Source organism: Pseudomonas sp. RIT357, from assembly GCF_000632245.1.
GTDB lineage: Bacteria > Pseudomonadota > Gammaproteobacteria > Pseudomonadales > Pseudomonadaceae > Aquipseudomonas > Aquipseudomonas sivasensis.
The window spans coordinates 114,972-171,618 of the sequence record NZ_JFYX01000049.1; the positions used below are offsets into that span (position 1 = coordinate 114,972).

Annotated in this window: 53 protein-coding genes (1 of these 53 running past the window's edge); 24 read left to right on the forward strand and 29 right to left on the reverse strand. The window is 60.8% G+C overall.

The features are described 5' to 3' along the window. The 4 genes from BW43_RS0127875 to BW43_RS00730 all read left to right on the forward strand — a co-directional run. Positions 1 to 17, forward strand: partial view of an ArsC family reductase gene (locus BW43_RS0127875; RefSeq protein WP_032891665.1) — the end only. 346 nt of this gene lie to the left of the window's left edge; only the last 17 of its 363 coding nucleotides appear in the window; its start codon lies beyond the left edge, outside the window; the stop codon is at positions 15 to 17. Positions 18 to 49: 32 nt separating this feature from the next. Next, the gene (gene dapD, locus BW43_RS00740) at positions 50 to 1,084 is read left to right on the forward strand and encodes a 2,3,4,5-tetrahydropyridine-2,6-dicarboxylate N-succinyltransferase (protein WP_032891666.1); all 1,035 of its coding nucleotides are present in this window, start codon (positions 50 to 52) and stop codon (positions 1,082 to 1,084) included. Between the two features lie 64 nt (positions 1,085 to 1,148). After that, the gene (locus tag BW43_RS00735) at positions 1,149 to 2,354 is read left to right on the forward strand and encodes an aminotransferase class V-fold PLP-dependent enzyme (RefSeq protein WP_032891668.1); all 1,206 of its coding nucleotides are present in this window, start codon (positions 1,149 to 1,151) and stop codon (positions 2,352 to 2,354) included. Then, a complete protein-coding gene (locus BW43_RS00730) occupies positions 2,351 to 2,764 on the forward strand; it encodes a SufE family protein (RefSeq protein WP_032891670.1) in 414 nt (137 codons plus the stop codon). Before BW43_RS00735 ends, BW43_RS00730 begins: the two co-directional genes overlap by 4 nt. Positions 2,765 to 2,880: 116 nt before the next feature. Here BW43_RS00730 and tcdA read toward each other — a convergent pair whose 3' ends face one another. Continuing rightward, positions 2,881 to 3,690 (reverse strand): tRNA cyclic N6-threonylcarbamoyladenosine(37) synthase TcdA, encoded by an 810-nt coding sequence (gene tcdA / locus BW43_RS00725; RefSeq protein WP_065877359.1) that lies wholly within the window; start codon positions 3,688 to 3,690, stop codon positions 2,881 to 2,883. Between the two features lie 217 nt (positions 3,691 to 3,907). On the opposite strand from tcdA, the gene BW43_RS00720 reads away from it, so the two are divergent. From BW43_RS00720 to BW43_RS00705, 4 genes are all read left to right on the forward strand, one after another. Continuing rightward, positions 3,908 to 6,499 (forward strand): glycosyltransferase, encoded by a 2,592-nt coding sequence (locus BW43_RS00720; protein ID WP_032891673.1) that lies wholly within the window; start codon positions 3,908 to 3,910, stop codon positions 6,497 to 6,499. Between the two features lie 111 nt (positions 6,500 to 6,610). Beyond that, positions 6,611 to 7,762, forward strand: coding sequence for a succinyl-diaminopimelate desuccinylase (gene dapE / locus BW43_RS00715; RefSeq protein ID WP_032891675.1), 1,152 nt, complete (start codon positions 6,611 to 6,613; stop codon positions 7,760 to 7,762). Next, a complete protein-coding gene (locus BW43_RS00710; RefSeq protein ID WP_032891677.1) occupies positions 7,762 to 8,571 on the forward strand; it encodes a putative RNA methyltransferase in 810 nt (269 codons plus the stop codon). The genes dapE and BW43_RS00710 overlap by 1 nt, the downstream gene beginning before the upstream one ends. Positions 8,572 to 8,624: 53 nt before the next feature. Beyond that, positions 8,625 to 9,002, forward strand: coding sequence for a hypothetical protein (locus BW43_RS00705; protein WP_032891679.1), 378 nt, complete (start codon positions 8,625 to 8,627; stop codon positions 9,000 to 9,002). Between the two features lie 145 nt (positions 9,003 to 9,147). Here BW43_RS00705 and BW43_RS00700 read toward each other — a convergent pair whose 3' ends face one another. After that, complete coding sequence (locus BW43_RS00700) at positions 9,148 to 9,357, reverse strand: cold-shock protein (protein WP_032891681.1); 210 nt, start codon at positions 9,355 to 9,357, stop codon at positions 9,148 to 9,150. A 184-nt stretch (positions 9,358 to 9,541) separates the two neighbouring features. Between BW43_RS00700 and plsB the strand changes: the two genes are divergently transcribed. From plsB to BW43_RS00685, 3 genes are read left to right on the forward strand one after another with little or no spacing between them, the layout of a single operon-like run. Continuing rightward, positions 9,542 to 12,046 (forward strand): glycerol-3-phosphate 1-O-acyltransferase PlsB, encoded by a 2,505-nt coding sequence (plsB, locus tag BW43_RS00695; protein ID WP_032891682.1) that lies wholly within the window; start codon positions 9,542 to 9,544, stop codon positions 12,044 to 12,046. 51 nt (positions 12,047 to 12,097) lie between these two features. Further along, positions 12,098 to 12,499, forward strand: a complete 402-nt coding sequence (locus BW43_RS00690; RefSeq protein WP_032891684.1) for a YbaY family lipoprotein — start codon at positions 12,098 to 12,100, stop codon at positions 12,497 to 12,499. A 27-nt stretch (positions 12,500 to 12,526) separates the two neighbouring features. Further along, entirely contained in the window at positions 12,527 to 13,216 is a 690-nt protein-coding gene (locus tag BW43_RS00685) for a DUF4197 domain-containing protein (protein ID WP_032891686.1), read from the forward strand. 37 nt (positions 13,217 to 13,253) lie between these two features. Here BW43_RS00685 and BW43_RS00680 read toward each other — a convergent pair whose 3' ends face one another. Genes BW43_RS00680 through BW43_RS00670 form a run of 3 tightly spaced genes read right to left on the reverse strand, consistent with a single transcriptional unit; the run spans position 13,254 to position 18,022 of the window. Then, positions 13,254 to 13,847, reverse strand: coding sequence for a LysE family translocator (locus BW43_RS00680; RefSeq protein WP_032891688.1), 594 nt, complete (start codon positions 13,845 to 13,847; stop codon positions 13,254 to 13,256). Positions 13,848 to 13,849: 2 nt separating this feature from the next. Continuing rightward, entirely contained in the window at positions 13,850 to 16,915 is a 3,066-nt protein-coding gene (locus tag BW43_RS00675) for an efflux RND transporter permease subunit (protein ID WP_032891691.1), read from the reverse strand. 6 nt (positions 16,916 to 16,921) lie between these two features. Next, positions 16,922 to 18,022 (reverse strand): efflux RND transporter periplasmic adaptor subunit, encoded by a 1,101-nt coding sequence (locus BW43_RS00670; protein WP_032891693.1) that lies wholly within the window; start codon positions 18,020 to 18,022, stop codon positions 16,922 to 16,924. A gap of 93 nt (positions 18,023 to 18,115) precedes the next feature. Here BW43_RS00670 and BW43_RS00665 point away from each other — a divergent pair, with 93 nt between their 5' ends. Beyond that, on the forward strand, positions 18,116 to 18,751 hold the full coding sequence (locus BW43_RS00665; RefSeq protein WP_032891696.1) for a TetR/AcrR family transcriptional regulator: 636 nt from the start codon (positions 18,116 to 18,118) through the stop codon (positions 18,749 to 18,751). Positions 18,752 to 18,754: 3 nt separating this feature from the next. Here BW43_RS00665 and BW43_RS00660 read toward each other — a convergent pair whose 3' ends face one another. Then, complete coding sequence (locus BW43_RS00660; protein ID WP_032891699.1) at positions 18,755 to 19,537, reverse strand: class I SAM-dependent methyltransferase; 783 nt, start codon at positions 19,535 to 19,537, stop codon at positions 18,755 to 18,757. Positions 19,538 to 19,633: 96 nt separating this feature from the next. On the opposite strand from BW43_RS00660, the gene BW43_RS00655 reads away from it, so the two are divergent. Further along, complete coding sequence (locus tag BW43_RS00655) at positions 19,634 to 20,254, forward strand: hypothetical protein (protein WP_032891702.1); 621 nt, start codon at positions 19,634 to 19,636, stop codon at positions 20,252 to 20,254. A 3-nt stretch (positions 20,255 to 20,257) separates the two neighbouring features. On the opposite strand, the gene BW43_RS00650 is transcribed toward BW43_RS00655, so the two are convergent. From BW43_RS00650 to ppc, 7 genes are all read right to left on the reverse strand, one after another. Then, positions 20,258 to 20,956: an extensin family protein gene (locus tag BW43_RS00650; protein ID WP_032891703.1), complete on the reverse strand. Its 699-nt coding sequence runs from the start codon at positions 20,954 to 20,956 to the stop codon at positions 20,258 to 20,260. Positions 20,957 to 20,959: 3 nt separating this feature from the next. After that, positions 20,960 to 21,787: an oxaloacetate decarboxylase gene (locus BW43_RS00645; protein WP_032891704.1), complete on the reverse strand. Its 828-nt coding sequence runs from the start codon at positions 21,785 to 21,787 to the stop codon at positions 20,960 to 20,962. Between the two features lie 27 nt (positions 21,788 to 21,814). Beyond that, entirely contained in the window at positions 21,815 to 22,675 is an 861-nt protein-coding gene (locus BW43_RS00640) for a DUF72 domain-containing protein (protein WP_032891705.1), read from the reverse strand. Continuing rightward, the gene (locus BW43_RS00635; RefSeq protein WP_032891706.1) at positions 22,675 to 22,965 is read right to left on the reverse strand and encodes a hypothetical protein; all 291 of its coding nucleotides are present in this window, start codon (positions 22,963 to 22,965) and stop codon (positions 22,675 to 22,677) included. The genes BW43_RS00640 and BW43_RS00635 overlap by 1 nt, the downstream gene beginning before the upstream one ends. 160 nt (positions 22,966 to 23,125) lie before the next feature. Continuing rightward, the gene (tsaB, locus tag BW43_RS00630) at positions 23,126 to 23,812 is read right to left on the reverse strand and encodes a tRNA (adenosine(37)-N6)-threonylcarbamoyltransferase complex dimerization subunit type 1 TsaB (RefSeq protein WP_032891708.1); all 687 of its coding nucleotides are present in this window, start codon (positions 23,810 to 23,812) and stop codon (positions 23,126 to 23,128) included. A gap of 90 nt (positions 23,813 to 23,902) precedes the next feature. Next, on the reverse strand, positions 23,903 to 24,550 hold the full coding sequence (gene adk / locus BW43_RS00625) for an adenylate kinase (protein ID WP_003172225.1): 648 nt from the start codon (positions 24,548 to 24,550) through the stop codon (positions 23,903 to 23,905). 296 nt (positions 24,551 to 24,846) lie between these two features. After that, positions 24,847 to 27,474 carry a phosphoenolpyruvate carboxylase gene (gene ppc, locus BW43_RS00620; RefSeq protein WP_032891709.1) on the reverse strand — a complete coding sequence of 876 codons (2,628 nt, stop codon included), beginning with the start codon at positions 27,472 to 27,474 and terminating at the stop codon, positions 24,847 to 24,849. A 183-nt stretch (positions 27,475 to 27,657) separates the two neighbouring features. Between ppc and BW43_RS00615 the strand changes: the two genes are divergently transcribed. The 3 genes from BW43_RS00615 (at position 27,658) to BW43_RS00605 (ending at position 29,542) form a co-directional block, all read left to right on the forward strand. After that, positions 27,658 to 28,002: a hypothetical protein gene (locus BW43_RS00615; protein ID WP_032891710.1), complete on the forward strand. Its 345-nt coding sequence runs from the start codon at positions 27,658 to 27,660 to the stop codon at positions 28,000 to 28,002. Positions 28,003 to 28,275: 273 nt separating this feature from the next. After that, the gene (locus tag BW43_RS00610; protein ID WP_032891711.1) at positions 28,276 to 28,701 is read left to right on the forward strand and encodes a DUF4398 domain-containing protein; all 426 of its coding nucleotides are present in this window, start codon (positions 28,276 to 28,278) and stop codon (positions 28,699 to 28,701) included. Between the two features lie 55 nt (positions 28,702 to 28,756). Then, positions 28,757 to 29,542 (forward strand): OmpA family protein, encoded by a 786-nt coding sequence (locus BW43_RS00605; RefSeq protein WP_032891712.1) that lies wholly within the window; start codon positions 28,757 to 28,759, stop codon positions 29,540 to 29,542. 29 nt (positions 29,543 to 29,571) lie between these two features. Here the strand turns inward: BW43_RS00605 and BW43_RS0127880 are convergent, their stop codons facing one another. The 16 genes from BW43_RS0127880 to BW43_RS00530 all read right to left on the reverse strand — a co-directional run bounded on the left by BW43_RS0127880 (position 29,572) and on the right by BW43_RS00530 (position 46,101). Then, positions 29,572 to 29,778, reverse strand: coding sequence for a hypothetical protein (locus BW43_RS0127880; RefSeq protein ID WP_032891713.1), 207 nt, complete (start codon positions 29,776 to 29,778; stop codon positions 29,572 to 29,574). Positions 29,779 to 29,920: 142 nt separating this feature from the next. Then, positions 29,921 to 30,247 (reverse strand): hypothetical protein, encoded by a 327-nt coding sequence (locus BW43_RS00600; protein ID WP_003172217.1) that lies wholly within the window; start codon positions 30,245 to 30,247, stop codon positions 29,921 to 29,923. A 14-nt stretch (positions 30,248 to 30,261) separates the two neighbouring features. Then, the gene (locus BW43_RS00595) at positions 30,262 to 31,149 is read right to left on the reverse strand and encodes an alpha/beta hydrolase (protein ID WP_032891714.1); all 888 of its coding nucleotides are present in this window, start codon (positions 31,147 to 31,149) and stop codon (positions 30,262 to 30,264) included. Between the two features lie 95 nt (positions 31,150 to 31,244). After that, positions 31,245 to 32,522, reverse strand: a complete 1,278-nt coding sequence (locus BW43_RS00590) for a flavohemoglobin expression-modulating QEGLA motif protein (protein ID WP_032891715.1) — start codon at positions 32,520 to 32,522, stop codon at positions 31,245 to 31,247. A 22-nt stretch (positions 32,523 to 32,544) separates the two neighbouring features. Then, complete coding sequence (locus BW43_RS00585; protein WP_032891716.1) at positions 32,545 to 33,093, reverse strand: hypothetical protein; 549 nt, start codon at positions 33,091 to 33,093, stop codon at positions 32,545 to 32,547. Between the two features lie 16 nt (positions 33,094 to 33,109). Continuing rightward, positions 33,110 to 33,826: a TetR/AcrR family transcriptional regulator gene (locus tag BW43_RS00580; protein WP_032891717.1), complete on the reverse strand. Its 717-nt coding sequence runs from the start codon at positions 33,824 to 33,826 to the stop codon at positions 33,110 to 33,112. 106 nt (positions 33,827 to 33,932) lie between these two features. Next, positions 33,933 to 35,435, reverse strand: coding sequence for a lysine--tRNA ligase (gene lysS / locus BW43_RS00575; protein ID WP_032891718.1), 1,503 nt, complete (start codon positions 35,433 to 35,435; stop codon positions 33,933 to 33,935). Between the two features lie 79 nt (positions 35,436 to 35,514). Further along, a protein-coding gene (gene prfB / locus BW43_RS28870) for a peptide chain release factor 2 (protein ID WP_099601257.1) occupies positions 35,515 to 36,610 on the reverse strand; the annotation gives its coding sequence in 2 pieces (ribosomal slippage) (positions 35,515 to 36,537 and positions 36,539 to 36,610; 1,095 coding nt in all). A 206-nt stretch (positions 36,611 to 36,816) separates the two neighbouring features. Beyond that, a complete protein-coding gene (locus BW43_RS00565; RefSeq protein WP_032891719.1) occupies positions 36,817 to 37,818 on the reverse strand; it encodes a diguanylate cyclase in 1,002 nt (333 codons plus the stop codon). A 51-nt stretch (positions 37,819 to 37,869) separates the two neighbouring features. After that, a complete protein-coding gene (locus BW43_RS00560) occupies positions 37,870 to 38,880 on the reverse strand; it encodes a chemotaxis response regulator protein-glutamate methylesterase (protein ID WP_032891720.1) in 1,011 nt (336 codons plus the stop codon). Continuing rightward, positions 38,877 to 41,159, reverse strand: coding sequence for a hybrid sensor histidine kinase/response regulator (locus BW43_RS00555; protein ID WP_032891721.1), 2,283 nt, complete (start codon positions 41,157 to 41,159; stop codon positions 38,877 to 38,879). Before BW43_RS00555 ends, BW43_RS00560 begins: the two co-directional genes overlap by 4 nt. Next, complete coding sequence (locus BW43_RS00550; protein ID WP_032891722.1) at positions 41,156 to 41,857, reverse strand: chemotaxis protein CheW; 702 nt, start codon at positions 41,855 to 41,857, stop codon at positions 41,156 to 41,158. The genes BW43_RS00555 and BW43_RS00550 overlap by 4 nt, the downstream gene beginning before the upstream one ends. Beyond that, a complete protein-coding gene (locus BW43_RS00545; RefSeq protein ID WP_032891723.1) occupies positions 41,854 to 43,110 on the reverse strand; it encodes a protein-glutamate O-methyltransferase CheR in 1,257 nt (418 codons plus the stop codon). The genes BW43_RS00550 and BW43_RS00545 overlap by 4 nt, the downstream gene beginning before the upstream one ends. Then, a complete protein-coding gene (locus tag BW43_RS00540) occupies positions 43,107 to 43,619 on the reverse strand; it encodes a chemotaxis protein CheW (protein ID WP_032891724.1) in 513 nt (170 codons plus the stop codon). The genes BW43_RS00545 and BW43_RS00540 overlap by 4 nt, the downstream gene beginning before the upstream one ends. Then, on the reverse strand, positions 43,619 to 45,241 hold the full coding sequence (locus BW43_RS00535) for a methyl-accepting chemotaxis protein (protein ID WP_032891725.1): 1,623 nt from the start codon (positions 45,239 to 45,241) through the stop codon (positions 43,619 to 43,621). The genes BW43_RS00540 and BW43_RS00535 overlap by 1 nt, the downstream gene beginning before the upstream one ends. A gap of 149 nt (positions 45,242 to 45,390) precedes the next feature. Beyond that, positions 45,391 to 46,101: a tellurite resistance TerB family protein gene (locus BW43_RS00530; RefSeq protein ID WP_032891726.1), complete on the reverse strand. Its 711-nt coding sequence runs from the start codon at positions 46,099 to 46,101 to the stop codon at positions 45,391 to 45,393. Positions 46,102 to 46,269: 168 nt separating this feature from the next. Here BW43_RS00530 and BW43_RS00525 point away from each other — a divergent pair, with 168 nt between their 5' ends. From BW43_RS00525 to BW43_RS00490, 8 genes are all read left to right on the forward strand, one after another. Continuing rightward, positions 46,270 to 47,181, forward strand: a complete 912-nt coding sequence (locus tag BW43_RS00525) for a LysR family transcriptional regulator (protein WP_032891728.1) — start codon at positions 46,270 to 46,272, stop codon at positions 47,179 to 47,181. 133 nt (positions 47,182 to 47,314) lie between these two features. Then, positions 47,315 to 48,772 carry a gamma-aminobutyraldehyde dehydrogenase gene (locus BW43_RS00520; RefSeq protein ID WP_032891730.1) on the forward strand — a complete coding sequence of 486 codons (1,458 nt, stop codon included), beginning with the start codon at positions 47,315 to 47,317 and terminating at the stop codon, positions 48,770 to 48,772. 73 nt (positions 48,773 to 48,845) lie between these two features. Beyond that, positions 48,846 to 49,997 carry a putative ABC transporter substrate-binding protein YdcS gene (gene ydcS, locus BW43_RS00515; RefSeq protein ID WP_032891731.1) on the forward strand — a complete coding sequence of 384 codons (1,152 nt, stop codon included), beginning with the start codon at positions 48,846 to 48,848 and terminating at the stop codon, positions 49,995 to 49,997. Positions 49,998 to 50,196: 199 nt separating this feature from the next. Beyond that, positions 50,197 to 51,231, forward strand: a complete 1,035-nt coding sequence (locus tag BW43_RS00510; RefSeq protein ID WP_032891732.1) for an ABC transporter ATP-binding protein — start codon at positions 50,197 to 50,199, stop codon at positions 51,229 to 51,231. Between the two features lies 1 nt (position 51,232). Further along, positions 51,233 to 52,162, forward strand: a complete 930-nt coding sequence (locus BW43_RS00505) for an ABC transporter permease (RefSeq protein WP_032891733.1) — start codon at positions 51,233 to 51,235, stop codon at positions 52,160 to 52,162. After that, positions 52,152 to 52,961: an ABC transporter permease gene (locus tag BW43_RS00500; protein WP_032891735.1), complete on the forward strand. Its 810-nt coding sequence runs from the start codon at positions 52,152 to 52,154 to the stop codon at positions 52,959 to 52,961. The genes BW43_RS00505 and BW43_RS00500 overlap by 11 nt, the downstream gene beginning before the upstream one ends. Positions 52,962 to 53,130: 169 nt before the next feature. Beyond that, entirely contained in the window at positions 53,131 to 54,555 is a 1,425-nt protein-coding gene (locus tag BW43_RS00495) for a gamma-aminobutyraldehyde dehydrogenase (protein WP_032891737.1), read from the forward strand. Positions 54,556 to 54,623: 68 nt separating this feature from the next. After that, a complete protein-coding gene (locus BW43_RS00490) occupies positions 54,624 to 56,486 on the forward strand; it encodes an FAD/NAD(P)-binding protein (protein WP_032891739.1) in 1,863 nt (620 codons plus the stop codon). Positions 56,487 to 56,647: the final 161 nt, after the last annotated feature.

Here is a 56,647-nt window from a genome sequence, read left to right on the forward strand (position 1 = left end):
CGGCGGCCCTCAAGTAGGCCAGCCCTTCCATTTTTGTAGAGGTAATAGCATGTCCCATTCCCTGTTCAGCCTGGGCTTCGGCGTCGGCACTCAGAACCGCCAAGGTGCTTGGCTGGAAGTTTTTTACGCACAACCGCTGCTCAACCCATCGGCTGAAATCGTCGCGGCCATCGCGCCGATCCTCGGTTACTCCGAGGGTAACCAGGCGATCACCTTCACCGTGACCCAGGCCCTGCAACTGGCCGACGCGCTCAAAGGCGTCGACGCCACACAAGCCGCCCTGCTGAGCCGCCTGGCAGAAAGCCACACGCCTCTGGTCGCCACCCTGCTGGCCGAAGACGCCGCGCTGACCTCCACGCCTGAGGCCTACCTCAAGCTGCACCTGCTGTCCCACCGCCTGGTCAAGCCTCACGGCCTGAGCCTGGCTGGCGTGTTCCCGCAACTGCCGAACGTGGCCTGGACCAGCCAGGGCGCGATCGACATCAGCGAACTGGCCGAACGCCAGCTGGAAGCACGCCTGCGTGGCGAGTTGCTGGAAGTGTTCTCGGTAGACAAGTTCCCGAAAATGACCGACTACGTCGTCCCAGCCGGCGTGCGTATTGCTGACGCGGCACGTATCCGCCTGGGCGCCTACGTAGGCGAAGGCACAACGGTGATGCACGAAGGTTTCGTCAACTTCAACGCTGGCACTGAAGGCCCGGGCATGATCGAAGGTCGTGTATCGGCGGGCGTATTCGTTGGCAAGGGCTCGGACCTGGGCGGCGGCTGCTCCACCATGGGCACCCTGTCGGGCGGCGGCAACATCGTGATCAAGGTCGGCGAAGGCTGCCTGATCGGCGCCAATGCCGGTATCGGTATCCCGCTGGGCGACCGCAACACCGTGGAATCGGGTCTGTACGTCACCGCCGGGACCAAGGTTGCGCTGCTGGATGAGCAGAACCAACTGGTCAAAGTGGTCAAGGCGCGCGAGCTGGCCGGCCAACCGGACCTGCTGTTCCGCCGTAACTCCGAGACCGGTGCAGTGGAGTGCAAAACCCACAAATCGGCCATCGAACTGAACGAAGCGCTGCACGCTCACAACTAAGCAGCCACTCGATGCCACTAGCGGGCCCCGACCCTGGGGCTCGCTTATACGAGTTTTGAACACCATGCTAGTGCCCTCCCCCTGGCGCGCCGACTTTCCGGCCATCGCCGCCCTGCAACGGCAAGGCCAGACCTATCTGGACAACGCCGCCACTACACAAAAACCCCAAGCTCTGTTGGATGCCATCAGCCATTACTACGCCAATGGCGCAGCCAATGTGCACCGGGCCCAGCATTTGCCGGGGGCCCATGCGACACAGGCCTTCGAGGACAGTCGCAGCAAGGTGGCGCAGTGGTTGAATGCAGGTGACACCGGGCACATCGTGTTTACCCACGGCGCGACCTCTGCGCTGAACCTCCTGGCCTACGGCCTCGAGCACTTATTCAATGCGGGCGATGAGCTTGTCATCAGCGCCCTGGAACACCACGCCAACCTGCTGCCCTGGCAGCAACTGGCCAAACGTCGCGCGCTCACACTGGTGGTATTGCCACTCGGTGATGACGGCGTGATCGACCTGCAAGCCGCCGCCGAGTTGATCGGTCCGCGCACCCGCATGCTGGCGGTGAGCCAGCTGTCCAACGTGCTTGGTGCCTGGCAACCGCTGCAAGCCTTGCTGGATTTGGCCAAGCCACACGGTGCCCTGACCGTGGTCGACGGCGCCCAGGGCATCGTCCACGGCCGTCACGACGTGCAAGCGCTGGGATGCGACTTCTACGTATTCTCCAGCCACAAGCTCTACGGCCCGGACGGTGTCGGCGTGCTCTTTGGCCGTAACGAGGCTCTGCATCACCTGCGCCACTGGCAGTTTGGCGGTGAAATGGTGCAGCAGGCGGATTACCACAGCGCCAGCTTCCGTCCAGCACCACTGGGGTTCGAGGCAGGTACTCCGCCGATAGCCAGCGTGATTGGCTTGGGGGCAAGCCTGGATTATCTGAGCTCGCTGGATCAGCAAGCAGTAACCGCCCACGAGGCGGCCCTGCATGACTACCTGTTGCGCGGCCTGAAGGCGCGCAATGGCGTGCGTGTGCTGGGTTCGCCGCAGGTGGCGCTGGTCAGCTTTGTGGTCGAGGGCGTGCATAACGCCGACCTTGCGCACCTGCTGACCGAGCAGGGCATTGCTGTACGCGCAGGCCATCATTGCGCGATGCCGCTGCTCAAGGCGATGCAGCTGTCGGGGGCGATCCGCGTTTCCCTGGCGCTGTATAACGACTCCGACGACCTCGAGCGCTTTTTTGAAGCGCTGGACCAGGCGCTGGATATGTTGCGATGAGCTTGCCGATGGATGCGTTGGCTGCGCTGGAAGCCTTCCAAGCCGTAGGAAGTTGGGAGCAACGTGCTCGCTTACTGATGCAGTGGGGTGAGCGTCTGCCGCCTTTAGCGGATGATGAAAAGGTCGACGCCAACCTGGTACAGGGCTGCGAAAGCCTGGTGTGGTTGGTGGGGCACTTAGACCAAGGTCATTGGCAATTTGCCGCGAGCAGCGATGCGCGGATGATCCGTGGTTTGGTGGCATTGCTGCTGGCGCGGGTCAATGGGTTGTCGGCGGACGAGTTGCAGGCAGTCGACTTGCCTGACTGGTTCAATCAACTCGGGCTTTCCCGCCAACTGTCGCCGTCGCGCAGCAATGGCTTGAATGCAGTCCTGCAGCGTATGCGAACGCTAAGCCATACACAGGACTAAATGTGGGAGGGGGCTTGCCCCCGATAGCGGTGGATCAGTCAGCTTATCCAGTGGCTGACACTCTGCAACCGGGGGCAAGCCCCCTCCCACCTTTGAACTGTGTAAAGTTCTGAGATTCAGGCGGGTTTGACCCGCTCGGAAGGCCTACGCACGCCAGCCACAATCTTGTCCACCGCCTTGGTCGCCGCCACCATGCCAAAGGTCGCCGTCACCATCATCACCGCGCCAAACCCGCCCGCGCAGTCCAGCTTCACTCCATCCCCCACAAAACTTTTTTGCAGACAAATGCTGCCGTCCGGCTTGGGATAACGCAGTTGCTCGGTGGAAAACACGCACGGCACGCTGTAATGACGGGTCACGGTGCGAGAGAAGCCGTAGTCACGACGCAAGGTGGAGCGCACCTTTGAGGCCAAGGGATCGTTGAAGGTGCGGTTCAGGTCGCACACCTGGATCAGCGTCGGATCAATCTGCCCACCGGCGCCGCCGGTGGTAATGATTTGGATCTTGCGGCGTTTGCACCACGCAATCAGCGCGGCCTTGGCGTTGACGGCGTCGATACAGTCGATCACGCAATCGATGTTCGGCGTTATGTATTCGGCCATGGTGTCGCGGGTCACGAAATCCGCCACCGCGTGCACAGTGCAATCCGGGTTGATACCGCGCAGGCGCTCGGCCATCACCTCGACCTTGGGCTTGCCCACGGTGCTGTCCAGGGCGTGCAACTGCCGGTTGCTGTTGCTGACGCAGACATCGTCCAGGTCAAACAGCGAAATCTCGCCGACCCCACAACGGGCCATGGCTTCCGCCGCCCAAGAGCCCACACCGCCGACGCCGACGATCGCCACATGGGCCGCCTTCAAGCGTTCCAGGCCTTCAATGCCATACAAGCGGGCGACGCCTGCAAACCGCGGATCTTCTGTACTCATGACCATTACCCCAAAAACCGGCGCGCATTATGGACTACCGAGCGACAAGTACGAAGCAACAAGCTACAAGTAAAGAACTTAGATGGCCTTTCGCTGACTAACGTCCGGCTTTTCTCTGTCTGCTGTACGCTCGGGGAAAGGCCGGTGTAGGATGCGCGCCGTTCGGTGCAGGCCGACACCTCTTTTCGTTCCACACCCTTTGGAACCCGACATAACCATGGCATCGCGTAAATTTGGACTCAACCTGGTGATCGTGCTGGCAATTGCAGCGCTATTCACCGGCTTCTGGGCGCTGGTCAACCGCCCGGTCACTGCTCCCAACTGGCCTGAGCAAATCTCCGGTTTTTCCTACTCGCCGTTCCAGCAAGGCCAGTTCCCGCAGAAAGACCAGTACCCCACTGACGAACAGATGCGTCAGGACCTTGCGATCATGAGCAAGCTGACGGACAACATCCGCACCTACTCGGTCGACGGCACACTGGGGGATATCCCCAAGCTGGCGGAAGAATTCGGCTTGCGCGTTACCCTGGGGATCTGGATCAGCCCAGACCTGGAGCGCAACGAACGCGAGATCCAGCGCGCCATTGAGATCGCCAACAGCTCGCGCAGTGTCGTGCGCGTGGTGGTCGGCAACGAAGCCTTGTTCCGCGAAGAAATCACCCCCGAGGCACTGATCGTGCTGCTGGACCGGGTGCGCGCCGCGGTGAAGGTACCGGTGACCACCTCCGAGCAATGGCACATCTGGGAAAAGAACCCGCAACTGGCCAAGCATGTCGACCTGATCGCCGCGCACATTTTGCCGTTCTGGGAATACATTCCGATGGACAAGGCCGGCCAATATGTACTCGATCGCGCCAGGGACCTGAAGAAATTGTTCCCGAAAAAGCCACTGCTGCTATCGGAAGTTGGCTGGCCGAGCAACGGCCGCATGCGCGGTGGCAACGAAACGTCCCCGGCAGACCAGGCGGTGTACTTGCGCACCCTGGTGAACAAGCTCAATCGCCAGGGCTACAACTACTTTGTGATCGAGGCCTTCGACCAGCCGTGGAAAGTCAGCGATGAAGGCTCGGCCGGCGCCTACTGGGGCGTTTACAACGCCGCGCGCCAGCAAAAATTCAACTTTGAAGGTCCTATTGTCGCCATCCCGCAATGGCGCGTACTGGCCATCGGCTCGGTGGTGCTTGCCCTGCTGTCCCTGACCCTGCTGATGATCGACGGCTCGGCCCTGCGCCAGCGTGGCCGGACGTTCCTGACCTTTATCGCATTCCTTTGCGGCTCGGTACTGGTGTGGATCGGCTACGACTACAGCCAGCAATACAGCACTTGGTTCAGTGTCACCGTGGGTATCCTCCTGGCGCTCGGCGCCCTCGGCGTGTTTATTGTGTTGCTGACCGAGGCCCACGAACTGGCGGAAGCAGTCTGGACTCACAAGCGTCGCCGTGAATTCCTGCCGGTTGAAGGGGATTCGGACTACCGCCCGAAAGTGTCGATCCACGTGCCGTGCTACAACGAGCCGCCGGAGATGGTCAAACAGACCCTCGACGCCCTGGCCGCGCTCGATTACCCGGACTACGAAGTCCTGATTATCGACAACAACACCAAAGACCCGGCTGTTTGGGAACCGGTGCGCGACTACTGCGAAACCCTCGGCCCGCGCTTCAAGTTCTTCCACGTCGCGCCCCTGGCCGGTTTCAAGGGTGGCGCGCTGAACTACTTAATCCCGCACACCGCCAAGGATGCTGAAGTGATCGCGGTGATCGACTCGGACTACTGCGTGTCGCCGAACTGGCTCAAGCACATGGTGCCGCACTTCGCCGACCCGAAAATCGCCGTGGTGCAGTCGCCGCAGGACTACCGCGACCAGAACGAAAGTACCTTCAAGAAGCTCTGCTACGCAGAATACAAAGGCTTCTTCCACATCGGCATGGTTACCCGTAACGACCGCGACGCGATCATCCAGCACGGCACCATGACCATGACCCGTCGCTCGGTGCTCGAAGAACTCGGCTGGGCCGACTGGTGCATCTGCGAAGACGCTGAACTGGGCTTGCGGGTGTTCGAGAAAGGCCTGTCGGCGGCGTATTACCACGACAGCTACGGCAAGGGCCTGATGCCCGATACCTTTATCGACTTCAAGAAACAGCGTTTCCGCTGGGCCTATGGCGCGATCCAGATCATCAAGCGTCATACCGCCAGCCTGCTGCGCGGCAAGGACACGGAGCTGACCCGTGGCCAGCGCTACCACTTCCTCGCGGGCTGGTTGCCGTGGGTGGCGGACGGTATGAACATCTTCTTCACCGTCGGCGCGTTGTTGTGGTCGGCGGCGATGATCATCGTGCCGACGCGGGTCGATCCGCCGCTGCTGATTTTCGCGATCCCGCCGTTGGCGTTGTTCGTGTTCAAGGTGGGCAAGATCATCTTCCTGTACCGCCGTGCCGTGGGCGTGAACCTCAAGGATGCGTTCTGCGCCGCGCTGGCTGGCCTGGCGCTGTCCCACACCATCGCCAAGGCGGTGCTGTATGGCTTCTTCACCACCAGTATTCCGTTCTTTCGTACGCCGAAAAACGCGGATAACCACGGCTTCTGGGTCGCGATTTCCGAAGCCCGCGAAGAAATGTTCATCATGCTGCTGCTGTGGGGTGCTGCGCTGGGGATCTACTTGGTGCAAGGCCTGCCAAGCAATGACATACGTTTCTGGGTGGTGATGCTGCTGGTGCAATCGCTGCCGTATGTGGCGGCGTTGATTATGGCGTTCCTGTCGTCGCTGCCCAAACCGGCAGCCGCGTCTGAGCCAGCGCCGGCCGCGTAAAAACTTGCGCAATGCACTAAACGGCGGCCTCTGGTCGCCGTTTTGCTATAAGATAACGGCCGTTTTGTCCGCCCGCCCTGCTCTTCCAAACATGCTTTCCGGAGTTTTCCCATGACGGCCCATGCCGACCTTTCGCCGACCCTTCAACTTGCCATCGACCTGATCCGTCGCCCCTCGGTCACACCGATCGACGCCGATTGCCAGAAGCTGATGATGCAGCGCCTGGGCGACGCTGGTTTTGCGCTGGAGCCGATGCGCATCGAAGACGTGGACAACTTTTGGGCTACCCACGGTAAGCACGAAGGTCCGGTGCTGTGCTTCGCCGGTCACACTGACGTAGTGCCGACCGGCCCGGTACAGGCCTGGCAGAACGACCCGTTTGACGCGCTGATCGACGAAAACGGCATGCTCTGCGGGCGTGGCGCAGCCGACATGAAAGGCAGCCTCGCCGCGATGCTGGTGGCTTCGGAACGTTTTGTAGCCGACTACCCGGACCATAAGGGCTCGGTTGCCTTCCTGATCACCAGCGATGAAGAAGGCCCGGCGCACCACGGCACCAAAGCCGTGATCGAACGCCTGGCCGCGCGCAAAGAGCGCCTGGACTGGTGCATCGTCGGCGAACCGTCGAGCACCACCCTGGTAGGTGATGTGGTCAAGAACGGCCGTCGCGGCTCCCTCGGCGCTACGCTGACCGTACGCGGCGTGCAGGGCCATGTGGCCTACCCGCACCTGGCGAAGAACCCGATCCACCTGGCCGCACCGGCCCTGGCGGAATTGGCCGCCGAGCATTGGGACAACGGCAACACCTTTTTCCCGCCGACCAGCTTCCAGATCTCCAACCTCAATTCCGGCACTGGCGCCACCAACGTGATCCCCGGTGACCTGACGGCGGTGTTCAACTTCCGTTTCTCCACCGAATCCACCGTCGAAGGCCTGCAGCAACGCGTTGCAGCCATCCTCGACAAACATGGCCTGGATTGGCATGTGGAATGGGCGCTGTCGGGCCTGCCGTTCCTCACCGAACCAGGCGCTTTGCTCGACGCCGTGTCTGCCAGCATCAAGGCGATTACCGGTCGCGAGACCCTGGCGTCCACCAGCGGCGGTACGTCGGATGGCCGCTTCATCGCCACCCTCGGCACCCAAGTGGTCGAGCTGGGCCCGGTCAACGCGACGATCCATCAGGTCAACGAGCGCATCCTCGCCAGCGACCTCGATGTACTGACCGAAATTTATTACCAGACCCTGATCAAGTTGCTCGCCTGATGCTTGCTTGTCCCATTTGCAGCGCCCCGCTCAACGCGGTCGAAAACGGCGTAGCCTGCCCGGCGGGGCACCGGTTCGACCGGGCTCGCCAGGGTTACCTGAACCTGTTGCCGGTGCAGCACAAGAACAGCCGCGATCCGGGCGACAACCTGGCCATGGTCGAAGCACGCCGTGACTTCCTCAACGCCGGGCATTACGCCCCGGTGGCCAAGCGCCTCGCCGAACTGGCGGCTGAACGCGCACCGCAGCGCTGGGTCGACATCGGCTGTGGTGAGGGTTACTACACCGCGCAGATCGCCGATGCCTTGCCCCACGCCGACGGCTATGCCCTGGATATTTCCAAGGAAGCGGTCAAGCGTGCGTGCAAGCGCAACCCGAAGCTGACCTGGTTGATCGCCAGCATGGCACGCGTGCCGTTGGCCGATGCCAGCTGCCAGTTCCTCGCCAGCGTGTTCAGCCCGTTGGACTGGCAGGAAGCCAAACGCCTGCTCAGCCCCGGCGGCGGCCTGATGAAAGTCGGTCCTACGAGTGGCCACCTGATGGAGCTGCGCGAGCGTCTGTACGATGAAGTGCGCGAGTACACCGACGACAAACACCTGGCTCTGGTGCCAGACGGCATGAGCCTGGCGCACAGTGAAACCCTGGAGTTCACCCTGAGCCTGGCCGACCCCAAAGACCGCGCTAACCTGCTGGCCATGACACCCCACGGCTGGCGCGCCAGCGCCGAGCGCCGTGCCGAAGTGATCGAGGCTGCCGAGCCGTTGCTGGTCACCGTGTCGATGCGTTACGACTATTTCGTGCTTCAATAACCGACTTTAAGTATCCGCGAATGGATTTTCGAATCCCGCAACGAGGAATATCCATGCGCCAACCCGATATCGAGATTTACCTGAAGGACGCCGACGTCGACTACAAGGCCATCGCCGCCTGGCTGGGCGCCGCCCTGGGCCCGTGCACCGACTGGGTCCAGCGTGGCCAGACCTACAAGTGCAAGGCCGGTGACGTGCCGGTCACCTGGCTGCCCAAGGCTGTAGGCAAATGGAACAGCCTGTACCTGGAAAGTGACCAAACCCCGTGGGACGACGACATCGCCTGCGCCCGCGCCGCGTTTGCTGCACTGAACGTTGAAGTGCGCTGCGCGCCGGGGACGTGGGTCGAGGAAGAAGGTGAGGAAAGTGCCGACACCTGGATTCGCATCAGCGCAGACGGTGAAGAGCAGATCACCTGGAAAACTGCCTGAGCCTGAGCGGTAAACCACAATCAACATGTGGGAGGGGGCTTGCCCCCGATAGCGGTGTGTCAGCCAATGTGTTCAGTGACTGACACTCTGCAATCGGGGGCAAGCCCCCTCCCACATGGGTTCTGCGGTGTAACAAAAACCCGTATTACAAACCGACCACATCCTCCGCTTGCAAGCCCTTCTCGCCGGTCACCACGGCGTATTCCACCTGCTGGCCCTCGGCCAGGGAACGGTGGCCATCACCGCGAATAGCGCGGTAGTGCACGAACACATCCTTGCCATCTTCACGCTGAATAAAGCCATAGCCCTTTGCATCGTTGAACCACTTCACATTGCCGGTTTCGCGCGTTGCCATCTGTCTTACTCCCACGTACGTTTTTTTATTGTTGAGTCAGTCGCGTTGAACTGCCGAGTATAAGACAGGCTCAAAAACGATCAACTCAAGTTTACATCGCTGCTTTTTTGCCGATTTTCGGCGAATACGGCACACTACGCGCCCGAGCGCCTGCTCGGTTTTTTCCACTTGAAGCAGCTCGCCTATGACCCGCTCCCCGTTCCGCCGTCTGGTGTTTGGCACCTTGCGCCGACTGTTGTACCTCTGGGTTCGCTCGGAAACGATCAACCAGTCGTCCCTTACCCTCAACCTGGACCGCAGCCGGCCGGTGTTCTACGTCCTGCAATCGCCCTCCCTCACCGAATTGGCGGTGGTCGATGCCGAGTGCACCAAGGCCGGCCTGCCGCGCCCGGTGCTGCCAGTATCGGTTGGCCCGTTGATGGAGCCGGCGGCGTTCTTCTACCTCACGCCTGAACCGGACTGGCTCGGCCGTCAGGACAAGCGCGGCGCGCCGCCCACCCTGACTCGCCTGGTCAACACCCTGAGCGAACACGCCGAAGAGAATGCACAAATCATTCCGGTCAGTGTGTTCTGGGGCCAAACCCCGGCGAGCGAGTCCAGCCCGTGGAAACTGCTGTTTGCCGACAGTTGGGCCGTCACCGGCCGTCTACGCCGTCTGTTGAGCATCCTGATTCTTGGTCGCAAGACCCGTGTGCAATTCTCCGCGCCCATCAACCTGCGTGAATTGATCGAGCACAATAAAGGGCACGAACGCACTGTGCGCATGGCCCAGCGCATCCTGCGTGTGCACTTTCGTAACCTGAAGACAGCCGTAATCGGCCCCGACCTGTCTCACCGCCGCAACCTGGTCAAAGGCCTGGTGAATATGCCGCTGGTGCGTCAGGCGATCCTGGATGAAGCCGAACGGGAAAAAATCAGCCCCGAAAAAGCCAAGGCCCAGGCCCTGCGCTATGGCAACGAAATCGCCTCGGACTACACCTACACCGCGATCCGCTTCCTCGAAGTGGTGCTGAGTTGGTTCTGGAACAAAATCTACGACGGCATCAAGGTCAATAACATCGAGGGCGTGCAAAAGGTTGCCCAAGGCTACGAGGTGATTTACGTGCCTTGCCACCGCAGCCATATCGACTACCTGCTGCTGTCCTACCTGCTGTTCAAGAATGGCCTGACCCCGCCGCATATCGCCGCGGGCATCAACCTGAACATGCCGGTGATCGGCAGTTTGCTGCGCCGTGGCGGGGCGTTTTTCATGCGCCGCACCTTCAAAGGCAACCCGCTGTACACCTCGGTGTTCAACGAATACCTGCACACCCTGTTCACCAAGGGTTTCCCGGTTGAGTACTTCGTCGAAGGCGGACGCTCGCGTACCGGGCGCATGCTGCAACCGAAGACCGGGATGCTGGCGATCACGCTACGCAGTTTCCTGCGCTCCTCGCGTATGCCAATTGTGTTTGTGCCGGTGTATATCGGCTATGAACGCGTGCTGGAAGGCCGGACCTACCTCGGAGAACTACGCGGCGCGAGCAAGAAGAAGGAGTCGATTTTCGACATTTTCAAAGTGGTCGGCGCGCTCAAGCAGCGTTTTGGCCAGGTCGCGGTCAACTTCGGCGAGCCGATCAAGCTGGCGGAATTCCTCGACAGCGAACAACCCGACTGGCGCACACAGGAACTGTCCCCGAACTACAAGCCGGCGTGGCTCAACGAAACCACCAACCGCCTCAGCGAGCGGGTGGCCCGCCACTTGAACGAAGCGGCGGCGGTGAACCCGGTGAACCTAGTGGCCCTGGCGCTGCTGTCCACCACACGCCTGGCGTTGGACGAACAGGCCATGGCCCGCCAATTGGACCTGTACCTCGCGCTGCTGCGCCGCGTGCCTTACTCACCCCACACCACTCTGCCCGAGGGGGATGGCCTGGCGCTGATCAAGCACGTCAAGGACATGGACCTGCTGTCAGAACAGAGCGACGCCCTCGGCAAGATTGTCTACCTGGACGAGCAGCACGCCGTCCTGATGACCTACTACCGCAACAACGTGCTGCACATCTTTGCCCTGCCGGCGCTGCTGGCGAGTTTTTTCCAGAGCAGTTCGCGGATGAGCCGCGAACAAATTCTGCGCTACACCCACGCGCTGTACCCATACCTGCAATCGGAGCTGTTTATCCGCTGGTCGCTGGAGGAGTTGGACACTGTCGTCGACCAGTGGCTGGAAGCCTTTGTCGAACAAGGTCTGCTGCGCTTCGAAAACAACGTGTACTTGCGCCCGGCGCCAAGCTCGCGGCAATTCGTACTGCTGACGCTGCTGTCCAAGAGCATCGCCCAGACCCTGCAACGCTTCTACATGGCAATCTCGCTGCTGCTCAACAGCGGCCAGAACACCATCAGCGCCGAAGAGCTGGAGGACCTGTGCACGATCATGGCCCAGCGTCTGTCGATCCTGCATGGCCTCAATGCCCCGGAGTTCTTCGACAAGAGCCTTTTCCGACATTTCATCCAGACGCTGCTGGAACAAGATGTGCTGCGTCGCGATGAGGCCGGCAAACTGAGTTATCACGATCTGCTCGGCGAACTGGCAGAAGGCGCGGCCAAACGGGTGTTGCCGGCTGAGATTCGCCTGTCGATTCGCCAGGTGGCCCTGCATCGTGTTGATGGCGCAGCCGAACAACCGGATGAGCCTGAAGAAACCCGCTAGATTGAATAAGGCGCCAGCGGGATGCTGGCGTCGCTGACAAGGAGCCGCACCATGAAAAAGATCATCCTCCTGAGCCTGACCGCCCTGCTGGGAGCTTGCCAATCCATGACCCCTGCCCCCAAGGCCAGCCTCGATGGCGAAGTGTTTTACCTGCAACGCATCGCCCTGCCGCCAACAGCAACCTTGAGTGTCAGCCTGCAGGACGTGTCCCTTATGGACGCCCCGGCCGTGATCCTTGCGGAACAGAAAGGCCCGATCAAAGGCCAGGTACCGCTGCCGTTTCACCTGAATTACGACCCGGCACAGATTAAACCGGGCCACAGTTATTCGGTGAGTGCTCGCATCGAACAGGATGGCAAGCTACTGTTTATCACTACCGAACGTCACGCCGTGCAGCTCAACGGCCAGGATCCGCAGCCGCTGCGCCTGCGGGTTGATGCGGTCGCACACTGATATTTTCCAGATCATAAGGAAGCGCAAATGCTCCGTAATTCCCTTCGCCTCACTGCTCTGTGTGCCGGCCTGCTGCTCGGCGCCAACGCCATGGCCCTGGACCTGAGTAGCCTGTCCCAAGGCGACGCCAGCGGCGGCCTTAAGGATGCCCTGACCCAAGGCGCACAGATCGCAGTGAAACAACTGGGCAAACCCGGCGGTTTCAGCGACAACCCTGAAGTGAAGATCGGCCTGCCGGGCAAACTGGGCAAAGTTGCCGAGAAGTTGAAAATGTTCGGCATGGGCGACCAGGTTACGCAACTGGAAACCAGCATGAACAAAGCGGCTGAAACCGCTGTGACCCAGGCACAGCCGATCCTGGTCAACGCCGTGAAAAACATGAGCGTGACCGACGCTAAAGGCATTCTCAGCGGCGGCCAGGATTCGGCCACCCAATACCTGAACAAAAGCTCGCGCGATGCAATCCGCGCCAAGTTCCTGCCGATCGTCAAGGCCGCTACGGATAAGGTCGGCGTGGCCCAGCAGTACAACGCCCTGGCGGGCAAAGCGGCAGCCTTTGGTGCGGTGGATGCCAAGAGCGCCAACGTCGAAAACTACGTGACCGAACAGGCGCTGGATGGTTTGTTCAAGATGATTGCGCAGCAGGAAGAGACGATTCGCAAGAACCCGGCCGCTGCAGCGACGAGTTTGGCGAAGAAGGTGTTTGGAGCACTATAAGCAGCGCGAGGATCGCTCCCTGCAACGGGGAGCGATTCTAGTGAAAAACTGAATCGGCCAGTCGGCCCATCATCAAGGTTGCGAAGCAGCCAATGGCAATCGACGTGATTCGATTGATCTTCAAGGGCGTGAGCCAACTCTTCTGCATCCCTTCGAAGCGACTCCCCAACAACACCCAAGCGGCGCCTACCGGCACAACCACCAACGCCAATAACCCCATGAACTCGGCATAACCTTGCGCGGCGGTGAACGTATTGGACGGAGCGATAAAGGAAACGATCAGCAAGCCCTTGGGATTCATGACCGTCAACAAAAAGAAGTACAACCCGGTGAAGCGATCTTCGGCAGGGCTGATCTCGCTGTTCTTGCGCTGCCACAATTTGCACGACACATACAGCAGGTAGCACGCCGCCGCCAGTTGCGTCGCCTTCAACGCCCACGGTGAAAACGCCGCGAGATAGAGAAGCGCCACACCCCATGCCGACACTTGCAGCAAGTACGCCAGGCACTCGATTAGCACGAGCTTGCAGGATGCCCGAAACCCGAACAACACACCTGCGCGAAACAGCAGGGTGTTGGTAGGGCCAGGGGCAAGCAGTAGCAATATCAGGGCTGAAACAGTGGCCAACATGGTTACGCGACGTCCTTCCTCACTTTGAACCACGCAGCATACAGTGCCGGCAGGAACAATAGCGTCAACGCCGTCGCCACAATCAGCCCGCCCATGATCGCCACCGCCATCGGTCCGAAGAACACACTGCGAGACAGCGGGATCATCGCCAATACCGCCGCGAGTGCCGTCAGCACAATCGGGCGGAAGCGTCGGACGGTGGCTTCGATAATCGCCTGCCACGGCGCCAAGCCAGCCTTGATGTCTTGCTCGATCTGGTCCACCAAGATCACCGAGTTGCGCATGATCATGCCCGACAAGGCGATGGTCCCTAACATGGCTACGAAGCCAAAGGGCTGACGAAACACCAGCAGGAACAGCGTGACGCCGATCAAGCCCAGCGGCGCCGTGAGAAACACCATTGCCGTGCGTGAGAAGCTGCGCAGTTGCAGCATCAGCAAGGTCAGCACCACCACAATAAACAGCGGCACGCCGGCCTTCACCGAGTTCTGCCCGCGGGCGGAGTCCTCGACGGTACCGCCGACGTCCAGCAGGTAGCCATCCGGCAGTTCGGCCCGCACGCCTTCGAGGGTCGGCAGGATCTGCTGCACCAGCGTCGCCGGTTGTTCCTTGCCATAGATGTCGGCGCGCACGGTGACCGTCGGCAGGCGATTACGGTGCCAGATGATGCCTTCCTCGAATCCGTATTCGAGGGTGGCGATCTGCGACAGGGCCACGCTTTTACCGTTGTCGGTCGGCACCGCCAGGCTAGGCAGCAGCGACAGTTCGGTGCGTTCGTGGACCGTGCCGCGCAGGAGGATCTCGATCAATTCGTTGTCCTCCCGGTATTGGCTGACGCTTGAGCCGGTGAGTGAACTCTGCAGGAATTTCGACAGGTTGGCAGTGCTCACACCAAGGGCGCGGGCGCGGTCCTGGTCGATGTTCAGGTAGACAATTTTGCTCGGCTCTTCCCAGTCCAAGTGAACGTTGACCACGTGGGTATTTTCGCGAACCTTGGCGGCAACTTTCCGTGCAAGGGCGCGAACTTCCTCGATGTGTTCGCCGGTCACGCGAAACTGCACCGGATAACCCACGGGCGGGCCGTTTTCCAGGCGGGTGACGCGCGAACGCAGGTCGGGAAATTGTTCGTTGAGGGTTGCGATCAGCCAGGTGCGCAGGCTTTCGCGCTCTTCGATGGTTTTGGCCAGCACCACAAATTGCGCAAAGCTCGCGGCGGGCAGTTGCTGGTCCAACGGCAAGTAGAAACGCGGCGAACCGGTGCCGACGTAAGCCACGTAGTTCTCGATGCCGGCATGATCCTTGAGCAAGGCTTCCAGGCGTTTGACCTGATCGGCAGTGTTGCTCAGGGACGCGCCTTCGGCCAGTTTCAGGTCGACCATCAGCTCCTGGCGCCCCGAGGCCGGAAAGAACTGCTGCGGCACAAAGCGAAATAGCGCCACTGAGCCGATAAACAGCAGCAGTGTCAGTACGATCACGGTTTTACGTCGAGTGACGCACCACTCCACCAAACGCCTTACGCGCTGGTAGAACGGCGTTCCGTAGGGATCCGGGCCCTCAGCGCCATGTTTGGCTGCGTGAATCTTCGCCAGGTCCGGCAGGAGCTTTTCCCCCAGGTATGGCACGAACACCACCGCGGCGACCCACGAGGCCAGCAACGCGATGGTCACCACCTGGAAAATCGAACGGGTGTATTCGCCGGTGCTCGATTGCGCAGTGGCAATCGGCAGAAAACCTGCCGCCGTAATCAGCGTGCCGGTGAGCATCGGGAAGGCGGTGCTGGTCCAGGCGAAACTGGCGGCCTTGAGCCGGTCGTAGCCCTGCTCCATTTTGATTGCCATCATTTCCACGGCGATGATCGCGTCATCCACCAGCAAACCGAGGGCGAGTACCAGTGCGCCGAGGGAAATCTTGTGCAGGCCAATGCCGAGGTAATACATGGTGGCGAAGGTCATCGCCAGCACCAACGGAATCGCCAGGGCCACCACCATGCCGGTGCGTACGCCGAGGGAGAAGAAGCTCACCAGCAATACGATCGCCAATGCCTCGGCCAATACCTGCACGAATTCTCCAACACTGGTTTTCACCGCTGCCGGTTGGTCCGACACCTTGCGCAACTCCATGCCTGCCGGAAGGTTCTTCTGCAAACGTGCGAATTCGCCTTCTAGCGCCTTGCCCAATATCAGGATATCGCCGCCGTCGCGCATGGCCACGGCCAGACCGATTGCATCGGCGCCCATGTAACGCATGCGCGGTGCCGGCGGATCGTTGAAGCCACGGTGAATGTCAGCTACATCGCCGATACGAAAGGTCCGGTCGCCCACTCGAATCGGAAAGTCGCGGATCTCCTCCACTGTCTTGAAGTTGCCCGACACACGCAGTTGCACGCGCTCGCTCGGGGTTTCAAAGAAGCCGGCCGTGGACACCGCGTTCTGTTCCTGCAACGCCTGCTGCACCGCTGCCAATGGCAGGCCGAGGGTGGCGAGCTTGAGGTTGGACAGCTCGATCCAGATTTTCTCATCCTGTAGGCCGAGTAATTCCACCTTGCCCACATCCGCTACCCGTTGCAGCTGAATCTGGATGCGGTCGGCGTAATCCTTGAGCACGGCATAGTCGAAACCGCTGCCGGTCAGCGCGTAGATATTGCCGAAGGTGGTGCCGAATTCATCATTGAAAAACGGACCCTGGATATCCGGCGGCAAGGTCTGGCGGATGTCGCTAATCTTCTTGCGCACCTGGTACCACAGCTCAGGAATCTGCGCCGAGTGCATGGAGTCGCGGGCAATGAAGGTAACCGTGGACTCGCCAGGGCGCGAGAACGAGACAATGCGCTCGTACTCGCCGGTTTCCATCAGTTTTTTCTCGATGCGCTCGGTGACTTGACGCGAGACTTCCTGGGCCGTAGCACCGGGCCAGTTGGTCTTGATCACCATGGCTTTGAAGGTGAATGGCGGGTCTTCACTTTGTCCCAGCTTGGTGTAGGACAAGGTGCCAACCACGGCCAGCAGGATCATGAGGAACAGTACAATCTGGCGATTACGCAACGCCCATTCGGAAAGATTGAAACCCATCGGGGACTACTCCTTGGCCGCCAGATTCACGACACGGTTGGAGCGATCCACCGGGCGCACTTGCTGGCCCTCGTGGAGCACATGCACGCCCGCGGCGACCACCCAATCGGTGGGCTTCAAGCCTTCCAGCACCGGAACGGTTTTTTCGCCGAAGGCGCCAATGCGCACCGGTACGCGCTTGAGGGTATTGTCCGTTTCCACACGCCAGACGTAAGACGCGCCATTCTCCGCGCTGAGGGCAGACAGCGGCACCGACAGCGGAACGACACCCTCGGTCTGTATGAATACGCGAGCGCTTTGGCCCAATTCCGCCGGGACTTTACCGCCGGTAAACGCCACTCGGGCGGCAAAGGTGCGCGATTTTGGATCGGCTGCGGGAGACAGTTCACGGATGCGTCCCGTAAAACGCTGGTCCGGCTGGCTCCACAACTCCACGGCTACCGGCTGACCGATCTTGAAGCGACCAAAGCCTTGTTCGGGCAGGCTAATGAGCACTTCGCGCTCGCCATCGGTGGCCAGGGTGAACACGGTTTGGCCAGCCGACACCACTTGGCCGACCTCCACGGCGCGCTTAGCGACGACTCCATCCTGCGGGGCACGGAGCACGGCGTAACCGGCTTGGTTGCTGGCCACGTCGAATTCGGCCTTGATCTGCTTGAGGCGCGCTTCGCCGGATCGGTAGAGGTTTTCGGAATTGTCGTACTGAGAACGGCTGACCATCTGACGGTCCATCAGGGTCTTATAGCGATCGCGCTCGGCGCGGACCAGGCTCAGGTTAGCTTGGGCAGCGGCGACTTGGGCGCGGGTAGCCTCCAGTTGCAGGCGCACGTCCTGGGGGTCGAGTTCCGCCAACGGTTGGTTGGCCTTGACGCGTTCACCCTCTTCAACCAGGCGTTTGCTGACTTTGCCACCGATGCGAAAGGCCAGGTCCGGCTCATAGCGAGCCCGCACTTCTCCGGGGTAGCTGTCCATCGACTGTGCCGACGGTTGCGGTTGCACCACCATGGCAGGGCGGACGGTGATCTGGGCCGATTCTTCATGGCCGCAGGCGGCCAAAATTAAGACCAGGCTGACAGGCAACGCAAAGGGCAGGAAAGTGCTGCGCATGCTGAAGGACCTTTCGCAAATGAAGCTAGGAATAATTATACTGGCCAGTATGTTATTAATACCAAACTCACCAGTCCAGTATTAAAGGTGAAAATGTCCGACAATCGCGTTAACACCAATAGCCCCGGGCGTCCCAAGGACATGGCAAAACGCCAGGCAATTCTTCAGGCAGCGAAAACTCTGTTTTTGGGGAATGGTTATGCCAGCACCAGCATGGATGCCGTAGCCCTTGAGGCAGGCGTGTCGAAACTGACCGTCTACAGCCACTTCACCGACAAAGAGACCTTGTTCACCGCCGCCGTGGTGGCGACATGCGAAGAGCAGCTACCGGTGATGTACTTCGAGCTGCCGGAGGGCATGCCAGTCGAGACGGTGTTGCTGAATATCGCGCGCGGTTTTCATCGGCTGATCAACAGCGAGGAGTCGGTGAACCTGCATCGTTTGATGATGACCACCGGCAATCAGGACGTGAAACTCTCACAGATCTTTTTCGAAGCCGGGCCCATGCGCATGCTCCAGGGCATGGAGCGCCTGCTCAGCAAGATCGACCAGAGCGGTGCCCTGAGCATCGACAAACCTTTCACGGCGGCCGAGCACTTCTTCTGCCTGCTCAAGGGCACGGCAAATTTCTGCCTGCTGTATGGCTGCGGCGGGCATCTGAGTGAACACGCCGCCGAAGCCCATGTGCAGGAGGTAGTAGGGTTGTTTATGCGGGCGTACAGGCCTTGAACATCAGGCTTTGAGCGCTTTTTTGGGATAGATGTCATACCGGCTGGACTTGCCGTCCAGCGCATGGCTCGGCTTTGGTCCCTCGATGCACGGCGCCTTGCGGGGGCGCTTGACCACCACGCGATGGCTGGCCAGGGCCAGGGCGGCGGCCAACAAGGCTGGCGCATCCGGATCATCACCCACCAGCGGCCGAAACAGGCGCATTTCCTTCTTCACCAAGGCGGTTTTCTCACGGTGAGGGAACATTGGGTCGAGGTAGATCACCTGGGGCGGCTCGCCTTCCCAGTTGAGCATAACGTCGATGGAGTTGCCCTTGAGCAGCTTCATGCGTGCCACGATTGGCGCGACTTCAAAGTCATCTGCACCACGCGCCAGGCCGTCTTCAAGCAAAGCGCCGATCAACGGCTGGCGCTCGATCAGGCTCATCTCACAGCCCAGGCTGGCCAGCACAAACGCGTCCTTGCCCAGGCCTGCCGTGGCGTCCAGCACCCGAGGGCGCACGCCTTGGGCGATGCCTACGGCTTTAGCGATCATCTGCCCGCTGCCGCCACCATAGAGTCGACGATGAGCTGCACCTCCCTCAACAAAGTCCACCCGCACCGGGCCCGGCGCGTCAGGACCTAGCTGTTGCAGCTGTAGGCCATGCTCGCCAACTTGCAGGGAAAAGTCCGCGTCCGCGAGCTGTAAAGGCAAGCCAAGCAGAGATGCCCACTGCTCGGCGCGGCCCTTAAAACCTTCGCCCAAAGCCTCGACCTGGATGCGGCTGGCCGCTGGTTGTTCGCTCATGAATCACTACGCTCAAAAATATTAAGGATCGGCAAACAGCGGCCGATAAAAATAACAGTCAGGTATTTTGCCAGAGCTGAGCGTCGACCGAGAAAAATGTCAGACATTCTCCCCCTAACCATCGGTGTACTGCCGACCCATAACCATTACGGCCTGCGCAATACTCAAGCGCTGGCCGGGGTGAGTCATGTGTGGCAAGACTTCTTCGCCCGAGCGCTGGCCGAGCAGCTCGGCGATACGCCGGGCGCGCTGGCCGCCCAGGCGCCGGCGCCGGTGGACCCTGCGGTAGAACCCCACGAAGGCGCCGACCTGCTGTCGCAGATCCTCACGCAGCGTGAGTGCGACGTGAAGGACACTGAAATCGCTCCGCCTGAGCCACTTTTCCTGCCGATCGCCGAATTCGAAACCGAGTTGCTGCCACCGGCTGCGACTCCGTTCCCGGACGAAGAAATCGTCGCCCAGCAGCGCCAACAGAACTTCGAAAGCGCTTGGGTACGCCCCATCGTCCTCACCGCAGGCCAACCGCTGCCCGAGCCTAGCCCGGCGCCGCAACCTCGCCCTCTGCACCTGCCGATCGCGGAGTTCGAACTGGACTTGCTGCCGCCGCCCGCCACGCCGTACCCGATCGAAGAGCTGGTGGCCCAACAAAAGGCCTTGGACTTCGACTACCACTGGGCACGCCCACTGATCGCCAACAACCTGCGCCTGGCGGCCTGAGCCTTAGCGACACACCCACCAACGCCCCATGTCCAGATGGAAATGGTTGCGGTGCGCGGCGTTGTAATCCGGGCTCAACACCACGTTGAAATCATCACAGGCACCATCGCGCACCTGACGTAAAAACCGTGCGCTGGCGCCCTCCCCCGGCCAATCCTTGAGCACGCTGATACTGCGCCCATCCGCCAGCCGAAACCCGGCGATATCCAGGGCATTGGCCGAAGCATGCTGGCTGAGCCGCCCCTCGGCCCGACCATAGATATTGCGGCAGGCAAAGCTGCCCAAGTGATCGACCCGCGTGACCGCCTGGCCGAACACCGCCTGCGCCGCCGGTTGCAGGCTGTGGCGCTCAAACAGTGCGAACGCCACCGCCAACGGGCAACTGGCGAGAAAGCTGCTGCTTAATGCCACTTCTGCGCCCTGCACGCGCAAGGTATTGCGCAAAGGGCAGGCGGCGTCTGCGGGCGTGTCCGCCTGATGACTGACACGCAGACCGGACGTTTTCAGCACCTCGTCGCACAACGCCGGATCCTCCTGCAGGCGACCCAGTTTGTAGCGGGTCAACAGGTTCGGACTGGCACGCACGTCGAGCGGCGCCCACGGGTTCCACTCAGCGGGCAGCGGCACCCAGCCTCGCCATACGCCCACGGCAACAGCACCGCCGAGCAGCAGCAACACGCCCAATATTTTGAAAAAACGCACCGCTTAGCCCTTGAAGAACTGATTGGCCGTGCTGAAGGGCATCGAGCGTTCAGTAAAGCTGAACGTGCCCAGTTCATAGACTTCCTGGGCCGCCCGGTAGAATTCACCATAAGCCGCCAGCGCCATGGCCGATCCCACGCTGATGCGCTTCACTCCCATCGCGCTCAATTGCGCCACGCTGAGTTTCAGCCCACCGGACATCAATACATTCACAGGCTTTGGCGCCACGGCCTTGACCACCGCCAACACCTCATCGGCGCTGCGCAAGGCCGGCGCATACAGCACGTCAGCACCCGCTTCGGCGTAGGCCTGCAGACGGCGAATGGTGTCAGGTAAATCCAGGCGACCATGCAGGAGGTTTTCCGCACGGGCCGTCAGGGTGAAGGGGAATGGCAGACTGCGAGCGGCGGCGACGGCGGCTTCCACACGTTCCACTGAGAGGTCAAAGGGGTAGATCGGGTCGGCGCTGATACCTGTGGCATCTTCGATGGAGCCGCCGACAATGCCGCTGGCAGCAGCGCGCAGGATGGTTTGGGCACAGCCTTCGGGGGTATCACTGAAGCCGTTTTCCAGGTCGGCTGCCACCGGCAGTGCGGTGGCCTTGGCGATCATGGCGGCATTGAGCAAGGTGTCTTCCAGGGACAACGCCCCTTCCGCATCCGGGCGCCCCAGGCTGAACGCGTAACCCGCACTGGTCGTGGCGAGAGCTTCAAAGCCGAGGCTGGCGAGCATTACTGCGGAGCCTGCGTCCCAAGGATTGGGCATCACGAAGGCGCGGTCGCGCTCATGCAAGGCCTTGAAGGTTTCGGCGCGTCGGGTTTGGGCATCCATGACTGAATCCTGGCGAAAAAAGGAGCCTTAGAGTAACCCCAGTTGTTCGACTTCGGGTTGCCGATCCAATGTCGGCAACGCGGGCAAGCCAGGCAGACGCGCCATCAGCTGGGCGTGGAAGCGCAGTGCCAGTTGCGCGGCGAGCCGGTTATCCGAGGTGTGCAGGAACACATAGGGCGTGCGGCCCTCTTCGATCCAGCCGGCAATTTTCTCCACCCATGGGATCAGGAACGGGTCGTTAGCCTCAAGCTCGGGATGGCCAATAAATCGCACTTGGGGAAACTGGGTCAGCGCGGCCGGGCGTGTGGGCACCTTGGGCTTTTTTGATTGGGCATGCAGCACCGCTGCCGATGTGGACGTGCAACTGAACAATGCGCGCGGGTCGAGGCAGATACGTTCGACGCCACGGTCGCGCAGCAGACGGTTGAGCATGCGCTCGGCATCGCCCTTGGCGAAGAACTCCGGGTGGCGCACTTCCACTGCCAGCGGGCGCTCCAGTCCATCAATAAAACCGGCCAGTTCCGCCAGGCGCTTCGGCGAGAAACTCGCCGACAGTTGCAGCCACAACGGCGAAACCCGCTCACCGAGCGGGCTCATCAAACTGACAAAGCTTTCTGCCGCTGGCAATTGCTCACGCAAGTCGCCGCCATGGCTGATATCACCTGGAAACTTGGCTGTGAAACGAAAATCGTCGGGCATGATGTCGGCCCAGCGCTGCACGGTGGCGGCCGAAGGGCGGGCGTAGAACGTGGTATTGCCTTCAACCGCATTAAAGACTTGGGAATAGAGGGCAAGGTAGTCGCTGGAGCGTGCATCGGCGGGATACAGGTACTCGCGCCAGGCGTTTTCGCTCCAGGACGGGCAACCGAGGTAGTAAGGCAGGCGCATCAGATGTGGATGTCGAGGCCCAACACTTCCATATCCCATTCGACAAAGCCGGCGGTGGTCAGGTAGCTGGCCAGGGCAGTGGCAACGCTTTTGCTCATCGAGCGCGGGAAAACCATGTCTTGTTGACGGGCGGGAAGACCGCTGAGTCGCGCTTGGGCGTTGGACTGTGCATCGGGCTGGACTTCGATGAAGTCCGGTGAGTCTTCGACGGACTCGTCTACCGTGACGTTCGCCTTACGTGGCTTACGTTTGATTGGGTAGGACTGTGAGGAAAAGCCGTCTATACGCATCGATGCGAACTCGGTATCGGTGATGGCATTTTAGTGGCGCAATCCGTAGCGCGCAAATGCTCTGGTGATAACTAGAACACATAATTTGAAAAAGGTTTAAAACCCGTGGCAAATTCTGACGATTGGCGACTTTTGCCTCACATTGCCATCATTTTTGGCGTCAAATAATCCCGCGTTCGGCTTTGGTTTGAGCCACTTTATCGCGTAGATAAACCGGCGCAGCCTGATCCGCAGGAATCGCCTCGCCACGCTCAAACGCGAAGCGCGCCAGGGTCAGCAGATCTTCCGCGTGAGGCAACATGGCGGCGTCCTGGCCAACCCGTTGAACGCCGATACGCTCGCCGTAGCCCCAGCCAGTGCCCGCACCAAACCAGTCGCCGCTAGCATCGTCCGGCAATACTGACGATTCCGGTGACTGCACAGCTTCCACGCCCACCAGACGCATCTCGCCAGCGGTTTCGCGGTAGCAACCCCAATAGACCTCATCCATCCGCGCATCAATGGCAGCTGCGACTTGCGAAGCGCCATGCTCACGCAATGCGCGCTGGGCCAGCACCGCAAGGTTGGAGACCGGTAATACCGGGCGCTCCAGGGCAAATGCCAGGCCCTGGACTACGCCAATGGCGATCCGCACACCGGTAAACGCCCCCGGACCACGACCAAAAGCGATGGCATCGACAGCAGCCAGGGTGGTGCCCGCCTCTTCCAGCAGTTGCTTGATCATCGGCAACAGCTTCTGCGCGTGCAGGCGCGGGATCACCTCGTAGTGGCTCGTAACGATGCCATCGTGCAGCAAGGCAACGGAGCAAGCTTCAGTCGCGGTGTCCAGGGCCAGCAGGGTGCTCATCGGTGTGGGTGTCCAAGTCGAAAAAAAGTGCGCCAGTATAAACAACAACGGCCCGCAAGCGGGCCGTTGTTGAGCGAGCCGATCGAAGGATCAGCTCAGTGCTTGCAGCACCTTGGCAGTGATGGCTTCTACCGAGCCAACGCCAGGGATGTGGCTGTACTTCGGCTTGCCCTGGGCAGCGGACAGCTTCTGGTAGAAATCTACCAATGGCTTGGTCTGCGAGTGGTAGACCGACAGGCGATGACGCACGGTTTCTTCAGTGTCGTCTTTACGCTGCACCAGGTCTTCACCGGTGACATCGTCCTTGCCTTCAACCTTCGGCGGGTTGTAGACGACGTGGTACACGCGGCCCGAGCCCTCGTGAACGCGACGACCGGCAATACGCTGGACGATTTCTTCGTCTTCAACGGCGATTTCGACCACAGCATCCAGCTCAACGCCGGCCTTCACCAGGGCTTCAGCCTGGGGAATGGTGCGTGGGAAGCCGTCGAACAGGAAACCGTTCTTGCAGTCTTCCTGGCTGATGCGTTCCTTGACCAGGTTGATGATCAGGTCATCGGAGACCAGGCCGCCGCTGTCCATCACGCTCTTGGCGATCAGGCCCAGCTCGGTGCCAGCCTTGACGGCCGCACGCAGCATGTCGCCGGTGGAGATTTGTGGAATGCCGAATTTTTCAGTGATGAACTTTGCCTGAGTACCTTTACCGGCCCCGGGAGCTCCCAGCAGAATGACGCGCATCGATGTGCTCCTCAATTTTTTATATAGAGATGACGCTCGGATTCACCGCGTGGGGGCAAATCTCGTAGAAGTATGGCTCGTAAAAATAGGATTCCGGCCGCCCAAACGGCCAAAGGCTGATCAAGATACACAGCAGGCCTTAACCACACAAGCCGCCAAAAGTCGCAGGAACCGCGCCCGGCATGCGCCATAGGTAGGGTGTGCCTGAGTGCAACCCGACGCTATAAACGCCGACCGCCCTTTTCCGGACGGTCGTCGTGGTTTATCTGCAAGCCCTTGAGAACACGCAAAAAACCTCAGCCGGTGTTGCGCAACCCGGCGGCAATACCGGCCACGGACACCAGCAGCGCCTGTTCCAGAGGGCTGTCCTGCGCCGCTTCCTGCTGGCGCGAACGTGCCAGCAACTCAGCCTGCAACAGGTGCAAGGGATCAAGGTAGGTGTTGCGCAGGCGAATGAACTCCAGGGTGTCAGGGCTGTGGGCCAGCAGTTGCGACTGGCCAGTCAGGCCAAGCACCACGTCACACGCCTGCGACAATAGGTCGCGTAAGTGCACCCCCAATGGCAACAGATCCGGCTGCACCAGGCGCTCATCATATAGACGCGCGATATCGGCATCCGCCTTGGCCAGGACCATTTCCAGCATATCGATACGGGTACGGAAGAACGGCCACTGCTCACGCATCTGCCCCAGCAGTTCACCTTCGCCGCGCTCTAACGCCTTGCTCAACGCCGCTTCCCAGCCCAGCCAGGCAGGCAGCATCAGCCGAGTCTGTGTCCAGCCGAAGATCCACGGGATGGCGCGCAGACTTTCTATACCACCAGCACGGCGCTTGGCTGGACGACTGCCCAACGGCAAACGGCCGAGCTCCTGCTCGGGGGTGGACTGGCGAAAATATTCAACGAACTGCGGATTTTCCCGCACCACCGCACGGTAGGCGCTCACACCATCGGCGGCCAATTCGTCCATCAAGTGGCGCCAGGCTGGCTCGGGTGGGGGCGGTGGCAGCAGCGTCGCTTCCAAAACGGCGGCCAGGTAAAGATTGAGGTTCTGCTCGGCGATATCCGGCAGGCCGAACTTGAAGCGGATCATCTCGCCCTGCTCAGTGGTACGGAAACGCCCTGCCACCGAGCCCGGCGGCTGCGACAGGATCGCGGCGTGTGCCGGGCCGCCGCCACGGCCGACGGTGCCACCGCGACCATGGAACAACAGCAGTTCCACCTGTTGCTCGCGGCAGATATCCACCAACCGTTCCTGGGCGCGGTATTGCGCCCACGCAGCAGCGGTGGTGCCGGCGTCCTTGGCTGAGTCGGAGTAGCCGATCATCACTTCCTGCGGGCCCTGCAAGCGCGCACGGTAGCCCGGCAGCAGCAACAGTTGTTCGATCACGGGACCGGCGTTATCCAGGTCGGCCAGGGTTTCGAACAGCGGCACCACGCGCATCGGCCGTTGTACGCCCGACTCTTTAAGCAGCAATTGCACGGCGAGCACATCCGACGCGGCGCCGGCCATGGAGATGACATAAGAACCCAACGAGGCAGCCGGCGCGGCAGCCACTTCCTTACAGGTGTTGAGTACTTCGGCTGTGTCCGCCGACGGTTTGAAATAGCCCGGCAGCAGCGGTCGCCGGTTGGCCAATTCCTTCATCAGGAAGCTGATGCGTGCGTCTTCGTCCCACTCGTCGTAACGACCGAGGCCCAGGTAATCGGTGATTTCGGTCATGGCCGCCGAATGGCGACTGGAATCCTGGCGCACATCCAGCCGCACCAGAAACAGGCCAAAGGTCACAGCACGGCGCAGGCAATCAAGCAACGGACCGTCGGCGATCACACCCATACCGCACTCATGCAGCGACTGGTAGCACAGCTCCAGCGGTTCCAGCAGGTCGCGGTTGTTCTGCAACACCTCGGCCGGTGCCGGCGTGCTGCTGCTCAATGCGGTGTGCGCCCATTGGCGTGTGGCTCGCAGACGTTCGCGCAGTTGCTTGAGCACGGCGCGGTAGGGCTCGACGCTGTCGCCAACCTTGGCCTGCAACGCCGGGCTGGCCTTTTGCATCGACAGTTCGGACGCCAAGTGGTCGATATCGCGCAGGTATAAGTCAGCGGCCATCCACCGTGCGAGCAGCAACACTTCACGGGTGACCGGCGCGGTCACATTCGGGTTGCCGTCGCGGTCGCCGCCCATCCACGACGCAAAACGAATCGGCGCGGCTTCCAAAGGCAGACGCAGGCCAGTGGCGGCATGCAGGGCCTGGTCAGCCTTGCGCAAATAATTGGGGATGGCGTGCCACAGCGAATGCTCAATCACCGCAAAGCCCCATTTGGCTTCGTCCACCGGAGTGGGTCGGGTGCGGCGGATTTCTTCGGTGTGCCAGGCTTCGGCGATCAACCGTTGCAGGCGTTGGCGGATCTGTTCGCGCTCAGCCGTGGTGAGGTCGCGGTGATCTTGCAGCGCCAGTTGCGCGGCGATGGCATCGTATTTCTGGATCAGGGTGCGGCGCGCCACTTCGGTGGGGTGGGCGGTGAGGACCAACTCGATCTCCAGGCGCCCCAACTGGCGGGCCAGGGATTCATTGCTATGGCCTTCACTTTGCAAACGCGCCAGCAATTCAGGCAACACACGGGATTCGAACGGTGCCGGCTGCGACTCGTCACGCCGGTGAATCAACTGGTACTGCTCGGCGATATTGGCGAGGTTCAGGAACTGGTTGAACGCCCGAGCCACGGGCAGCAGTTCGTCCTCCTGTAACTGGTTGAGGCTGGTGCTCAGCTCATCACCGGCACCCCGGCGGTCAGCCTTGGCGCCTTTGCGGATCTGCTCGATCTTGTCGAGAAAATCATCGCCATACTGCTCTCGAATGGTGTTGCCCAGCAGTTCACCCAGCAGGTGAACATCCTCACGCAAGCGTGCATCGATATCACTCATCAGCCAATCTCCAGCCAGAAATCCGGGACGCGCAGGCCTGCCAGAGTGCCGTCAGCATCGTTTTATGACAAGACTTTAAACCTTGCGGCTTGCAGCTAGTCTCAACTGTGAGCCGCCGCATTATCCACGCGAGCGACTGGTCACTCATCACCGCCTGCCATCGCGGGCTTTATTGAGGTTGCCATGAAAATTCGAGAACTGGCCCAGCATTGGGAAGAGAACGCTAAGGGTCGTTTGACCAAGACCGAGTACGCCATCCATCTTGATGTAGAGGCCGCCGCACGGTTGGCGGCCATCGCCGAGATGTACCCCAAGCGCAGTACCGAAGAACTGCTCGGTGAGCTGATCGGCGCGGCCCTTGAAGAGCTGGAAGCCAGCTTCCCCTACATCAAAGGGCAACACGTCATCGCCACCGATGAAGAGGGCGATCCGCTTTATGAAGACGTCGGCCCTACGCCGCGTTTTCTCACGTTGTCGCGGCGCTATCTGCATGACTTGTCGACCAGCGTCGACGAATCCAAGCACTAACCCCCGTCTATCTACCCCTTGTATTCCGGGCCTCCAAGAGGCCCGGCGTACTTCTGCGCGCAGCAAAAGTTCCATTTTTTTACGCTGACCGTTCAGTCAGTTATTTTTTTAGGCAAATCGCCATCTTCTCTGAACTATTCAAAAAAGCCTCCGGTCACAGCCAGTAAGCCATCACTTGGAACAGCCGTTTGAATAGGTGCCCCGCGCTTAACCGCCAGGCCCACAACCGCTGACCACCTGCGATGGATTTTGAAGTTTTTCAGGAGTTATCCAATGGAGTTGAAGACGATGAAGACCAGCACTGCCAAATCCTCGTTTAACCACCTGCGCGGGCTTAAATTGGCCGCGCTGGCAATCGGCACCAGCTTCGTTCTGGCGGGCTGCGCCGGCAACCCTCCGACTGAGCAATACGCAGTAACCCAGTCCGCGGTGAACAGCGCTGTCAGCGCCGGCGGCACCGAGTACGCGGCCGTAGAAATGAAGTCGGCCCAGGACAAGCTCAAGCAAGCCGAAATCGCCATGCATGACAAGAACTACGACGAAGCCCGTCGCCTGTCCGAGCAAGCCGAGTGGGATGCTCGCGTTGCAGAGCGCAAAGCCCAGGCCGCCAAAGCCGACCAGGCTGTGAAGGACTCCCAGAAAGCTGTTCAGGAGCTGCGTCAGGAAGGCATGCGCCCGGCTGCTATCCAGCAGAAATAAGCTGCTGCCCCTGATTGCATTGCACCCGATATCGAATTGAAAGGACGACATGACTATGCGTAAACAATTGATGATCCCTGCCCTGCTGGCGATGAGCGTTGCACTGGCGGCTTGCTCCACCCCGCCAAACGCGAACCTGGAAAATGCACGGACCAACTTCTCGGCCCTGCAGGCCAACCCGAACGCCACCAAAGTAGCGGCTCTGGAAACCAAGGACGCTCAGGACTGGCTGGACAAGGCTGACAAAGCCTATCGCGACAAGGAAGACCAGAAGAAAGTCGACCAACTGGCCTACCTGACCAATCAGCGCGTTGAAGTGGCTAAAGACACCATCGCGCTGCGCGAGTCCGAGGCCAAGCTGAAAAATGCTGGTGACGAACGCGCCCGCGCCCTGCTCGACGCTCGTGACGCTCAGATCAAGCAACTGCAAGACAGCCTGAACGCTAAGCAAACCGATCGCGGCACCCTGGTGACCTTTGGTGACGTGCTGTTTGCTACCAACAAGGCCGATCTGAAATCCAGCGGCCTGGTAAACATCAACAAGCTGGCGCAGTTCCTCCAGGAAAACCCGGATCGCCAAGTGATCATTGAGGGTTACACCGACAGCACCGGCGCCGACGCCTACAACCAGAGCCTCTCGGAGCGCCGTGCCGCTTCGGTTCAGGTTGCGCTGATCAAGATGGGCGTTGATCCACGCCGCATCGTGACCACCGGCTACGGCAAGGAATACCCGGTTGCCGATAATGGCAGCGTGTCGGGCCGTGCCATGAACCGTCGTGTTGAGGTGACCATCTCTAACGATAACCAACCAGTGAAGCCACGCTCTTCCGTCGCTAACTGATTGATTAACGCTGGATAAGAAAACCCACCTTACGGTGGGTTTTTTTTGGGCTCATCGAACTGGACCGTTCGATGCGTATCCTCAGCAGGCAGCTCTATCTTCGCGCCATAAGTATTGTGTGACAGCTTGTCCATCATTTGCTGGAGTTCATGGTCCTGAGCATCCAGCCGTTGCAACGACTCATGCCCCCTCGCCATGTCCAGCATGTTGCGTATTGCAGCAATAGTGATCGCCACGTTTTCGGCCCCGATCTGTGTAAGTCATACCGCATTCAGTGGTTGCTGGCGCGATACGGTTCCAGATATTTCAGTTCCGTACGGGGGCTGCAACTGCACGATCTACGGGGGCGAGTCGTAAATCGTGAGGTTTTAAGAGGGCTTACTGCTGCAGTTGTGGCGTTTCCTGCCCCATACAACGTACTGCCTGTTTCTTGTTGTTTACCAGCACGCCACTGAGGCCTTTCTGCTCGGTGTCGAACATCACCAGCACGCCATCGACGCACTGCGCCACCTGGGCCGCCGGGGTCAAAGAAATTTTGTAGTCCTCGCCAGGCACGGTTTTGAGCATGGTGAAGTCACTGAGCAACAACGCATCTTCCGGCTTGGCGAAGTGCAGGTAGCCGTAGTACCACAGGCAGCCGACGGTGCCGATGATGGTGCCGATGCCGGTGAGAATCAGCGGGATCATGTTGCGTTCTTCGCTCATTGCGGGCTCTCTGATCAGTCAACTTTAGGAATGGGGTAGTTCGGAATTTCGCCCAGGCGGCGTAGGCCGTTGAAGTGCTGCGGGTCATCCAGGTAGCGCAGCATCACGGTTTGCCAGGTCTTGTCGGCAAAGGTCTGCACATGACCGCCTCGGGTCAATTGCAACACCCTGGGCGGTGGCGCCGCCTGGTACAGACGGATGCCATTGGAAAGCGGCACGATCGGGTCATCCAGGCTGTGGAACAGCAGTTTCGGCACGCCGGTCAGCCGAGGCATGGCGTTGATCGCACTGTCGGCGTCGGGGACCAGCCAGGACAAGGGCACTTGAAACGGCCATGTTAGCCAGGAGGTACTGAGGGCGAATTGTCCTACGTCACGATAACTGGCTGGCACACCATCCAGTACCAGCGCCTTAAGCCTGGCCTGACGCTCCGGATGCTCTGCCAGGTAATGCACGGCCAGCGCACCGCCCAGGCTCTGGCCGAGAACAATCAGCGGCGGGCCCTGGGTTTCGGGGGCTTTGTCGATCCAACTGAACGCTGCATCCACATCCTGATAGATCGCCGGCAAGGACGGTTTGCCTTCGGACAACCCGTATCCGCGATAGTCCACCAGCAGCACCTGATAGCCCTGCTCCGGCAACCACCAACTGCCACCCAGGTGCCAGGCCAGATTGCCGCCGTTGCCGTGCAAGTGCAGCACCGTGCCTTTGACGGGCACGCCAGCCTTGGCCGGCAGCCACCACGCGTGCAGCTTCACGCCGTCGGCGGTGGTGAGGGTGACGTCGCGGTATTGCAAGTGCGCTTTTTCGGGCGTGAACGGCAGGCCGGGTTCGGGGTAGAACAGCAGGGAGCTGCAACCGTTCAATGTGAGTAGCAGGCATAGAATGCCGAGGATTCTCATCCGTTGAAGCCTCGTGATTAAGATGAAGTTGACCGTCTGTTGAAGATTCAATGTGGGAGGTGGTTTGCGCCCTCCCACATTTAGACCCGGTTTCTTCAGAGGATATTGGAGTAATCCGCCTCGATCCGATCAAGGCTCAAGTGGTTGAGGAAGTTGGAGAAGCACATCCACGCCGCCAATGCGTTCATGTCGCGGAACTGTTCAGGCAGGTACTTGGGCGGCACCACCAGGCCTTCGTCCACCAGTTGGCGCAGGGTACGCATGTCTTCCAGAGTGGTCTTGCCGCAGAACAGCAACGGCACCTGTTCCAGCTTGCCTTTGCGCACGGCCAACTGGATGTAGTTGTAGACCATGATGAAGCCCTTGAGGTAGGACAAATCCTTGGTAAACGGCAGTCCATTGGGCACCGAGCCACGGAATACGCGACTGGCGTTGCCATAGCTTTCAGCGATTTCAAAGCCTTGCTCGCGGAAGAATTCGAACACCTGCAGGAAATCGGCGCCCTCCTCCACCATGTGGATAGCGCGCGTGCGGTTGGTGAGTTTGCGCAGGCGACTCGGGTAGGAGGCGAAGGTGATGATCTCCATCAGAATCGCCAAGCCTTCCTGGGTCACCGTGGAAGACGGCGGGCCTTTGGACAGGAAAGTGCAGATCGGCTGGTTCTGGCCGTTGAGGGTAGTGCCGACGTGCACCAGGCCTTCATGGACTTCCAGGGCGCGCACGTCGCGATTGTTGAACATCGCATCGGCGCGGATCTTGATGTAGTCGGCCCCCGCCGCTGCATCCGCAACGATGCCGTCGGACTCGAACACGCGAATGGTTTCTTCCGCCTCGCCGAACACCTTATTCAGGCGGGTTTGCAGCAGGGCGACGGCGTCCTTGGCGGTGAGGGTCTTGGCTTCGTCCTTGAGGTCGCCACGGCCGTCGATGTTATTCAGGTAGTCGGAGAGCATCAGGCCCAGGTCGGCCAGGGTCGGGTCGCCGGCGTGGAACGCATCGGAGGCGGCGCCGTACAGCTCTTGGGAAATCAGGCCGAAGTCCTCGGTGCCGCGCGCTTCGAGCATCCGCACCACCATGCGGTACTCGCGGCACATGCGACGCATGATCTGCCCCACCGGGCTGAACTGGCCGAGGCGTCGGGTGATGTCACGCTCGATATTCTGGAATTCCAGCTTCACCGCACTGGAGTCAAACGACAGCGGCCGGTTCAGGTAATAGTCGCGGTCTACGGCAGGCATTGCCTTGCCCTTGGCCTTGAGGAATCCCTGGCGAATAGTGTCGTCCCATTTGACGGCGTCGAGGACGCGAATCGGTGTCTGTGCCAGCACAATGCGATCGGACAAGGTGCGTATCGTCTGCTGGTAATCGTCCACCGGGTGCTTCCTTCTTTAAACGTTATTTGCCCGCACGCTGATAGCGCGCGGCTTCAACGAACACATCGGCATTGGCCGGGTCATCCAGGTAGGCGAATACCCGGTCCATGGGGCTGTCCACCAACACCCCGTCGCCTTCGACGGTTTCTACGGTGCCTCCATCCAATGCCTGTTGGCCGATGGCTTGGCGGATCTGCTCCAGATCCAGGTTGTAGACCACCAATTCGTGCTTTTCGTCGAATTCGAAGCCGGCCAGGATAAAATTCCCACCGAACTTTGTAGGCAACGGCGCCGACAGGTACCACCGGTTGCCATGGCGCGACACAGTAAACAGGTACTCATCGCGCTGGCCCGGCGCCGCTTTAGGGTAGCTCACGGCTTTGTAGCGGTGCTCACCGGCGCGAGTGATGTGTAAGTTGAGCGGCTCACCCCAGGCATTCTTGCTGGACCAGTGGCCCAGCAACTCATTCGGCGCCGCTTCACGGCTTGCCAGCGGCTCCTTGAAGGTCACCAAACAACCGCTGAGCAGCAGGAACGACAAGGCGATTAGCGCGATACGCCAGGTTTTCATCAGACACCCTCCGGTGTCAGACCGAGGCCAACACCAAATGCATGTAACGCTTGAGGATCTCAAGCATCTCTTCACCGGTCAGAGGCTCTGCGCCGCCCAACAGGCCCTGATATTCCATCCGACTGATAATCGCCGTCAACACCTTGGCGTCCTGCTGCGGCTCGCGGGAGCCCAACACCTGGAAAAACTGCCCGGTGCCCTGCAATAAAATCTGCTGATGGGAACGCACCAGTTCGGCCAGGCGCGGGTTCAATAGCGCTTCCTGACGAAACGCCTGTTCGGCCATGAGGTGTTCGCGACGGTTGGTCAGTTGGCGCAGCACATAGTCGGCGGTCAGGCGCGCGATGTCATCGGCCAATTGCGAACGTGACTCCGGGCTGCCATCGCCGTAGGCAACCATCTCGCGCAACAGGCCTTCGTTACGTACCCACAGCTTGCCCATGAAGGCAGCGCTGCGTTCGACGTACTGCGCGAAGGTGTCGGTCAGCAGGTCATCGATGTCTTTGAAGTAGTAGGTGGTCGCCGACAACGGCACGCCCGCTTCCGCCGCCACCGCCCGATGGCGCACGGCTCGTACGCCCTCACGCACCACAATACGCATGGCCGCATCGAGAATGTCTTGCCGCCGTTGCTCGCTGCCCCGACGACTGGCCTTACGGCCCTGGTACTGGACGCTTTCAGCCACGGCAGCTGCAATGCCGGCGGCGCCTTCTTGTGCGATTACGCGGTTCACGACACACATCCTTGAATAGATCAAAACCTGGCGCTGTTTGCTTGACGCTTAAAAACGCCCCATAAAAAAGCCGCCTTATAAAAGGCGGCTTCGGATTTCGCTAGAGTTACGCTTGCGGCCGCATGTGCGGGAACAAGATCACATCGCGGATCGACGGCGAGTTGGTCAACAACATCACCAGTCGGTCGATGCCGATACCTTCACCGGCGGTTGGCGGCATGCCGTATTCCAGGGCGCGTACGAAGTCTGCGTCGTAGTGCATGGCTTCGTCGTCACCGGCGTCCTTATCGGCCACCTGAGCCATGAAGCGCTCGGCCTGGTCTTCCGCGTCATTCAACTCGGAGTAGGCGTTGGCGATTTCGCGGCCACCAATGAACAGCTCGAAACGGTCAGTGACGTTCGGGTTGTCATCGTTGCGACGGGCCAGCGGCGAGACTTCGAACGGGTACTGGGTAATGAAGTGCGGCTGTTCCAGCTTGTGTTCGACCAGCTCTTCGAAAATCATCACCTGCAGTTTGCCCAGGCCTTCGAAGCCCAGCACCTTGGCGCCGGCTTTCTTGGCGATGGCACGGGCTTTGTCGATGTCGTTGAGGTCGTCAGCGGTCAGCTCGGGGTTGTACTTGAGGATCGAGTCGAACACCGACAGACGTACGAACGGCTCGCCGAAGTGGAACACCTTGTCACCATACGGCACGTCGGTGCTGCCCAGGACCAGCTGTGCCAGTTCGCGGAACAGTTCTTCGGTCAGGTCCATGTTGTCTTCGTAGTCGGCGTAGGCCTGGTAGAACTCCAACATGGTGAATTCTGGGTTGTGACGGGTCGAGACACCTTCGTTACGGAAGTTGCGGTTGATCTCGAAGACCTTTTCAAAACCACCCACAACCAGACGCTTCAGGTACAGCTCCGGCGCGATACGCAGGAACATTTCCAGGTCCAGGGCGTTGTGGTGGGTTTCGAATGGCTTGGCTGCGGCACCACCGGGGATGGTTTGCAGCATCGGGGTTTCGACTTCAAGGAAGTCACGCGCCATCAGGAAGCTGCGGATGTGGGCGATGACTTGCGAACGCACGCGGAAGGTCTGGCGCACGTCTTCGTTGACGATCAGGTCAACGTAGCGCTGGCGGTAGCGCTGCTCGGTGTCGGTCAGGCCGTGGTGCTTGTCCGGTAGCGGGCGCAGGGACTTGGTCAGCAGGCGCACGCTGGTCATCTCGACGTACAGGTCGCCCTTGCCGGAACGGGCCAGGGTGCCTTCGGCGGCAATGATGTCGCCCATGTCCCAGGTTTTCACCGAGGCCAGGGTTTCTTCAGGCAAGGTCTTGCGGTTGACGTAGACCTGGATGCGACCGGTCATGTCCTGGATCACCATGAACGAGCCACGGTTGAGCATGATGCGACCTGCCACTTTGACCGGGATCGCAGCCTCTGCCAGCTCTTCCTTGGTCTTGTCCGCGTACTGTTTCTGCAAGGCATCGCAGTAGTTTTCGCGGCGGAAGTCATTGGGGAAGGCATTGCCCTTCGCGCGCTCGGCAGCAAGCTTTTCCTTGCGCAGGGCGATCAGGGAGTTTTCTTCCTGTTGCAGGGCTTGCGGGTCGAGTTGTTGGTCGCTCATGTCTTTAAAATTTCCATCAGGTTCGTTGTCCCCGGCCTGCGGCCGGGGATCGCCGGCAAGCCGGCTCCTACAATCTTTATTACAAGCCGGACTTCAGGCTGGCTTCCAGGTATTCGTCGATATCGCCGTCGAGCACCTTGTCGCAGTCGCTGCGTTCGATGTTAGTGCGCAGATCCTTGATCCGCGACGCATCGAGCACATACGAACGGATCTGGTGACCCCAGCCGATATCCGACTTGGTGTCTTCCAGCGCCTGGGAAGCGGCGTTGCGCTTCTGCATTTCCTGCTCGTACAACTTGGCCCGCAGCATTTTCATGGCGGTGTCCTTGTTGGCGTGCTGGGAACGTTCGTTCTGGCAGCTGACCACGGTGTTGGTCGGTACGTGAGTAATACGTACGGCCGAGTCGGTGGTGTTTACGTGCTGACCACCAGCACCGGAGGAACGGTAGGTGTCGATACGCAGGTCGGCCGGGTTGATCTCGATTTCCACCTTGTCGTCGATCTCTGGCGAGACGAACACCGCGGAGAAAGAAGTGTGGCGACGGTTGCCGGAGTCGAACGGGCTCTTGCGCACCAGGCGGTGCACGCCGATTTCGGTACGCAGCCAGCCAAAGGCGTATTCACCCTTGATGTGCACGGTCGCGCCCTTGATGCCAGCCACTTCACCGGCCGACAGCTCCATGATGGTGGCGTCGAAGCCGCGTTTGTCGGCCCAGCGCAGGTACATGCGCAGCAGGATGTTGGCCCAGTCCTGGGCTTCGGTGCCGCCGGAACCGGCCTGGATGTCCAGGTAGGCGTTGTTCGGGTCCATTTCATGGCTGAACATGCGGCGGAATTCGAGCTTGGCGAGGTTTTCCTCTAGACGGGCCAGCTCGGCGATGACATCGCCCACTGCGCCTTCGTCGTTTTCTTCGACGGCCATGTCCAGCAGGTCACGGCAATCGGCCAGACCGGTGTTCAGTTCGTCGAGGGTGTCGACGATCTGCGCTAGCGCAGCGCGCTCGCGGCCCAACTCTTGGGCGTATTCAGGTTTGTTCCAGACACTCGGATCTTCAAGCTCACGATTGACTTCGGTCAGACGCTCATGCTTTTGATCGTAGTCAAAGATACCCCCGAATAGTTTCGGAGCGCTCGGACAGGTCCTTGATGGTGTTCAGGATCGGGTTGATTTCCATGGCGGGCAGCACTCGTTGGCGAACTTTTGAAAGCCGGCGAGTATAACGGCAAACGGGGGGGAGCGGCAGCCCGCCTGGCGAAAAGGCAGACTACGCTGGGTTAAATGTGAGAGGGGGCCTGCTCCCGATGGCGGTGCATCAGGTGACTGACCCTCCGCTATCGGGGGCAAGCCCCCTCCCACATGTTGATCGGTTGCGGCCTCGATTCACTCGATGCCGACCTGATTACGCCCATTGTGTTTGGCCGTATACAAGCCCTTGTCCGCCGCCAATATCAGCTGCCGACAATCCGTACCCTGCTGCGGCGTGGTGGTCGACAGGCCGATGCTGATCGTCAGGCTGGAGCCTTCTGCCGGGGCTATATGCGGGATTTTCAACGCCGCGACGGCCATGCGCAGCTTTTCGGCCACCAGTCGCGCGCCTCCCGGTGAGGTGTTCGGCAGCACCAACGCAAACTCTTCACCACCGTAGCGTGCCGGCAGGTCCGAAGGGCGACTGCTGGCATCGCGGATGGTGGCGGCAACTTTGCGCAGGGCTTCGTCGCCTTCGACGTGACCGAAGCTGTCGTTATAGGTCTTGAAGAAGTCCACGTCGATCATCAGCAGCGACAGTTGGGTCTGGTCGCGCATGGCGCGGCGCCATTCCAGTTCCAGGTATTCGTCGAAGTGACGGCGGTTGGACAGCCCGGTAAGGCCATCGGAGTTCATCAGGCGTTGCAGCACCAGGTTGGTGTCCAGCAACTGTTGCTGGCTGACCCGCAGCGCGCGGTAAGCAGCATCGCGCTGCAGCAGCGTCATGTAGGAACGCGAGTGATAGCGGATGCGTGCCACCAGTTCGATGTTGTCCGGCAGCTTGACCAGGTAGTCGTTGGCCCCCGCCGAGAACGCCGCGCTCTTGATCAGCGGGTCTTCCTTGGTGGATAGCACGATGATCGGGATGTTCTGCGTGGCCGGGTGATTGCGGTAATCGCGCACCAGAGTCAGGCCATCAAGGCCGGGCATCACCAAGTCCTGCAGGATCACCGTCGGCTTGATGCGGATAGCCTGGGCAATCGCCTGGTGCGGATCGGCGCAGAAGTGGAAATCGATGTTTTCTTCATGGGCCAGGCCGCGTCGGACCGCTTCGCCGATCATGGCCTGGTCGTCGACCAGCAACACCATGGCGGCATTTTCGTCGGTCTTGATGTCGTCGATCTGTAAATCATTCATCTGCAGTCACCTGAATTACTACCTGCAAGCCAGCATCGCGCAAGGTCATGTTCATTGTGCAAAGACCTCCAGTAATCGGGGCGCAATTCTGTCCAGAGGGCGAATTTCAACAGCGGCATCAATCGCCGCCGCCGCTTTGGGCATGCCATACACCGCCGAGCTCTGCTGATCCTGGGCGATGGTCAAATAACCTTGTTCACGCAATAACTTAAGGCCCTGGGCCCCGTCACGACCCATGCCGGTCAGCAGTACGCCGACGGCGTCACCATTCCAGTGGCTGGCCACGCTTTCGAAGAACACGTCGATCGAAGGCCGGTAAATCTCGTTCACCGGCTCTGCGGTATAGGCTAGCGTGCCGTTCTTCAATAGACGAATGTGGTGATTGGTACCGGCCAGCAAGACCACACCGCTTTGCGGCGGTTCGCCTTCGCGGGCCAGGCGCACCGGCAGCCCGGAAGCACTGCTGAGCCATTCGGCCATGCCGGCGGCAAAGACCTGGTCCACATGCTGCACCAGCACAATGGCAGCGGGAAAGTCACGGGGTAAACCCTTGAGCAGGATTTCCAGGGCAGCCGGGCCACCCGCCGAAGAGCCGATAGCCACCAAACTCTGGCGCTTGCCGGAGGTGCGCGCTGACGTGGTTTCGGTGCGCACGCGGCTGCCGCGCTGGCCGATCAGCCAGCCGATGTTGAGGATTTTGCGCAGCAGCGGTGCCGCCGCATCCTTTGGATTGCCTACGCCGAGTGCGGGCGTGTCCACCACATCCAGGGCGCCGTGGCCCATGGCTTCGAACACCCGGCTCATATTGGCCTGGCGGTCGACGGTCACCAACAGGATCGCGCACGGGGTCTCGGCCATGATCTGCCGCGTGGCCTCCACGCCGTCCATCACCGGCATGATCAGATCCATCAGGATCAGGTCAGGCGTCAACTCAGCGCAGCGCTGCACTGCCTCCAGACCATTGCCGGCCACCCACACCACCTCGTGCGAGGGCTCGAAATTCAAGGCGCGGCGCAAGGCCTCCACGGCCAGGGGCATGTCGTTGACGATCGCAACCCTCATGACCGCGCGCCCCCAATCAGCTCCACGACGGCATCCAGCAACGCGTCGTCGTGGAAGCTGGCCTTGGCCAAGTAATAATCGGCGCCGGCATCCAACCCACGGCGACGGTCCTCTTCACGGTCTTTGTACGACACCACCATCACCGGCAACGATTGCAGGCGAGTATCACGGCGCAAGAGTGTGACCAATTCAATACCGTCCATGCGAGGCATATCAATGTCAGTGATCAGCAGGTCGAAGTCTTCGGAACGTAAGGCGTTCCAGCCGTCCATACCGTCGACCGCAACGGCCACTTCGTACCCGCGATTAAGCAGCAATTTACGTTGCAACTCACGCACGGTGAGCGAGTCATCCACCACCAGTACGCGTTTGCGCGGCGCCTCGGTGACCTGCTGGCTGCGCCGGGCGATGCGTTCCAGGCGCCCGGTGTTGAGCAGCTTGTCCACCGAACGCAGCATGTCTTCCACATCGACGATCAACACCACCGAGCCGTCATCCAGCAAGGCGCCGGCGGAAATATCCTGGACCTTGCCCAGGCGGTCATCCAGCGGCAACACCACGAGGGTTCGCTCGCCGATGAAACGTTCAACGGCGATACCGTACACCGCATCGCGCTCGCGGATCACCACCACCTTCAAGGTCTCGTCATTGGTCTGCCCCGGCGGGCGCTGTAACAACTGGCTGGCGGCGACCAGGCCAACATGCCGCCCCTCGTGCCAGAAATGCTGGCGGCCTTCGAGTTGCACAATGTCGTCGGGGGCCAGGTCACACATACGTTCTATATGCGCCAGCGGGAACGCATAGGCTTCTTCGCCAACTTCCACCACCAGGCTGCGCACCACCGAAAGGGTCAGCGGCACCTCCAGGTGAAAACGACTGCCCTGCCCCGCCGTCTGCTCCAGCACCACCGCGCCGCGCAACTGGCGGACCATATGCTGCACCGCATCCAGTCCGACGCCGCGCCCGGACACCTCGGTAACCTTGTCGCGCAGGCTGAAGCCCGGCAGGAACAGGAACGTCAGCAGTTCCTCTTCGCTCAGGTTCAACACGGTCTCCAGGGTCGACAGATGCCGGTCGACAATGGTCCCGCGCAGGCGCTCCAGGTCGACGCCGTTGCCGTCGTCGCTCAGTTCCAGCACCAGTAAACCGGCCTGATGGGAGGCACGCAGGCGGATCAAGCCTTCGGCGGGTTTGCCGGCCAGCAGGCGCTGGTCGGGCATTTCGATGCCGTGGTCGACGGCGTTGCGCAATAGATGGGTGAGTGGCGCTTCGAGCTTTTCCAACACGTCACGGTCGACCTGGGTCTTTTCGCCCTCGATCTCCAGGCGCACCTGCTTGCCGAGGCTGCGGCCGAGGTCGCGCACCATACGCACCTGCCCGGCCAGCACATCGGCAAACGGACGCATGCGACAGGCCAGCGCAGTGTCGTAGAGCACCTGAGCGCGCTGCCCGGCCTGCCAGCCGAACTCATCCAGCTCGGCAGTTTTTTCCGCCAGTAAGGCCTGCGCCTCGCTCAGCAGGCGACGGGTATCAGCCAGGGCTTCCTGGGCTTCGAGGTTCAGATCCAGAGTCTTGAGGTGGCCGTCCAGTGTGTCCAGGGCGCGCACGCTATTGCTTTGAATGCGTTTGAGGCGCTGCATGCTGGCCAGATAGGGCTTGAGCCGCTGGGTTTCCACCAGGGATTTGCTCGACAGATCCAGCAGACTGTTCAAGCGCTCGGCGGTCACGCGCAACACGCGCTCGCCGCCTTCGGTCATGCGCTTGCCCTGACGCGGCGGATCGCTGGCAACAGGGGGAGCGGGCTCGGGCTCCGGCGGCAATTCTTCGATGACCGGCGCGGGTGCAGGCTGGGACACGACAGGCGGTGGCGCAGCTTTGGCGGTGGGCTGCGACGGATCCAACAGGCGCTCCATCAACGCCACATAAGCGTCGATGTCCGCTGGCCCCACGGTGTTTCCCGGGGTGGCGATGCGCATCAGCAGGTCGGTGCCTTGCAGCAAGGCGTCAATGTGTTCGGGTTGCAGGTGCAGGCGACTTTCCTGGGCGCTGACCAGGCAATCCTCCATGACGTGGGACACGCTGACACCCGCATCCACCCCCACGATCCGCGCCGCGCCCTTGAGCGAATGGGCCGCGCGCATGCAGGCTTCAAGCTGATCGGCCTGGGTCGGGTTACGCTCCAGGGCCAGCAGGCCCGCGCTCAGTACCTGGGTCTGTGCATCGGCTTCCAGGCTGAACAGTTCCAGCAGCGAGGCGTCGCGCATCTGATCGGGGGTCATGTGAGGCTCCGGGTCACGGCGGACAACAGTTGCGCCTCATCCAGCCAACGCAGGCTTCGGCCCTTCCATTGCAACACGCCCTGAGTGAAGCGTGCGCTGGCCTGGGAGCCAGGCGCCGACGCAGCGTTCAAGGTGCGCTCATCGATGGCATGGATGCCGTCCACTTCGTCCACCGGTACCACCACTGGGCCATCCTGCGCGGCGATGATCAACATACGCGGCATGATCCGCCCGCCACTGGCGCCGTGACCAGTGTTGTCCAGGCCGAGCAGCTCCACCAGAGACAGGCACGCCACCAGCGCCCCCCGCACGTTCGCCACGCCGAGCAAAGCGCGGGAACGCTGGTGCGGCAGCGAGTGAATCGGTTGCAACGGAGCCACCTCCACCAGGCAGCGGGTGGCGATACCCAACCACTCTTCACCGAGACGGAACATCAGCAACGAGCGGGTGACGATCTCTTCGTCGACTTCAACTGCAGCGGCCGGACGATGGTCGTCCTGCTGCAGGGCGTAGCGATCCAGCAGGCGCGTGGCGGCCGCTGAGTACACCGCACAGTTGCGGCAGTGGATATGGTCCACCAGCAGCGGGCAGGACTTGTCGCCGTGGATACCGATCCGGTTCCAGCAGTCGTCGATGGCCTGGGTGTCGGCCATAGTCAGGTCCAGGCCGGCGGTGTCGAGCGCGTCGGGGCTACTCATCGTTTGGACTCACTGTCTGCTCGCTCGCTACGGGCAGCCCGCGCTTGCAAACGGCGCGCCCCCGCGCTGTCGCCCTGGGATTCGAGCAACGCGGCCAGGTGAATCAAGGCCTGCGGGTGCTGAGGTTCCAGGTACAAGGCTTTCCGATAAAACCCCTGAGCCTCCAGGGCGCTGCCGGCCACATCGCTGAGCAGCCCCAGCCAGTAGAACACTTGGGCGGCTGGCGGGTGGCTGTTCAAATACTGCTCGCAGGCGACACGGGCCTCGGCACTCTTGCCTTCGTTGGCCAAGGTGGCGATACGGCTGAGCAAGGTACCCGCGTCGGAAGGCGGCGGTGGCTTGATCGGCACCACCTGGGCGCTCGCGGTACTGAACGGCCTTGGCTTGACGGGGATGGGCGCCGCGCTGCGCTGAGGGCTCGGTATCGGCACGAATACCGGCGCCGGCAGGTTAGGTTCGGCGTGCCGACTAAAGGCGAAAGACTGCGGCACCCCGATCGAACGCATGCCATGCCGGCCCAGCAGGCTGCCCTCGGCCGGGCCGATAAACAGTACGCCGTCTACGTGGGTCAGGCCCTTGAGCACATCGAACACTTGCTTCTGCGTCGGCTGGTCGAAATAGATCAAAAGGTTGCGGCAAAACACGAAATCGTAGCTCGCCTCGTTCGCCAGCAGCGTCGGGTCCAGTAAGTTGCCGACTTGCAGGCGCACTTGTTCGCGCACGCGGTCGGCGATGTGGAACCCGTCGCTGTGTTCGGTGAAGTGGCGATCGCGAAAGGCAATATCGCTACCGCGGAACGAGTTCTTGCCATATACCCCGCGCCGCGCACGCTCCACCGACAGCGGGCTGACGTCCAAGCCGAGCACCTTGAACTGATGCGGCGCCAGGCCGGCATCGAGCAGGGCCATGGCAATCGAATAGGGTTCTTCGCCGGTGGAGCACGGCAGGCTGAGGATGCGCAGTGCGCGCATCTGCTTGATCTCGGCCAGGCGTGCAATCGCCAACCGGGCCAGGGTCGCAAAGGATTCGGGGTAACGGAAAAACCACGTCTCGGGAACGATCACCGCTTCGATCAGTGCTTGCTGCTCGTCGTGGGAGCTTTGCAGGCGCTGCCAGTATTCGCCTGGCGTCTGCGCCTGCACGGCCTGGCTGCGCTGGCGCACGGCGCGCTCGATAATCGCCTCGCCGACCGACGCGACGTCCAGGCCGATACGTTCCTTGAGGAAGGCAAAGAAGCGCGGGTCGTTGCTCATACGCTCAGCTCGGCAGAAAACAACAGGGCGCGCACGTCATCGGTGAGCACGTCGTTCACGCCGATCCATTGCATCAGGCCCAACGCATCCTCACGCACAGGCCCCAAATAGCGCGCCTGCGGGTTCTCCAGGCCATAAGGCTGAAATTCCGCGGGATCGCAACGCAGGGTATCGGTGGCCTGCTCGAGGATCAGCCCCAACCGGCGAGACTCAACCCAGGGTTGCGGCTGGTAATTGACCAACACCAACCGCGTGCTGGTACGCGCCTGGGCCGCCGTACCGAAGGTCAGCGCACTCAGGTCGATGACCGGCACCAACGCTCCGCGATGAGCAAAGATACCCGCCACCCAAGAGGGCGCATGGGCTATGGGTTTGAGCGGCAGGCGCGGCAGCACCTCGGCCACTTCGGTGGCCTTGAGGGCATAACGTTCACTGCCGATGTGAAACACCAGGAACAACGCCTTTTTCGCTGCCGGGACGGCGCCGCGTTTAGCCGCGAGGTCGCTCATCAGACTTTGAAACGCGACACGCCGCTGCGCAGACCCACCGCAACCTGGCTCAGTTCATCAATGGCAAAGCTGGCTTGGCGCAGGGATTCGACGGTCTGGCTGCTGGCATCACCCAACTGCACCAGCGCGTGGTTGATCTGCTCGGCGCCGGTGGCCTGGGCCTGCATGCCCTCGTTGACCATCAACACCCGCGGCGCCAAGGCCTGTACCTGATGGATGATCTGCGACAGTTGCTCGCCCACTTGCTGCACTTCGAACATGCCGCGGCGCACTTCTTCGGAGAACTTGTCCATGCCCATCACACCAGCGGAAACCGCCGACTGAATCTCACGCACCATCTGCTCGATGTCGTAAGTGGCCACGGCGGTCTGATCGGCGAGACGACGCACTTCGGTGGCGACCACGGCAAACCCGCGGCCGTATTCACCGGCTTTTTCCGCTTCGATGGCGGCGTTCAGGGACAACAGGTTGGTCTGGTCGGCGACTTTGACGATGGTCACCACCACCTGGTTGATGTTGCCGGCCTTCTCATTGAGGATCGCCAGTTTGGCGTTCACCAGGTCGGCGGCCCCCATCACCGAATGCATGGTCTCTTCCATACGCGCCAGGCCCTGCTGGCCAGAACCGGCGGCCACCGAAGCCTGGTCGGCAGCGGTGGAGACTTCGGTCATGGTACGCACCAGATCCTTGGAAGTGGCGGCGATTTCCCGCGAAGTGGCGCCGATCTCGGTGGTGGTCGCGGCAGTTTCGGTAGCGGTGGCCTGCTGCTGCTTGGAGGTCGCCGCAATCTCCGTCACTGAGGTGGTGACCTGAACCGAAGAGCGTTGCGCCTGGGAAACCAGAGCGGTGAGCTCGGTCATCATGTCGTTAAAGCCGGTTTCTACCGCGTTGAATTCGTCCTTGCGCTCCAGGTTCAGGCGCTTGCTCAGGTCGCCAGTGCGCATGGTGTCAAGGATTTCGACGATGCGCTGCATCGGCGCCATGATCGCGCGCATCAGCAGCAGGCCGCACAGGCCGGCGGCGAGGATGGCGATGATCAGCGACACACCCATGCTGATCTTGGCCGACAGAACGGCGTCGTCAATCGCCGCGGTGGCGCGATCAGAGACGTTTTTGTTCTCCGTAATAATGTCATTGAGCTTCATGCGACCTTCGATCCAGATCGGCGTCAGTTGCTCTTCAAGCAACTCGCGTGCAGCGGGCAGGTCGTTGTTCTGGACGCGGTCCAGCAACTGCTCAAGGACCTTGTTGTAATTGATGTGTGCGGCTTTGAAGTTATCGAACTCCATGCGATCAGCCTGGCTGCGCACGGTTTTTTCGTAATTAGCCATCTGTTGCTCAATACGCGCTTCGAAGGCCTTGTAGTCGGCCTTGTCGGTATTGGTGAAGGTTTTATCCTCACGCAGACCAATGATGTCGATGGTCTGAAGGTAACTGTCGACCCACGCGCTGCGGATCATAGAACTGAGATAAACCCCCGGTACCGCATCGTCCCGGACGGCTTCCTGACTGGTTTCGATCTTCAGCAACCGTGAGTAGGAGACCACAACCATTAACAGCATGATGGCGATAATGACCGCAAAACTTGCCAGGATGCGTTGGCGCAAGGTCCAGTTCTTCACAGTAATTCCTCGAAGGGCCATTCAAATGGAGGGGAGTATAGCTGAGCAGAAGGCCTCATTAATCAATGGGTTTTGATGCAGCGCTCATGGAATGCAAAAACACCCTGGGGCATTCAGCCAGCCAGGGTGCTTTATCTATACAGAGATGCTCAGAGGGTAGCTTGACGCACCTGCTTTTCCAGCTCCAGCTTCAAGCCAGGCTCCAGTTTCAGTTGGCGGGCCAATTCGTCCAGATAGGCCTTTTCCATGAAGTTTTCTTCGTCGACCAGCATCACGCTGGCGATATACATTTCGGCAGCCATTTCCGGGGTGCTTGCCGCGCGGGCGACATCGACCGGGTCCAGAGGTTTGTTCAGCTCGGCGTGCAGCCAGCTTTGCAGCTCGCGGTCGTTATCCAGCTTGGTGAACTCACCCTCGATCAGCTCTCGCTCGCGCTCATCCACATGGCCGTCGGCCTTGGCTGCTGCAACCAGTGCCTTGAGAATGCCTTGGCTGTGCTGCTCGACTTGGGCCGGTGGCAGGCGGTCGATGGTCTGCGGCTCGCCCTTGGGCGCATTGGCTTGATTGGCCTGCCAGTTGCCGTAGGCCTTGTAGGCAATGACGCCCAATGCGGCCAGCCCGCCGTAGGTCAGGGCTTTGCCGCCGAATTTGCGCGCCTTCTTGTTGCCCATCAACAAGCCCATGGCACCGGCTGCCAGGGCGCCGCCACCGGCACCGCCAAGCAGGCTGCCCAACCCTCCGCCGCCAAGCAGTCCGCCCAAGGCGCCTTTGTCGTCCTGCTTGCGTTGGCCGCCAGCCTTGCTTTGCAGCATGTCCTGGCCGGACTTGAGCAACTGATCGAGCAATCCACGGGTATTCATTCGTAGCCTCCAGACACTTGGGTTCATAGGACCAATAGGCCCCCAGCGTAAAACTAAGTGCCAAAAAGCCCCGATCTAGAGTGCTTCCAGATGTAACGTCACTGCCGTTCGCTAAAACCGATATACACTCGGACAAATCTATAAAAACACCCCACTGGTAATTCCAGCATGATGACCTTGCGTCAAATCCGGCACTTTATCGCCGTGGCCGAGACCGGCTCGATCTCCGCCGCCGCGCAGACCGCGTTTATTTCCCAGTCGACCCTGACCCTGGCGATCCAGCAATTGGAGCAGGAAATCGGGGTAAACCTGTTCAACCGCCACGCCAAGGGCATGACCCTCACCCACCAGGGCCACCAGTTCCTGCGCCAGGCGCACTTGATCCTCGCCACCGTCGACAACGCCAAGCGCAGCCTGCAACAAAGCACCGACCAAGTGGCCGGGCAATTGATCATCGGCGTGACCAGCCTGGTGGCCGGCTACTACCTCGCCGACCTGCTCACCCGCTTCCAGCGCGCCTACCCCAATGTGGAAATCCGCGTGATGGAGGACGAACGCCCCTATATCGAGCATTTGCTGGTGAGCGGCGAAATCGACGTCGGCGTGCTGATCCTCTCCAACCTCGAAGACCGCCACGCCCTTCAGACAGAAGTCCTGACCCACTCGCCCCATCGCCTGTGGCTGCCGGCGCAGCACCCGCTGCTTGAGCACGACAGCATCAACCTGGCCGATGTCGCGCGCGAGCCGTTGATTCAGCTGAATGTTGATGAAATGGGCCAAAACGCCCAGCGCCTTTGGACCAGCGCAGGCCTGCAACCCCGCGTCACGCTGCGTACAGCATCGACGGAGGCAGTGCGTAGCCTGGTGGCGGCAGGATTAGGCGTGTCGATTCAGCCAGACATGACCTACCGCCCATGGTCCCTGGAGGGCGACATCATCGAGGCACGGCCGATCGCCGACCTCAGCCAGACCCTCGATGTGGGCCTGGCGTGGCGCCGAGGCACCGCGCGTCCCGCGCTGGTAGACCCGTTCCTCACCGTGGCCCGGGAACAACCGCACCCACGCAAGCCATCTATTTAATCGAATGCTGCATTCAGTATTTAGTATTTGTTGACCTCGCGCCTGACCACTACTCTCAGTTCATCCATAAGAGAAGGTCCGGCGCCTTGGTAAGAGAACGCCCATGACCACACAAGAAAAGAGATCGCGAAAAATGTCCGGCGCGCCCACCCCGCTGCTTACTGCGTTGCTGATCGACGGCGAACTGGTCCAGGGCCAGGGATTCGCCGAGCCGATCCTCAACCCGGCCACCGGTGAAGTGCTTACCCAAATTGCTGAAGCCAGCACCGAGCAGGTCGAATCAGCCATCCTCGCAGCGCACCGTGCATTTGCCAGCTGGTCGCGGACCACGCCGCAACAACGTTCGAACATTCTTCTGGGCATCGCCGATGCCATCGAAAAACAAGCCGATTACCTGGCCCGCCTGGAATCCCTGAACTGCGGCAAGCCGTTGCACCTGGCACGTCAGGATGACTTGAGCGCCACCGTCGACGTGTTCCGCTTCTTCGCCGGGGCCGTGCGCTGCCAGACAGGGCAACTGAGCGGCGAATACCTGCCGGGCTACACCAGCATGGTGCGGCGCGATCCAATTGGCGTCGTCGCCTCCATCGCACCGTGGAACTACCCGTTGATGATGGCCGCCTGGAAGATCGCACCGGCGCTGGCTGCCGGTAATACCTTGGTGTTCAAGCCGTCGGAACATACGCCGCTGTCGATCCTCGCACTCGCCCCTGTGCTGAAGGACTTGTTACCACGCGGGGTCATCAACATTCTCTGTGGCGGCGGTGAAGGTGTGGGCAGCCATCTGGTCAGCCACCCGAAAGTGCGCATGGTTTCCCTGACCGGCGATATCGTCACCGGGCAGAAAATCCTGCAAGCCGCGTCCAAGACGCTCAAACGCACGCACCTGGAACTGGGCGGCAAAGCGCCGGTAATCGTGTGTAACGATGCCGACCTGCAAGCCGTGGTTGAGGGTGTGCGCGCCTACGGTTACTACAACGCCGGTCAGGACTGCACCGCCGCATGCCGCATCTACGCCCAGGCGGGGATTCACGACAAATTGGTCGCCGACCTCGGTGCGGCGGTCAGCAGCCTGCGCTTTGCCGGCAAGCGTGATGCCGACAACGAACTCGGCCCGCTGATCAGTACGCGCCAGCGCGACCGCGTGGCCAGTTTTGTCGAGCGTGCCCTCGGCCAGCCGCATATCGAGCGGGTCACGGGCGCCGCCGTGCATTCCGGCGCGGGCTTCTATTACCAGCCAACCTTGCTCGCCGGCTGTAAACAGAGCGATGAAATTGTGCAGCGCGAAGTGTTTGGTCCAGTGGTCACCGTGACCCGCTTCGATGAGCTGGAACAGGCGGTGGACTGGGCCAATGACTCCGAATACGGCCTGGCCTCCTCTGTGTGGACCCAGAATCTGGACAAGGCCATGCAGGTAGCCGCACGCCTGCAATACGGCTGCACTTGGATCAACAGCCATTTCATGCTGGTCAGCGAAATGCCCCACGGCGGCTTGAAGCGCTCGGGGTATGGGAAAGATCTGTCCAGTGATTCGCTACAGGACTACAGCGTGGTGCGCCACATCATGGCCCGCCACGGCCAACATCTTTAAAACAACAACTAAGCTTTTGCGTCACCGGTTGCACACAACTGCCCCGACCATAATTAAAGAAGAGGGAACCCCCATGTCCGCGCACAAGACCGCACTGCTCAGTGCCTTGACCACCGCGCTGCTGGCCAGCGTCAGCATTCAGGCCGCCGAACCGCTCAAGGCGATTGGCGCTGGCGAAGGCCAGCTGGATATCGTCGCCTGGCCCGGCTATATCGAACGTGGCGAAAGCGACAAGGCCTACGACTGGGTCACTGGTTTCGAGAAGGAAACCGGCTGCAAGGTCAATGTGAAAACCGCCGCCACCTCTGACGAAATGGTCAGCCTGATGGCCAAGGGCGGATATGACCTGGTCACCGCGTCGGGCGATGCGTCGCTGCGGTTGATCGTCGGCAAGCGTGTGCAGCCGATCAACACCTCGCTGATCCCAAACTGGAAAAACATCGACCCACGCCTTAAAGACGCGCCGTGGTACGTGGTCGGCCAGCAGACCTACGGCACCCCGTACCAATGGGGCCCGAACGTGCTGATGTACAACACCAACGTGTTCAAGACCGCGCCCACCAGCTGGCATGTGCTGTTCAACGCCCAGAACCTGCCGGACGGCAAGCCGAACAAAGGCCGCGTGCAGGCCTATGACGGCCCGATCTACATCGCCGATGCAGCGCTGTACCTCAAATCGACCCAGCCGGAACTGGGCATCCAGAGCCCATACGAACTGACCGAAACCCAGTACAAAGCCGTGCTCGACCTGTTGCGCGCCCAGCAACCGTTGATCCACCGCTACTGGCACGACACCACCGTGCAAATGAGTGACTTCAAGAACGAAGGCGTGGTGGCCTCCAGCGCCTGGCCGTATCAGGTCAACGGGCTGGTCAATGAAAAGCAGCCAATTGCCTCGACCATTCCGAAAGAAGGCGCCACCGGCTGGGCCGACACCACCATGTTGCACAGCGAGGCCAAGCACCCGAACTGCGCCTACAAGTGGATGGACTGGTCGCTGCAGCCGAAGGTCCAGGGCGATGTCGCCGCCTGGTTCGGTTCGCTGCCGGCGGTGCCTGCGGCCTGTAAGGAAAGCGAACTGCTCGGCGCCGAGGGTTGCAAGACCAACGGGTTCGACCAGTTCGACAAGATCGCCTTCTGGAAAACCCCACAGGCTGAGGGCGGCAAGTTCGTACCGTACAGCCGCTGGACCCAGGATTACATCGCGATCATGGGCGGCAGGTAAGGCCTTCCAAACGACCTAGGTCACCTGTGGGAGGGGGCTTGTTCACGATAGCGGTACATCAGACAAACCTGTGTTGCCTGACACACCGTCATCGGGAGCAAGCTTCCTCCCACATTGACCGCACTCATAGATGTTTTGTTTTTTCAGAAGTCCAGGCCGGGCCGCTGCGACGACCCGCGCCTTTTTGGAGCACCGCACCATGACGCTTGCAGTCCAATTCACCCACGTTTCCCGTCAGTTCGGCGAAGTGAAAGCCGTCGACCGGGTTTCCATCGATATCCAGGACGGCGAGTTCTTTTCCATGCTCGGCCCTTCCGGCTCGGGCAAGACCACTTGCCTGCGCCTGATCGCCGGGTTCGAGCAACCGAGCGCTGGCTCGATCCGCATTCATGGCGAGGAAGCCGCCGGCTTGCCGCCGTATCAGCGTGACGTAAACACCGTGTTCCAGGATTACGCACTGTTCCCCCATATGAATGTGCGCGACAACGTGGCCTACGGCCTCAAGGTCAAAGGCGTGGGCAAGGCCGAACGCCTGAACCGCGCCGAAGAAGCCTTGGGCATGGTCGCCCTCGGTGGGTATGGCGACCGTAAGCCGGTGCAACTTTCAGGTGGGCAGCGCCAGCGTGTGGCACTGGCACGCGCACTGGTCAATCGCCCCCGCGTGTTGCTGCTCGATGAACCCTTGGGCGCCCTTGACCTCAAGCTGCGCGAACAGATGCAAAGCGAGCTGAAGAAGCTGCAACGCCAGTTGGGCATCACCTTTATTTTCGTGACCCACGATCAAACCGAAGCGTTGTCGATGTCCGACCGCGTGGCAGTGTTCAACAAAGGCCGCATCGAACAAGTCGACACCCCGCGCAACCTGTACATGAAACCGGCTACCTCATTCGTCGCCGAATTCGTCGGCACCTCCAACGTGATTCGCGGCGAGCTGGCCCAGCGCCTCAGCGGCAGCGCGCAGCCATTTTCGATCCGCCCGGAACACGTGCGGTTTGCCGACGGCCCACTGGGTGCTGGCGAAGTGGAAGTCAGCGGCCTGCTGCATGACATCCAGTACCAGGGCAGCGCCACCCGCTATGAGCTAAAACTGGAAAACGGCCAGGCGCTGAACATCAGCCAGGCCAACATCCAGTGGCTGGATATCAGCAGCGGCCATCAGGTCGGCCAGTCCATTACAGCGCGCTGGGCGCGGGAAGCCATGACACCGCTGACCGACATTGCAGGCGAGGTGTGACATGAGCCTGGCCCTCTCCCAACCACCGATGCGCAGGTTTTCCAACCTGCTGTACCGCAAGCCCAACCTGTATCTGGCGATGCTGTTGATACCGCCGCTGATCTGGTTCGGCGCGATTTACCTCGGCTCGTTGCTGACCTTGCTGTGGCAAGGCTTCTACACCTTCGACGACTTCACCATGGCGGTCACGCCGGACCTGACCCTGGCCAACTTCGCCGCACTGTTCCAGCCGTCGAACTTCGACATCATCCTTCGCACCTTGAGCATGGCGATTGTGGTGTCGATTGCCAGCGCCATCGTGGCCTTCCCGATTGCCTACTACATGGCGCGCTACACCACGGGCAAGACCAAGGCATTCTTTTACATCGCAGTGATGATGCCGATGTGGGCCAGCTACATCGTCAAGGCCTACGCCTGGACCCTGCTGCTGGCCAAGGGCGGCGTGGCGCAGTGGTTCGTGCAGCACCTGGGCCTGGAGCCGGTGTTGCAGTTCGTGCTGGGTATTCCCGGTGTGGGCGGCAGCACCTTGAGCACCTCACACCTGGGGCGGTTCATGGTGTTCGTCTATATCTGGCTGCCGTTCATGATCCTGCCGATCCAGGCATCGCTGGAGCGTTTGCCGCCGTCGTTGCTGCAAGCCTCGGCGGATCTGGGCGCCAAGCCGCGCCAGACCTTTATGCAAGTGATTCTGCCACTGTCGATTCCGGGGATTGCCGCCGGGTCGATCTTCACCTTCTCGCTGACCCTGGGCGATTTCATCGTGCCGCAACTGGTGGGCCCGCCGGGCTACTTCGTCGGTGGCATGGTCTACGCGCAGCAAGGCGCCATCGGCAACATGCCCATGGCAGCGGCGTTCACCCTGGTGCCCATCGTGCTGATTGCGGTTTACCTGTCCATCGTCAAACGCCTGGGGGCCTTCGATGCACTCTGAGAAATCTTCGCTGGGACTAAAGATCGCAGCCTGGGGCGGCCTGGTGTTTTTACACTTCCCGATCCTGATCATCTTTCTCTACGCCTTCAATACCGAAGAGGCAGCGTTCAGCTTTCCGCCACAGGGCTTCACGTTGAAGTGGTTCAGCGTGGCGTTCGCCCGGCCGGACGTGCTGGAGTCGATCAAGTTGTCGCTGCAGATCGCAGCCATCGCCACCCTGATCGCCATGGTGCTCGGCACATTGGCCTCGGCGGCGCTGTATCGCCGCGAGTTCTTTGGCAAGCAAGGCGTGTCGCTGATGCTGATCCTGCCGATTGCGCTGCCGGGGATCATCACCGGTATCGCGTTACTGGCGACGTTCAAGACGTTGGGCATCGAGCCCGGGATGTTCACCATCATCGTCGGCCACGCGACCTTCTGCGTGGTGATCGTCTACAACAACGTCATCGCCCGTTTGCGCCGCACGTCTCACAGCCTGATTGAAGCCTCAATGGACCTGGGCGCCGACGGCTGGCAGACCTTCCGCTACATCATCATGCCCAACCTGGGCTCGGCGCTGCTGGCCGGCGGCATGCTCGCCTTTGCGCTGTCGTTCGACGAAATCATCGTCACCACCTTCACCGCCGGCCACGAGCGCACCTTGCCGCTGTGGTTGCTCAACCAGTTGAGTCGCCCGCGGGATGTGCCGGTGACCAACGTGGTGGCGATGCTGGTGATGCTGGTGACGATGTTCCCGATTCTCGGTGCCTATTACCTGACCCGCGGTGGTGAAAGCGTGGCCGGGAGTGGCGGTAAATAACTTTTTTATTGAAGGCACCGAGCTCAAATGTGGGTGGGGGCTTGCTCCCGATAGCGGTGGGTCAGTTGTAGATGATGTGACTGAAAGACTGTCATCGGGGGCAAGCCCCCTCCCACATTTAGAGTCGGTTGCTTCAAGGAAATAACAATAGTTTGTGGAGAGCTAAACCATGCAAACCAAATTACTGATCAACGGCCAACTGATCGAAGGCGAAGGCCCTGCCCAAGCCGTATTCAACCCAGCCCTCGGCCGCGTACTGGTAGAAATCAAGGAAGCCAGCGAAGCCCAGATCGACGCCGCTGTGCGCGCAGCCGATGCGGCGTTCGAAAGTTGGTCGCAAACCGCACCGAAGGACCGCTCGCTGCTGCTGCTGAAACTGGCCGACGCGATCGAAGCCCACGGCGAAGAGCTGGCCAAGCTGGAATCGGACAACTGCGGCAAGCCCTACAGCGCCGCGCTGAACGACGAGATCCCGGCGATTGCCGATGTGTTCCGCTTCTTCGCCGGCGCCAGCCGTTGCATGAGCGGCTCGGCCGGCGGTGAATACCTGCCGGGCCACACCTCGATGATCCGCCGCGACCCGGTGGGCGTGATCGCCTCCATCGCGCCGTGGAACTACCCGCTGATGATGGTCGCCTGGAAAATCGCCCCGGCCCTGGCCGCCGGTAATACCGTGGTGCTCAAGCCGTCGGAGCAAACCCCGCTGACCGCGTTGCGCATGGTTGAACTGGCGTCGGAGATTTTCCCGGCCGGCGTACTCAACCTGGTGTTCGGTCGTGGGCCGACCGTGGGCAGCCCACTGGTGAACCACCCGAAAGTGCGCATGGTGTCGCTGACCGGCTCCATCGCCACCGGCGCGAATATCATTTCCAGCACCGCTGACAGCGTGAAGCGCATGCACATGGAGTTGGGCGGCAAAGCGCCGGTGATCATCTTCAACGACGCGGACATCGATGCCGCCGTGGAAGGCATTCGCACCTTTGGCTTCTATAACGCCGGCCAGGACTGCACGGCCGCGTGCCGCATTTACGCCCAAGCGGATATCTACGACGCATTTGTCGAGAAGCTCGGCGCGGCGGTCGCCAGCATCAAATACGGCTTGCAGGATGACCCGGCCACCGAACTGGGCCCGCTGATCACCGCACAGCACCGCGACCGTGTCGCGGGGTTTGTCGAGCGTGCGGTGGCACAGCCGCATATCCGCCTGATCACCGGTGGCAAGGCGGTAGACGGCAATGGGTTCTTCTTTGAGCCGACGGTATTGGCCGATGCGCAGCAAGACGATGAAATCGTGCGCCGCGAGGTGTTTGGGCCAGTGGTGTCGGTGACTAAGTTCACCGACGAGGCACAGGTGTTGGGCTGGGCCAATGATTCGGACTACGGCTTGGCGTCGTCCGTATGGACCGCCGATGTAGGCCGCGCCCACCGTTTGGCCGCGCGGTTGCAGTATGGCTGCACGTGGGTGAATACCCACTTCATGCTGGTCAGCGAAATGCCCCATGGCGGTCAGAAACTATCGGGCTATGGCAAGGACATGTCCATGTATGGGCTGGAGGACTACACCACCGTTCGCCATGTGATGTTCAAGCACTGATTAAGCGCCTCCCCGGCACCTGCCTTGGGTGCCGGGTCCTACAACAATAAAATCTCAGGTTCCCACCAATGGACATCACCCGCCGCGACTTCCTCAACGGCGTCGCCATTACCGTTGCCGCAGGCATGACCCCACTGCAACTGCTCCAGGCCGCACCCGATGGCCGCTACTACCCCCCTGCCCTTACCGGCCTGCGCGGCAGCCATGTCGGCTCGTTCGAAGTGGCTCACCAGATGGGCTGGGAAAAGAAAGTGTTCGACACCGAGAAATTGCCGATCACCGAGGATTACGACCTGGTGGTGGTCGGGGGTGGCTTGAGCGGTTTGTCGGCGGCATGGTTCTACCGGGAAAAGCACCCCAAGGCGAAGATCCTGATCCTGGAAAACCACGACGACTTCGGCGGCCACGCCAAGCGCAATGAATTCCAGGCCGGTGGCCGCATGATCATCGGTTACGGCGGCAGCGAGGCGTTGCAGTCGCCGAACCATCTGTACAGCAAGGAAGTGAACGGGCTGTTGAAGAAGCTCGGGGTTGATATCAAGCGCTTCGAAACCGCCTTCGACCGCCAGTTCTACCCCAACCTGGGCCTGTCGCGCGGTGTGTTTTTCGACAAGGAAAACTTCGGCGAAGACAAACTGGTGACCGGCGACCCGACGCCCATGGTGGCCGACGATATTGCGCCGGACCAACTGCATGCGCGGTCCATCAGCGACTTCATCAATGACTTCCCCCTGCCTGCAGAGGATCGCCAGGCGCTGATAGACCTGCACATGGCGCCAAAGGACTACTTGCCAGGTAAGACTGCCGAAGAAAAGGCCGACCATCTGGCGGCGACCAGCTACCGCAATTTCCTGCTCAAGGACGTAGGGTTATCGGAAGGCGCGGTGAAGTACTTCCAAAGCCGTACCAATGACTTCATGGCGCTGAGCATTGATGCCGTGGCAGCGGCCGATGCCTATAGCGTAGGTTTCCCCGGGTTTGCGGGCATGAACCTGGCACCGATCAGCGAAGAAGCCGCAGCGGAAATGGAAGAGCCCTACATCTACCATTTCCCGGATGGCAACGCCTCGGTGGCGCGGTTGCTGGTGCGCAGTCTGATCCCAGGCGTAGCACCGGGGCACACCATGGACGACATCGTGCTGGCTACCTTTGACTACGCCAGGCTCGACCAACCCAAGGCGGCGGTACGGCTGCGCTTGAACAGCACCGCCGTCAGCGTGCGTAACGTCGATGGCGGTGTGCATATCGGCTACAGCCGCGGCGGCCAACTCGCACAGGTGCGCGGCAAACGCTGCATCCTGGCGTGCTACAACATGATGATTCCGTACCTGCTCAAAGACCTGCCAGCGCCCCAGGCCCATGCCTTGAGCCAGAACGTGAAATACCCGCTGGTGTACACCAAGGTGGTGATCCGCAATTGGCAGTCCTTTCAGAAACTGGGGGTGCATGAAATTTACGCGGCGACCCAACCGTACAGTCGCATCAAACTGGACTACCCGGTGAGCATGGGCGGCTACGATCACCCACGGGACCCGACGCAGCCGATTGGCCTGCACATGGTCTACGTGCCCACCAGCCCCAACAGCGGTATGAACGCCCGCGACCAGGCACGCGCCGGGCGGGGCAAGCTGTACGGGCAGACGTTCGAGCAACTGGAGGCGCAACTGCGTGACCAACTGCAACGCATGCTCGGGCCGGGTGGATTCAAGCACGAGACGGATATTCTGGCGATCACGGTCAACCGCTGGTCACACGGGTATGCGAGCTTCTCCAACAGCTTGTTTGATAACGCAGATGAGAGCGAAGCGTTGATGAATCTTGCGCGCAAACCTGTAGGCCATGTGAGCATCGCCAACTCGGATGCGGCGTGGAGCGCGTACGCCCATGCAGCGATTGATGAGGCTTTTCGGGCAGTGAGAGAGGTGGGCTAAGTCGAAATAGTGTGGCTAAAAGACGTCTTGTGGTGAGCGGGCTTGCCCCGCGCTGGGCTGCGAAGCGGCCCTGAAGCCAAACGCCGCACGTTTTCAGACGGCCTGTGTGGTTTTCATGGGGGCCGCTTCGCGCCCCAGCGCGGGGCAAGCCCGCTCACTAC

Excerpts from the sequence above, each read along its gene's own strand:
- dapD (WP_032891666.1), top strand. The coding sequence starts at position 50 with ATGTCCCATTCCCTGTTCAGCCTGGGCTTCGGCGTCGGCACTCAGAAC.
- BW43_RS00735 (WP_032891668.1), top strand. The coding sequence starts at position 1,149 with ATGCTAGTGCCCTCCCCCTGGCGCGCCGACTTTCCGGCCATCGCCGCC.
- BW43_RS00730 (WP_032891670.1), top strand. The coding sequence starts at position 2,351 with ATGAGCTTGCCGATGGATGCGTTGGCTGCGCTGGAAGCCTTCCAAGCC.
- tcdA (WP_065877359.1), bottom strand. The coding sequence starts at position 3,690 with ATGAGTACAGAAGATCCGCGGTTTGCAGGCGTCGCCCGCTTGTATGGC.
- BW43_RS00720 (WP_032891673.1), top strand. The coding sequence starts at position 3,908 with ATGGCATCGCGTAAATTTGGACTCAACCTGGTGATCGTGCTGGCAATT.
- dapE (WP_032891675.1), top strand. The coding sequence starts at position 6,611 with ATGACGGCCCATGCCGACCTTTCGCCGACCCTTCAACTTGCCATCGAC.
- BW43_RS00710 (WP_032891677.1), top strand. The coding sequence starts at position 7,762 with ATGCTTGCTTGTCCCATTTGCAGCGCCCCGCTCAACGCGGTCGAAAAC.
- BW43_RS00705 (WP_032891679.1), top strand. The coding sequence starts at position 8,625 with ATGCGCCAACCCGATATCGAGATTTACCTGAAGGACGCCGACGTCGAC.
- BW43_RS00700 (WP_032891681.1), bottom strand. The coding sequence starts at position 9,357 with ATGGCAACGCGCGAAACCGGCAATGTGAAGTGGTTCAACGATGCAAAG.
- plsB (WP_032891682.1), top strand. The coding sequence starts at position 9,542 with ATGACCCGCTCCCCGTTCCGCCGTCTGGTGTTTGGCACCTTGCGCCGA.
- BW43_RS00690 (WP_032891684.1), top strand. The coding sequence starts at position 12,098 with ATGAAAAAGATCATCCTCCTGAGCCTGACCGCCCTGCTGGGAGCTTGC.
- BW43_RS00685 (WP_032891686.1), top strand. The coding sequence starts at position 12,527 with ATGCTCCGTAATTCCCTTCGCCTCACTGCTCTGTGTGCCGGCCTGCTG.
- BW43_RS00680 (WP_032891688.1), bottom strand. The coding sequence starts at position 13,847 with ATGTTGGCCACTGTTTCAGCCCTGATATTGCTACTGCTTGCCCCTGGC.
- BW43_RS00675 (WP_032891691.1), bottom strand. The coding sequence starts at position 16,915 with ATGGGTTTCAATCTTTCCGAATGGGCGTTGCGTAATCGCCAGATTGTA.
- BW43_RS00670 (WP_032891693.1), bottom strand. The coding sequence starts at position 18,022 with ATGCGCAGCACTTTCCTGCCCTTTGCGTTGCCTGTCAGCCTGGTCTTA.
- BW43_RS00665 (WP_032891696.1), top strand. The coding sequence starts at position 18,116 with ATGTCCGACAATCGCGTTAACACCAATAGCCCCGGGCGTCCCAAGGAC.
- BW43_RS00660 (WP_032891699.1), bottom strand. The coding sequence starts at position 19,537 with ATGAGCGAACAACCAGCGGCCAGCCGCATCCAGGTCGAGGCTTTGGGC.
- BW43_RS00655 (WP_032891702.1), top strand. The coding sequence starts at position 19,634 with ATGTCAGACATTCTCCCCCTAACCATCGGTGTACTGCCGACCCATAAC.
- BW43_RS00645 (WP_032891704.1), bottom strand. The coding sequence starts at position 21,787 with ATGGATGCCCAAACCCGACGCGCCGAAACCTTCAAGGCCTTGCATGAG.
- BW43_RS00640 (WP_032891705.1), bottom strand. The coding sequence starts at position 22,675 with ATGCGCCTGCCTTACTACCTCGGTTGCCCGTCCTGGAGCGAAAACGCC.
- BW43_RS00635 (WP_032891706.1), bottom strand. The coding sequence starts at position 22,965 with ATGCGTATAGACGGCTTTTCCTCACAGTCCTACCCAATCAAACGTAAG.
- tsaB (WP_032891708.1), bottom strand. The coding sequence starts at position 23,812 with ATGAGCACCCTGCTGGCCCTGGACACCGCGACTGAAGCTTGCTCCGTT.
- adk (WP_003172225.1), bottom strand. The coding sequence starts at position 24,550 with ATGCGCGTCATTCTGCTGGGAGCTCCCGGGGCCGGTAAAGGTACTCAG.
- ppc (WP_032891709.1), bottom strand. The coding sequence starts at position 27,474 with ATGAGTGATATCGATGCACGCTTGCGTGAGGATGTTCACCTGCTGGGT.
- BW43_RS00615 (WP_032891710.1), top strand. The coding sequence starts at position 27,658 with ATGAAAATTCGAGAACTGGCCCAGCATTGGGAAGAGAACGCTAAGGGT.
- BW43_RS00610 (WP_032891711.1), top strand. The coding sequence starts at position 28,276 with ATGGAGTTGAAGACGATGAAGACCAGCACTGCCAAATCCTCGTTTAAC.
- BW43_RS00605 (WP_032891712.1), top strand. The coding sequence starts at position 28,757 with ATGCGTAAACAATTGATGATCCCTGCCCTGCTGGCGATGAGCGTTGCA.
- BW43_RS00600 (WP_003172217.1), bottom strand. The coding sequence starts at position 30,247 with ATGAGCGAAGAACGCAACATGATCCCGCTGATTCTCACCGGCATCGGC.
- BW43_RS00595 (WP_032891714.1), bottom strand. The coding sequence starts at position 31,149 with ATGAGAATCCTCGGCATTCTATGCCTGCTACTCACATTGAACGGTTGC.
- BW43_RS00585 (WP_032891716.1), bottom strand. The coding sequence starts at position 33,093 with ATGAAAACCTGGCGTATCGCGCTAATCGCCTTGTCGTTCCTGCTGCTC.
- lysS (WP_032891718.1), bottom strand. The coding sequence starts at position 35,435 with ATGAGCGACCAACAACTCGACCCGCAAGCCCTGCAACAGGAAGAAAAC.
- BW43_RS00565 (WP_032891719.1), bottom strand. The coding sequence starts at position 37,818 with ATGAATGATTTACAGATCGACGACATCAAGACCGACGAAAATGCCGCC.
- BW43_RS00560 (WP_032891720.1), bottom strand. The coding sequence starts at position 38,880 with ATGAGGGTTGCGATCGTCAACGACATGCCCCTGGCCGTGGAGGCCTTG.
- BW43_RS00555 (WP_032891721.1), bottom strand. The coding sequence starts at position 41,159 with ATGACCCCCGATCAGATGCGCGACGCCTCGCTGCTGGAACTGTTCAGC.
- BW43_RS00550 (WP_032891722.1), bottom strand. The coding sequence starts at position 41,857 with ATGAGTAGCCCCGACGCGCTCGACACCGCCGGCCTGGACCTGACTATG.
- BW43_RS00545 (WP_032891723.1), bottom strand. The coding sequence starts at position 43,110 with ATGAGCAACGACCCGCGCTTCTTTGCCTTCCTCAAGGAACGTATCGGC.
- BW43_RS00540 (WP_032891724.1), bottom strand. The coding sequence starts at position 43,619 with ATGAGCGACCTCGCGGCTAAACGCGGCGCCGTCCCGGCAGCGAAAAAG.
- BW43_RS00530 (WP_032891726.1), bottom strand. The coding sequence starts at position 46,101 with ATGAATACCCGTGGATTGCTCGATCAGTTGCTCAAGTCCGGCCAGGAC.
- BW43_RS00525 (WP_032891728.1), top strand. The coding sequence starts at position 46,270 with ATGATGACCTTGCGTCAAATCCGGCACTTTATCGCCGTGGCCGAGACC.
- BW43_RS00520 (WP_032891730.1), top strand. The coding sequence starts at position 47,315 with ATGTCCGGCGCGCCCACCCCGCTGCTTACTGCGTTGCTGATCGACGGC.
- ydcS (WP_032891731.1), top strand. The coding sequence starts at position 48,846 with ATGTCCGCGCACAAGACCGCACTGCTCAGTGCCTTGACCACCGCGCTG.
- BW43_RS00510 (WP_032891732.1), top strand. The coding sequence starts at position 50,197 with ATGACGCTTGCAGTCCAATTCACCCACGTTTCCCGTCAGTTCGGCGAA.
- BW43_RS00505 (WP_032891733.1), top strand. The coding sequence starts at position 51,233 with ATGAGCCTGGCCCTCTCCCAACCACCGATGCGCAGGTTTTCCAACCTG.
- BW43_RS00500 (WP_032891735.1), top strand. The coding sequence starts at position 52,152 with ATGCACTCTGAGAAATCTTCGCTGGGACTAAAGATCGCAGCCTGGGGC.
- BW43_RS00495 (WP_032891737.1), top strand. The coding sequence starts at position 53,131 with ATGCAAACCAAATTACTGATCAACGGCCAACTGATCGAAGGCGAAGGC.
- BW43_RS00490 (WP_032891739.1), top strand. The coding sequence starts at position 54,624 with ATGGACATCACCCGCCGCGACTTCCTCAACGGCGTCGCCATTACCGTT.